This is a genomic window from Moraxella sp. CTOTU47915, assembly GCF_031986685.1.
GTDB classification, from domain to species: Bacteria; Pseudomonadota; Gammaproteobacteria; order Pseudomonadales; family Moraxellaceae; genus Faucicola; species Faucicola tetraodonis.
In genome coordinates, this window is sequence record NZ_DAMAAE010000004.1 from 57,672 (window position 1) to 115,342 (window position 57,671).

General features: G+C 44.4%; 46 protein-coding genes, 1 tRNA gene and 1 other RNA gene (2 of these 48 cut by a window edge). 22 read left to right on the plus strand and 26 right to left on the minus strand.

Annotation, left to right across the window (positions count from 1 at the left end):
• The 3 genes from alr to RTL34_RS04685 all read right to left on the minus strand — a co-directional run.
• Nucleotides 1–1,070, minus strand: partial view of an alanine racemase gene (gene alr, locus RTL34_RS04675; protein ID WP_312114968.1) — the 5' portion only. Its footprint begins 187 nt before the window's first position; 1,070 of the gene's 1,257 nt are visible here — the first part of the coding sequence; its start codon is at nt 1,068–1,070; its stop codon lies beyond the left edge, outside the window.
• A gap of 166 nt (nt 1,071–1,236) precedes the next feature.
• The gene (rraA, locus tag RTL34_RS04680) at nt 1,237–1,752 is read right to left on the minus strand and encodes a ribonuclease E activity regulator RraA (RefSeq protein WP_312115162.1); all 516 of its coding nucleotides are present in this window, start codon (nt 1,750–1,752) and stop codon (nt 1,237–1,239) included.
• Between the two features lie 43 nt (nt 1,753–1,795).
• Nucleotides 1,796–2,509 carry an NAD(P)H-binding protein gene (locus RTL34_RS04685; RefSeq protein ID WP_312114970.1) on the minus strand — a complete coding sequence of 238 codons (714 nt, stop codon included), beginning with the start codon at nt 2,507–2,509 and terminating at the stop codon, nt 1,796–1,798.
• Between the two features lie 350 nt (nt 2,510–2,859).
• On the opposite strand from RTL34_RS04685, the gene rpsT reads away from it, so the two are divergent.
• A complete protein-coding gene (gene rpsT / locus RTL34_RS04690; protein ID WP_007117302.1) occupies nt 2,860–3,129 on the plus strand; it encodes a 30S ribosomal protein S20 in 270 nt (89 codons plus the stop codon).
• Nucleotides 3,130–3,292: 163 nt separating this feature from the next.
• Here rpsT and adk read toward each other — a convergent pair whose 3' ends face one another.
• From adk to RTL34_RS04720, 6 genes are all read right to left on the minus strand, one after another.
• Entirely contained in the window at nt 3,293–3,949 is a 657-nt protein-coding gene (adk, locus tag RTL34_RS04695) for an adenylate kinase (RefSeq protein WP_007115277.1), read from the minus strand.
• A gap of 261 nt (nt 3,950–4,210) precedes the next feature.
• Entirely contained in the window at nt 4,211–5,491 is a 1,281-nt protein-coding gene (gene ccmI, locus RTL34_RS04700) for a c-type cytochrome biogenesis protein CcmI (protein WP_312114971.1), read from the minus strand.
• Nucleotides 5,491–6,021 (minus strand): cytochrome c-type biogenesis protein, encoded by a 531-nt coding sequence (locus RTL34_RS04705; RefSeq protein ID WP_472776756.1) that lies wholly within the window; start codon nt 6,019–6,021, stop codon nt 5,491–5,493. Before RTL34_RS04705 ends, ccmI begins: the two co-directional genes overlap by 1 nt.
• Before the next feature lie 41 nt (nt 6,022–6,062).
• Nucleotides 6,063–6,638, minus strand: coding sequence for a DsbE family thiol:disulfide interchange protein (locus tag RTL34_RS04710; protein WP_065252789.1), 576 nt, complete (start codon nt 6,636–6,638; stop codon nt 6,063–6,065).
• A complete protein-coding gene (locus tag RTL34_RS04715) occupies nt 6,625–8,709 on the minus strand; it encodes a heme lyase CcmF/NrfE family subunit (RefSeq protein ID WP_312114975.1) in 2,085 nt (694 codons plus the stop codon). Before RTL34_RS04715 ends, RTL34_RS04710 begins: the two co-directional genes overlap by 14 nt.
• Nucleotides 8,710–8,775: 66 nt before the next feature.
• Complete coding sequence (locus RTL34_RS04720) at nt 8,776–10,086, minus strand: DUF445 domain-containing protein (RefSeq protein WP_050325582.1); 1,311 nt, start codon at nt 10,084–10,086, stop codon at nt 8,776–8,778.
• A gap of 467 nt (nt 10,087–10,553) precedes the next feature.
• Here RTL34_RS04720 and mrdA point away from each other — a divergent pair, with 467 nt between their 5' ends.
• Nucleotides 10,554–12,533 (plus strand): penicillin-binding protein 2, encoded by a 1,980-nt coding sequence (mrdA, locus tag RTL34_RS04725; RefSeq protein ID WP_312114977.1) that lies wholly within the window; start codon nt 10,554–10,556, stop codon nt 12,531–12,533.
• Nucleotides 12,534–12,568: 35 nt separating this feature from the next.
• Complete coding sequence (gene rsmD / locus RTL34_RS04730) at nt 12,569–13,192, plus strand: 16S rRNA (guanine(966)-N(2))-methyltransferase RsmD (RefSeq protein WP_312114979.1); 624 nt, start codon at nt 12,569–12,571, stop codon at nt 13,190–13,192.
• A gap of 108 nt (nt 13,193–13,300) precedes the next feature.
• On the opposite strand, the gene RTL34_RS04735 is transcribed toward rsmD, so the two are convergent.
• Nucleotides 13,301–13,546, minus strand: a complete 246-nt coding sequence (locus RTL34_RS04735) for a hypothetical protein (RefSeq protein ID WP_007115268.1) — start codon at nt 13,544–13,546, stop codon at nt 13,301–13,303.
• A gap of 388 nt (nt 13,547–13,934) precedes the next feature.
• Between RTL34_RS04735 and RTL34_RS04740 the strand changes: the two genes are divergently transcribed.
• Both RTL34_RS04740 and RTL34_RS04745 read left to right on the plus strand, forming a co-directional pair.
• Nucleotides 13,935–15,323: a deoxyguanosinetriphosphate triphosphohydrolase gene (locus RTL34_RS04740; protein WP_312114980.1), complete on the plus strand. Its 1,389-nt coding sequence runs from the start codon at nt 13,935–13,937 to the stop codon at nt 15,321–15,323.
• Between the two features lie 115 nt (nt 15,324–15,438).
• On the plus strand, nt 15,439–16,062 hold the full coding sequence (locus RTL34_RS04745) for a TetR family transcriptional regulator (RefSeq protein ID WP_312114981.1): 624 nt from the start codon (nt 15,439–15,441) through the stop codon (nt 16,060–16,062).
• Between the two features lie 98 nt (nt 16,063–16,160).
• On the opposite strand, the gene RTL34_RS04750 is transcribed toward RTL34_RS04745, so the two are convergent.
• Both RTL34_RS04750 and RTL34_RS04755 read right to left on the minus strand, forming a co-directional pair.
• Nucleotides 16,161–20,927, minus strand: coding sequence for a translocation/assembly module TamB domain-containing protein (locus tag RTL34_RS04750; protein ID WP_312114983.1), 4,767 nt, complete (start codon nt 20,925–20,927; stop codon nt 16,161–16,163).
• A 149-nt stretch (nt 20,928–21,076) separates the two neighbouring features.
• Entirely contained in the window at nt 21,077–24,334 is a 3,258-nt protein-coding gene (locus RTL34_RS04755) for a BamA/TamA family outer membrane protein (protein ID WP_312114985.1), read from the minus strand.
• A 129-nt stretch (nt 24,335–24,463) separates the two neighbouring features.
• Between RTL34_RS04755 and RTL34_RS04760 the strand changes: the two genes are divergently transcribed.
• Together RTL34_RS04760 and RTL34_RS04765 are read left to right on the plus strand one after the other, a co-directional pair.
• Nucleotides 24,464–25,786, plus strand: a complete 1,323-nt coding sequence (locus RTL34_RS04760; protein ID WP_312114987.1) for an MFS transporter — start codon at nt 24,464–24,466, stop codon at nt 25,784–25,786.
• A 280-nt stretch (nt 25,787–26,066) separates the two neighbouring features.
• Nucleotides 26,067–26,879 carry a peptidoglycan DD-metalloendopeptidase family protein gene (locus RTL34_RS04765; protein ID WP_144917788.1) on the plus strand — a complete coding sequence of 271 codons (813 nt, stop codon included), beginning with the start codon at nt 26,067–26,069 and terminating at the stop codon, nt 26,877–26,879.
• Nucleotides 26,880–27,002: 123 nt separating this feature from the next.
• On the opposite strand, the gene pdxA is transcribed toward RTL34_RS04765, so the two are convergent.
• Nucleotides 27,003–28,055 carry a 4-hydroxythreonine-4-phosphate dehydrogenase PdxA gene (gene pdxA, locus RTL34_RS04770; protein ID WP_312114990.1) on the minus strand — a complete coding sequence of 351 codons (1,053 nt, stop codon included), beginning with the start codon at nt 28,053–28,055 and terminating at the stop codon, nt 27,003–27,005.
• A gap of 315 nt (nt 28,056–28,370) precedes the next feature.
• Between pdxA and RTL34_RS04775 the strand changes: the two genes are divergently transcribed.
• A complete protein-coding gene (locus RTL34_RS04775) occupies nt 28,371–28,772 on the plus strand; it encodes a hypothetical protein (protein WP_312114993.1) in 402 nt (133 codons plus the stop codon).
• A gap of 77 nt (nt 28,773–28,849) precedes the next feature.
• Here the strand turns inward: RTL34_RS04775 and RTL34_RS04780 are convergent.
• Nucleotides 28,850–28,925, minus strand: a tRNA-Arg gene (locus tag RTL34_RS04780).
• 148 nt (nt 28,926–29,073) lie between these two features.
• Between RTL34_RS04780 and dnaE the strand changes: the two genes are divergently transcribed.
• The 4 genes from dnaE (at nt 29,074) to cysE (ending at nt 35,067) form a co-directional block, all read left to right on the plus strand.
• On the plus strand, nt 29,074–32,643 hold the full coding sequence (dnaE, locus tag RTL34_RS04785) for a DNA polymerase III subunit alpha (RefSeq protein WP_312114995.1): 3,570 nt from the start codon (nt 29,074–29,076) through the stop codon (nt 32,641–32,643).
• Nucleotides 32,644–32,815: 172 nt separating this feature from the next.
• Entirely contained in the window at nt 32,816–33,160 is a 345-nt protein-coding gene (locus RTL34_RS04790; protein ID WP_312114997.1) for an Hpt domain-containing protein, read from the plus strand.
• A 24-nt stretch (nt 33,161–33,184) separates the two neighbouring features.
• Nucleotides 33,185–34,021, plus strand: coding sequence for an RNA methyltransferase (locus RTL34_RS04795; RefSeq protein WP_312114998.1), 837 nt, complete (start codon nt 33,185–33,187; stop codon nt 34,019–34,021).
• A gap of 119 nt (nt 34,022–34,140) precedes the next feature.
• On the plus strand, nt 34,141–35,067 hold the full coding sequence (cysE, locus tag RTL34_RS04800; RefSeq protein WP_409418205.1) for a serine O-acetyltransferase: 927 nt from the start codon (nt 34,141–34,143) through the stop codon (nt 35,065–35,067).
• Nucleotides 35,068–35,127: 60 nt separating this feature from the next.
• On the opposite strand, the gene RTL34_RS04805 is transcribed toward cysE, so the two are convergent.
• Entirely contained in the window at nt 35,128–36,660 is a 1,533-nt protein-coding gene (locus RTL34_RS04805; protein WP_312115002.1) for a S41 family peptidase, read from the minus strand.
• 23 nt (nt 36,661–36,683) lie between these two features.
• Entirely contained in the window at nt 36,684–38,306 is a 1,623-nt protein-coding gene (gene gpmI, locus RTL34_RS04810; RefSeq protein ID WP_312115004.1) for a 2,3-bisphosphoglycerate-independent phosphoglycerate mutase, read from the minus strand.
• Between the two features lie 290 nt (nt 38,307–38,596).
• Between gpmI and ssrS the strand changes: the two genes are divergently transcribed.
• Nucleotides 38,597–38,795, plus strand: a non-coding RNA gene (ssrS, locus tag RTL34_RS04815) — 6S RNA.
• Nucleotides 38,796–38,855: 60 nt separating this feature from the next.
• On the opposite strand, the gene RTL34_RS04820 is transcribed toward ssrS, so the two are convergent.
• From RTL34_RS04820 to hemW, 8 genes are all read right to left on the minus strand, one after another.
• Entirely contained in the window at nt 38,856–40,154 is a 1,299-nt protein-coding gene (locus RTL34_RS04820) for an NCS2 family permease (protein ID WP_060995436.1), read from the minus strand.
• A 219-nt stretch (nt 40,155–40,373) separates the two neighbouring features.
• Complete coding sequence (gene gspK / locus RTL34_RS04825) at nt 40,374–41,594, minus strand: type II secretion system minor pseudopilin GspK (protein WP_312115007.1); 1,221 nt, start codon at nt 41,592–41,594, stop codon at nt 40,374–40,376.
• Nucleotides 41,595–41,620: 26 nt separating this feature from the next.
• A complete protein-coding gene (locus RTL34_RS04830; RefSeq protein WP_312115009.1) occupies nt 41,621–42,445 on the minus strand; it encodes a PulJ/GspJ family protein in 825 nt (274 codons plus the stop codon).
• Nucleotides 42,442–42,858: a type II secretion system minor pseudopilin GspI gene (gene gspI / locus RTL34_RS04835; protein ID WP_312115011.1), complete on the minus strand. Its 417-nt coding sequence runs from the start codon at nt 42,856–42,858 to the stop codon at nt 42,442–42,444. The genes RTL34_RS04830 and gspI overlap by 4 nt, the downstream gene beginning before the upstream one ends.
• A 2-nt stretch (nt 42,859–42,860) precedes the next feature.
• On the minus strand, nt 42,861–43,523 hold the full coding sequence (locus tag RTL34_RS04840) for a prepilin-type N-terminal cleavage/methylation domain-containing protein (RefSeq protein ID WP_312115013.1): 663 nt from the start codon (nt 43,521–43,523) through the stop codon (nt 42,861–42,863).
• A gap of 97 nt (nt 43,524–43,620) precedes the next feature.
• The gene (locus RTL34_RS04845) at nt 43,621–44,322 is read right to left on the minus strand and encodes a TetR/AcrR family transcriptional regulator (protein ID WP_203172016.1); all 702 of its coding nucleotides are present in this window, start codon (nt 44,320–44,322) and stop codon (nt 43,621–43,623) included.
• A gap of 259 nt (nt 44,323–44,581) precedes the next feature.
• Nucleotides 44,582–45,367 carry a TatD family hydrolase gene (locus RTL34_RS04850; RefSeq protein ID WP_312115016.1) on the minus strand — a complete coding sequence of 262 codons (786 nt, stop codon included), beginning with the start codon at nt 45,365–45,367 and terminating at the stop codon, nt 44,582–44,584.
• 79 nt (nt 45,368–45,446) lie between these two features.
• Nucleotides 45,447–46,595, minus strand: a complete 1,149-nt coding sequence (gene hemW, locus RTL34_RS04855) for a radical SAM family heme chaperone HemW (RefSeq protein WP_312115018.1) — start codon at nt 46,593–46,595, stop codon at nt 45,447–45,449.
• Between the two features lie 198 nt (nt 46,596–46,793).
• Between hemW and RTL34_RS04860 the strand changes: the two genes are divergently transcribed.
• Together RTL34_RS04860 and RTL34_RS04865 are read left to right on the plus strand one after the other, a co-directional pair.
• Nucleotides 46,794–47,834 (plus strand): hypothetical protein, encoded by a 1,041-nt coding sequence (locus RTL34_RS04860; protein ID WP_312115020.1) that lies wholly within the window; start codon nt 46,794–46,796, stop codon nt 47,832–47,834.
• 208 nt (nt 47,835–48,042) lie between these two features.
• Complete coding sequence (locus RTL34_RS04865; RefSeq protein WP_312115022.1) at nt 48,043–49,413, plus strand: MATE family efflux transporter; 1,371 nt, start codon at nt 48,043–48,045, stop codon at nt 49,411–49,413.
• Between the two features lie 212 nt (nt 49,414–49,625).
• Here RTL34_RS04865 and cysK read toward each other — a convergent pair whose 3' ends face one another.
• Both cysK and RTL34_RS04875 read right to left on the minus strand, forming a co-directional pair.
• Nucleotides 49,626–50,642 (minus strand): cysteine synthase A, encoded by a 1,017-nt coding sequence (gene cysK, locus RTL34_RS04870; protein WP_312115024.1) that lies wholly within the window; start codon nt 50,640–50,642, stop codon nt 49,626–49,628.
• 212 nt (nt 50,643–50,854) lie between these two features.
• Nucleotides 50,855–51,754 (minus strand): LysR family transcriptional regulator, encoded by a 900-nt coding sequence (locus tag RTL34_RS04875; protein ID WP_312115026.1) that lies wholly within the window; start codon nt 51,752–51,754, stop codon nt 50,855–50,857.
• Nucleotides 51,755–51,928: 174 nt separating this feature from the next.
• Between RTL34_RS04875 and RTL34_RS04880 the strand changes: the two genes are divergently transcribed.
• The 7 genes from RTL34_RS04880 to RTL34_RS04910 form a co-directional block, all read left to right on the plus strand.
• Nucleotides 51,929–52,390 (plus strand): CidA/LrgA family protein, encoded by a 462-nt coding sequence (locus tag RTL34_RS04880; RefSeq protein ID WP_312115028.1) that lies wholly within the window; start codon nt 51,929–51,931, stop codon nt 52,388–52,390.
• Nucleotides 52,391–52,448: 58 nt separating this feature from the next.
• A complete protein-coding gene (locus RTL34_RS04885) occupies nt 52,449–53,138 on the plus strand; it encodes an LrgB family protein (protein WP_312115029.1) in 690 nt (229 codons plus the stop codon).
• 171 nt (nt 53,139–53,309) lie between these two features.
• On the plus strand, nt 53,310–54,131 hold the full coding sequence (gene dapD, locus RTL34_RS04890) for a 2,3,4,5-tetrahydropyridine-2,6-dicarboxylate N-succinyltransferase (RefSeq protein ID WP_065252815.1): 822 nt from the start codon (nt 53,310–53,312) through the stop codon (nt 54,129–54,131).
• 87 nt (nt 54,132–54,218) lie between these two features.
• The gene (locus RTL34_RS04895; RefSeq protein ID WP_312115032.1) at nt 54,219–56,045 is read left to right on the plus strand and encodes an ATP-dependent nuclease; all 1,827 of its coding nucleotides are present in this window, start codon (nt 54,219–54,221) and stop codon (nt 56,043–56,045) included.
• A 35-nt stretch (nt 56,046–56,080) separates the two neighbouring features.
• Nucleotides 56,081–56,476 (plus strand): carboxymuconolactone decarboxylase family protein, encoded by a 396-nt coding sequence (locus RTL34_RS04900; RefSeq protein WP_312115034.1) that lies wholly within the window; start codon nt 56,081–56,083, stop codon nt 56,474–56,476.
• A gap of 72 nt (nt 56,477–56,548) precedes the next feature.
• Nucleotides 56,549–57,271, plus strand: a complete 723-nt coding sequence (gene queE, locus RTL34_RS04905) for a 7-carboxy-7-deazaguanine synthase QueE (protein WP_312115036.1) — start codon at nt 56,549–56,551, stop codon at nt 57,269–57,271.
• Nucleotides 57,272–57,344: 73 nt separating this feature from the next.
• On the plus strand, nt 57,345–57,671 hold the 5' end (the start) of the coding sequence (locus tag RTL34_RS04910; protein WP_312115038.1) for a multidrug resistance efflux transporter family protein. Its footprint extends 717 nt past the window's final position; 327 of the gene's 1,044 nt are visible here — the first part of the coding sequence; it begins with the start codon at nt 57,345–57,347; its stop codon lies off the right edge, out of view.

Sequence of the window (57,671 nt, forward strand, 5' to 3'; positions counted from 1 at the left end):
ACATCGACCATAGTGGTATTCATCGAGATTTTGCCCAATGCCGGGACTTTATGACCATTAATTAAGACATGACCTTTGTTGGTAAAGGCGCGACGGTAGCCGTCTGAATAACCAAATGGTAAGTTTGCCAAATAGCTATCTCGTGTCAAGGTATAAGTGCGGTCATAGCCAACCGTTGAACCTTTAGGATAGAAATTGACGCTAGCCACACGGCTTTTGAACGACATAATGTAGTTAAAATCTGGACGTTCATAGTAAGGCTCGCCAAACAAAATCGCCCCTGGACGCACCATATCAAACCAACCTTCTGGCACGTTCAGCGACACAAACGAGTTCGCCGCATGGATGGTGAGTTTTTTACGGTCGAGTTTGGCGGTTTTAATCAGCCAATCAGTGTTTTGTTTAAAACTAGCCAACCCTTTTTGTACATCGGCTTTATCCTCAACAGGAAAATGGGTCATGATACCGACGATGTGGAGATTTTTAAGCTTGGTAATTGCCAAAGCGTCTTGTTTAGATTTCTCAACGCTCAAATCTAAGCCGTTACGGTCCATGCCACCATCGTTGAGTGCCATATGAAAATTAATGACCATGCCCGCTGCTCGTGCGATATCACTGGCAGTTTGGGCTTGTTTAAGGGTACCAAATAACTCTTCGATATTGTATTTTAAGCCGTCTTCAATTTCTTGGTTGGTCGCCGTACGCACCCGCATCACTCGTCCTTTATAGCCGTGTTTGCGGGCGATACGGGCTTCTTCGTTACTGGCAATGCCGATACAAGGCACTTTATGCTCCATCACGATAGGCATCAAATTATCAATGCCAAAGCCATACGCATCGGCTTTTAAAATCGCACAAATTTGGGATTTACCACCTAAATGCGCGCGCATCGCTTCAATATTATGACCGTACGCCTCAGTATCTATTTCAAGCCAAGCGTTGGTATTGGTAAGATTAACGATGTGAGGATTATCGCCAGCATACGTTAGCGCGGGCGCGGCTTGCGCGGGCGCAGCGTGATACATGACGGTGGCGATGGCAAGCGATAGCAGAGTTTGATGTAGTTTCATAATAATTCCCAAAATGATATGACAATAAAAAAATCAGAAAAAGCACGCGCTTTCATGCGCTGATGTTAACGCAGTCAAGCCATATAACCAGTTAATATATTAACAATTGATGCAGTTTTTTAACCAACATAGATTACTTTTAAGTTTAGTAGCTTAACTTAGCTCATTAAAGCAATGATGTCGTACTCACAATTATGCCATTGTTATCGGCATACACAAAGTCGCCATTATTTATCGTGATTCCGCCAAAATTGAGCGTCACGCCCACATCGCCCACACCCTTGCGATTGGATTTGCGAGGGATAGCGCCGAGCGCTTGTACGCCAATTGGCATTTTGCCCATATCATCCACATCTCGCACACAGCCATACACAATCACGCCAGCCCAGCCATTATCAACGCCGCTTTGTGCAATCATATCACCCAGCAAAGCGCAGCGCATTGATGCCCCACCATCTACCACCAAAACCTTGCCATTGCCTTTATCATCTTTGCCATGCATGGCTAACAGCTCTTTAACCCGGCTATTGTCTTCAAAGCATTTGACGGTTACCACTTCACCGCCAAATTTTGTGTTACCGCCATAGCTAAAAAAGCGTTTGCCTTCCATGTTGGGTGCACAAACCTGACATTCTGGATTATCATCTAATAAATCGCAGGTAATAAAATTTTGTAAGGTCATATCGCTCATCATCGCTCCTTAAGTCAATCGTTTTTTGGGAAAGTTAGTTTCTAAACCGCGTCATCTCTAGCATTTCACCGTTACTGATAACTTGGGTTTTCTTGGCGGTATCGACGCGATTAGCAGATTTTTCATAAGTATGTTTGATGTGCCAATTGTTACTCACCAGCGCCATTGCCATCGCCACCCTATCGGCTTCTATGGGACGGACAGGCAGTTTTTTGGGTACGATAGGTTTGATGAGTTTGTACGCCGTCTGCGCGATGGTTTCAAGTTTACGGTCATCGTGTTTGCCAAGCAGCAAGGAGGGACGAAAAATTGCCAATTCTTGAAAGCCTAAATTGCCAATCGCAGTCTCAAGCTCACCTTTGACACGGTTATAAAAAAAGCGACTGTCAGCATTAGCGCCCATCGCCGATAACAAAAAAAACCGCTCTACGCCTTTTTGTTTGCAAGCTTTTGCAAAGGCCACATTATAGGTAAAGTCGATTTGTCGAAAGGCGGCTTCACTACCTGCTTCCTTAATGGTGGTACCCAGACAGCTAAAAGCATCGGTGTCTTTACCAATCGACAGCGCAGACACAAATTCATGCATTTGATTAAAATCTTTGAGCTGGTAGAAATGCATCGAGTCACTCAACCCTTTTGGCTGAGAGCGCGCAATGATAATGACTTTTTGATACAAACTGCCAAGTTGAGTGAGTAATGAATTGCCTACCAAGCCGGTTGCACCGATGATTAATGCTGTGCGCTGCATAAAACAATGACCTCAGTATGAATATTTTATGAGTTTGTAATGTCATTTTATTTAATCACAGATAATCAAAACTTTCACCTACAAATACGTTTTTTTCAGCGTTGATGAGCATTGCGCGATGGTTTTTTAGCCAATAGACGAAATACGCTGAATAATCTGCCGAATAAGTTGTTATTGTAGCGTGAGTTTGCTAAAATAGCGGGCTTTAAATCCGCTTGATATCGTTAATTGTGTTTCCGTGTCTAGTGATTCAAGGATTCAAGCAACCCTAACTACCCGTGTCTGTAATAAGCGAATGGCTGCTCACTTACTAACAGATCGATTTATATTGCAAATCCAAGGAGATTTACGTGGCAAATTCTGCACAAGCTCGCAAACGCGCTCGTCAAAACGTTAAACGTCGTCAATTAAAAGCATCACAACGTTCTATGGTTCGTACTTTCATCAAACATGTGGTAAAAGCCGTTGAAGATAAAAATTACGAAGCAGCGACTGAAGCTTACAAAAAAGCAGTTCCAGTGATTGACCGTATTGCTGACAAAGGCGTGATTCACAAAAACAAAGCAGCACGTCATAAAAGCCGCTTAAACAAAGCAATTAAAGCCCTTAAAACTGCTTAATTGTTTGTTGCATTAAAAAAGCCAATTCATATTGAATTGGCTTTTTTATTGAGACTGATTTAGCTATAAAACTGATTTAATTATAAAAAAAGCTGAAATCGAAATTTCAGCTTTTTATTTAGCCTACCTAAAATCCCATCGATGCGTTTCATCAGGGTTTTAATTATGCTTTTAACTCGGCAAGGACTTGTTCACTGACTTTATCAATCGCTTGTGTACCATCAAATTTGGCATAGCGTGGCGCATTTTGACCTGATTTTGCCAAGTCTTGATAAAAACCAACCAAAGCTTCTGTTTGGTTATGATAAGTCGCTAAACGATCACGGATGGTATCTTCTTTATCATCCTCACGCTGAACCAAATCTTCACCGGTTTCGTCATCTTTACCTTCCACTTTGGGTGGATTATAGATCACATGGTACACGCGACCTGAAGCAGGATGAGAGCGACGACCTGACAAACGAGACACGATGTCTTCATCAGGTACGGCAATTTCTACCACGTTATCGATGTGTACGCCTGCATCGGCTAACGCTTGTGCTTGTGGAATGGTACGGGGAAAGCCATCAAAAATGCAGCCGTTGGCGCAATCTGGCTGCGCAATACGGGCTTTAACTAGGTTGATAATTAAATCATCTGAGACAAGTCCGCCGGCATCCATGATACTTTTGGCTTGTTTGCCAAGCTCAGTACCTTCTTTGATAGCGGCACGTAGCATATCACCTGTTGAAATTTGTGGAATATTAAATTCCTTGGTGATGATTTGTGCTTGGGTACCCTTACCAGCGCCAGGTGGCCCTAAAAGAATAATACGCTTCATAAACCTATTCCTTAAGTCGAAATTATTAAAATCGCCCTATCTCATTACTGCAATAGCAAAAAAGACCCACAAATGGTGTGTTCGAATAACTAACAGTTTTGAAATACTGGGTTAACAATACTCGTTAACCGCTAAAATCTCAAGCAATTTTTGCAAAATAATTTAAATTGATAGGGGTATTAAAAATAAAAATGTGGCAAGCTTTAATCCGCCCCTTATTCAATTAATCCCCTATTCAATCAAGAGATTTTTCATAACGATTTAAGGCACGATTTTATCAATCAATACGGTTGTCGAGTCAGCCGTTTTCTCTAGCGGTACGGGGTTACTCGTCAAGTCACCACTTTGCGGCATGGCGTCACCTGAAGCACTAACCCGGGCAGTAATCACCAATGGCTCATTCGTGCTAATCGCCGAACTTAAGGTCATGGTCGGCATGATGCTATCGTTATCGCTGATGTTAATTGCCATACCATTGATGGTTAAGCTATCTGCTGACAGTTTTTTGGCAGCAACAGGGGGACCACCTGCCATCTTACGCACATTAACAAATAAGCTTTCGCCTTTTTTCACCCGCCCTAATATCTCCGGGGTGACTTTGACATTGACTGTAATCGCCTGTTCGCCTTGGGCTTCCCGCTGGTTGATAGTCTGCTCAAGTTCAGATAAGCTGCTTAAGGCTTGGGTATGATCGCCAGGACGCGCTTGGATTTCGGTGCGTAGCAGTTCTACCCATTTTCGAGATTGCGCGTAGTTACCCGCTCGCATTTCACCCATTGCCATCAGCATTTGTGCGCCTTGGTGTTTGGGACTTTTGGCTAGAATATGCTCAACCACTTGACGGGTTTTGTCATCCATTACCCCGCCTTGGGTAAAAAAGCTCGTTTGCGCGTAAGTGATGGCGACTTTTTCATCATCAGGATTGAGACGATACGCCCTTGCCAAGGCTTCAATTGCTTGCTCGGGCGCTTGCAAGGCTACAAACACTTCAGATAGACGGAACCAACGCAGCGGATCGGTGGCATGATGATGCACGTTGGTTTGCATGGCACTAATGAGTCCCACGCTGTCTTTGGTCGCCCATTCGGGTGGTGTATCAATTTTTGCGGTCAATAAGTCATCCGCGACTTTTCCCAAGCGATTTTGTGCATCCCATAATTGATAGACCGGCGTGCGATCGGCAATCATCGCATAAGCCATCGCAGATAACAGCGGAATCCAGATGATAAATATCAGACGGCTTTTCCAATTGGGGGTAAAATGGCTGGTATCTTGATTGTCACTGATGTCTAGTAATTGACGCTCTAACGCCAGTTTTTGGGTTTGATAAGTCGCCTCATCGATTTGACCCTCACCAAAATCAGTTTCAAGTTCTACCAACCGTTGTTTAAATACTTCAATATTGAGCGTTAGTAGCTGATTATCAGTGCGATTGGCGATAGCGTGATGGTCTTGGGTTTGCAACCAAGGTAACAAAATAAATACCGCAAGCGTGATAGCAAACAAAAGCGCGACAATGATAAAAATAATTAGCGTTGACATTAATTTTCCTTAGCCACTGCTTGATCGATTTCACTAGTTTTAGCATTGGCAGCGTTATCATTGGCGTTTAACAAGTCTTGTAATCGCTGTTGTTCGGCGGCTGAGAGTGGCGCATAGCCGTCTTCTATGGGGTTAGCGATGACAGCGGCACGTTTTGACGAATTACGGTTACGAATAAACCAAGCCAACATTACAAATACCAACAACACAGGCGGAAAAAACCATAAAATCCAGGTGGATGGTCGCACAGGTGGTTTGTAGCTAATAAAGTCACCGTAGCGCTCATTCATATACTGGCGAATTTCGGCGTCAGAACGACCGTCTTTGACCATATCATAGGTCTTTTGTTTTAAATCTTGGGCAATTGGCGCATCGGAACCTGCCAAGTTTTGATTTTGACATTTTGGACAACGAAATTCTTCAATGAGCGCACGATACTGGGCTTCTTGGCGAGGGTTGTCAAATTGGTAGGTATCAATATTTGCCCAAGCCGACATGGATAACCCTGCGACTAGCAACACCGTAGCCATCGCCCTGACTATCAAATGAAGAATTTTTGCAAATGTGATACTCATTGGCACACCTCACGGATTTTAGCATCGGCGGCTTGTTCACGTAGCGCAGTCATACAAGGCAATACTTGCTTATTGTAGCGCTCTTCGTTGATTTCACCCAAGATATGCTGGCGCACATTGCCCTTGCCATCAACCACAAATGACTCTGGCACACCTGTCAGACCCAAATCAATGCCAAAATTCCCTTCTTTATCTTGCACATTGAGGGTAAATGGGTCTTCATGGGTGTTGAGATAATCGAGCGCGTCTTTGGTTTCATCTTTATAATTGACCCCAACAATCGGTACACCTGCTTTTGACATTTGCAATAAAAACGGGTGTTCAACTTTACAAGTCACACACCAAGATGCCCATATATTGAGTAGAAATGGCTGTTTGGGTAGCTGTGCTTGGGTAATCATTTGTGATGGGTTACCCAAAGACGGTAAGCTAAAACTTGGCAAAGCGCGATTGAGCGAGGTGTTGGTCACTACCGTGGTATCTTTGCCCAACCGCGTATAAAACAGCGCAATGATAATCAAAAAAAGCACCAAAGGAATCAAAAACCAAAGTTGTCTTTTACGCATTGCCATGAGCACTCTCCTCACCTAACTCACTGTCATTTTTTACTAACACGGGGGCGATTGCCGCTGGGGTGTTAATCGCTGCCAAATTCCCCGACTTGTCATCACTCATATCAGCAAGTCTAGGCAGTTTACGATAGCGTTTATCAAACATACTTAAAATCGCACCGAGCGCCAGCACAAAACCACCCCACCACACCCAGCGTACGCCAGGTTTGATATAGATACGCACCGCCCATTTAGTGGCATTGGCTTCACTTTGATTGGCGTCCAAAATAGGCTCTCCCATTGCCATATAGATATCTCTTAATGGGTTGTACTGGATAGAAGCTTCGGTCATGGGCATTTGACTGACCACATAATGGCGTTTTTCTGGATAAAGGGTGGCGACTATTTGGTTATTTTTACGAACACTGACCACCGCTTGGGTGGCATCAAAGTTGGCGCCGCGAATTTTTTTTAGCTCATCCATCGTGAACTGGTAGCCCTGTACTTCAACCGATTGGTTTTTTTGCATGGCAATGTCTTTTTCGATACTTAGGCTTGTGGTAATGGCAATGCCCATCACGGATAGTAAAATACCCAAATGCGCTAGCTGCATTCCCCAATAGCCCATGTGCAGACGTTTCAGCCCAGCGCCCAGCGAGCGCGCGTTACGGGTTTTGTCTTTGATATCAATCACCATCCATACCAACACCCATAGACACAGTGCCGCTGACATAAAGATGTTGATATTGATGCCACTCACCAAGAAATAGCTTAAAACCCCGGCTAACACAAAACAGCTGGCTAAAATCGCCAAGCCTATACCCAACAATGGACGAGTGTTTTTTTTCCAACGGCTGACCGGTCCAATGGCTAAAAACAACAACAATAACCAAGTTAACGGCACAAATAACGCATTAAAATAAGGCGCGCCCACCGATACTTGACCCAGTTTTAACGCATCGGCCAGCATTGGATAAAGTGTGCCAATGACCACCACGATGGTTGCGACTAATATAATAATGTTGTTGATGACCAATAATGTCTCACGAGATTTGAGCTGATAATGGCTTTCTTGGGTCAAACGCCAACCGCGCCACGCAAACATCGCCAGACCGCCACCGATTACCACGCCCAAAATCACTAGGATAAACAGACCGCGGGTGGGGTCTGCGGCAAATGAATGAACCGAGGTAATGACCCCCGAACGTACCAAAAACGTACCCAATAAACTCAAGGCAAAAGTGAAAATCGCCAACATAATCGTCCAAGCTTTGAATACGCCGCGCTTTTCGGTAACTGCCAATGAGTGTAATAATGCCACCCCACCGAGCCAAGGCATAAAGGACGCGTTTTCCACAGGGTCCCAGAACCACCAGCCGCCCCAGCCAAGCTCGTTGTATGCCCACATTGAGCCAAACACGATCCCTAAGGTCAAACAACACCAAGCCGCTAGTGTCCAAGGACGCGACCAACGCGTCCACACCGCATCTAACCGACCTGCCCATAATGCTGCCATGGCAAAAGCAAACGGTACCACCGCGCCCACATAGCCCATATATAGCATCGGTGGATGAAAAATTAATCCAGGGTCTTGCAGTAGTGGATTCAAATCTTTGCCATCCACTGGGATGCTGGGTAGACTGCGATTAAAAGGTGACGACACAAAAATCACCATGCTTAGCATCATCATTTGCACAAAGGCTATAATCACCAACACGCGTGCGCGCATGGCAAGCGGCAAGCTTCGACTAAAAACGGCCACCGCCGCGCCCCAAGTCGCCAAAATGGTGACCCACAATAACAGTGAGCCTTCATGCCCGCCCCACGTGGCGGATAGGCGATAGTACCAAGGCAGCAAAGAATTTGACTGATTGGCGACATAAATCAACGTAAAATCATTGGCATAAAACCCATACATCAGGCACAAAAATGACGTACCGGTTGCCAAAAACTGAGCAATGGCAAGACTTCCCGCCAGTCGTTGCCAAGCAGGTTGGTGTTTGAACACCCCCACTGCTGGCAAAATAACCTGTAAAATGGCAATCACCAAGGCTGAAATAAGCGCAAAATAGCCCAATTCAGTAATTAACATACCCACTGCTCCTATCGCTGTAGTGGTTATCACACTGTAGAATTTTCACCAAAAAAATGGGTCAAACTAATAAAACACTAATATCAAATGTATCCAGCCCGCCAAAAACCCTGTCACACCGCCCAAAATAATCAGTGTTAATTCATCTTCACGAAAGGCAGGACGCAACAGATTTTGAAATTCATTGGGCGTCAATGCGCGAATGCGGTCTCGAAACAGCCCAAAGATTTTTTCTGCGCGGCTAAGGTTAAGCTCAGGATTACTCATCGGCACCATGGTCGCTGCAATTGACTTATCAATAATCACGTGTCTGAGCTGACCAAACTCTTTACGACCCAAACCAAATTTCAAGCTCGTTTGAATCACCTGTGATTCCAACATTGGGTTTAGGTGCTTTTTAATCAGCTCACGCGTTTGCATCGCACGGCTGCCATACATCATTTCATACATGATGTTTTTGAGCGTGACCAAATCTTTGACCACAATCTCAGCAAACACCTCAGAGACCTCAGGCTGGCGTTTCATAAAACCACCTTGCCAGTTAAATTGTCCCATATGCGGTTTTTCAAAGCGGATAAACGGCAGCGATTTGCTAAAACTAAAAAATTTGGGATAGCGATAATAATGCGGCTCAATTGGATTAAACACCATCCAGATGGCAATCCAGTTGGTCAACAGCCCCCAAATCGCGGCAAAAAACGGCACCGTCCAATGCTGCGGCACAAACCAAAAAATCGCCATCTGCAAAATACCAAATACAAACCCAATCAGCGCACTGATATGCCAAATAAAATTAATCTCTTTTTGACCTACTTTCAAAAACATACGCACCATCAGCGCACGGTCGCTTTCCATCTTGTTGACAATCATCTCGCGCATATCGACCAAGTTTTCGACATTGTAGGTCAAGTCGAGCACCAGATTTTTCATGATAGCTGGCAATTGCTCGTGTCCATAGGCATAGATACGGCGTTTGACAGCAAAAGGCAGATTCGCCCACAGCGTTGCCGAGCGCTCATTCATGATTTCATCAATCAGCAAATCCAAGTTTTGGTTCATGGTTTGGCTGATAAAATCTGCCACTTCTTCAGGGTGCATAGCTTGGAAAAACTCATCGAGCGAGCCAAGCTTGGATAAAGTTTGGTCAACGATAATCCCGGATATTTTACCCGCTTTGCGTGGCACAATGCCCTGCCAGCCGATACCGCCGCCTGGGAATCCTTGAATCTTAATCCCCCAAAAATGAATGGGATAAAATAACATCTTGAGCGCCATCCATACATGCGCCCAAGTCACGACTGCTGTCACAAATGGAATGGTCAGCATGGCGAAAAATTGCGGATGGGTTGCAAGCTTGTGCCAAATTTCTGCAAACATATCAAAAAAGCTCACATAGTGAAAAAGCTAAAATCAAAGGACCATAAAACCGAGATGACATTACAAGGTTTGCTTGACAACGTCTGTAGTATGGGTGCGTGAATATGGGTGCGTTCAAACCGCTAGATTTTAGCACAGAAAGATACATTTTACCTGAAGAAGTTGTATTTTTAGCCCTTTTGCGTCCCTATGTTATTATCCATATTGCCGTCAATGGTGCTATCATAATTTGATACACTTGTTTTGACAGCAGCCGTTAGTTATTTGCGATTTTGACAGGATTTGGGCATGCTTATTTACCACATTTTATGCTAGTATATCGCTCTTAAATTTTGACTTAAGCCATCAGATTTAAGCCACCCATATAGGAGCTTAGTAGCTGGGTGATATCCCTATATTTGCATTAAGCTAAACATTCATCGCACCGCGACCCTTTTTAAAACCGTTCTAATTGCTGTTACCCGCTTATGAAATCACCCCATTCTTCAGATATGCAACGTGAAAATCTCATCTTTCGCCGCCGGGTAATTTTGGCATCGGTGTTTGTGTTTTTGGGCTTGGTTGGCTTGATTGTACGCTATGCTTATCTACAAATTTATACCCACGACCAGTACGTCACCCAGTCTGACAATAATCGTATCAAGCTGGTTTCTGCGCCGCCCAGTCGCGGCTATATTTATGACCGTAACGGCGTGATTTTGGCGGATAACCAGCCTGTTTTTACCGCTGTTATCAGTCCTGATGAAATTGACAATCCTGACAATACCTTGGCACTACTCACCCCGATTTTTCAGTTGACACCTGAAGAAATCAGTGAAGCTTCAAAAGCCCTTAAAAAAAGTAAAAATGAACCTGTTACCATTAAAATCGGACTTACTGAGCAGCAAGTTGCCCAGTTTAGTGAACGTAAACCGTTTTTTAAAGGCGTGACAATTCAAAGTAAACTTACGCGCACCTATCCCTACAGCGATTTATTTGCCCATGTGATTGGCTATGTTGGGCGTATCAGCGACAATGATAGTAAAAAGCTGGATAAAAAGCTGTATGCAGGCACCGATTTGATAGGTAAAACAGGGATTGAAAAATATTACGAGTCGCTGCTACTGGGCAAACCCGGTTATCAATCAATTGAAACAAATGCCTATGGTGATATCATCAAAAAACTCGATACCAAACCGCCCATTCCCGGCAATGATATTTATCTAAGCCTTGATTATGGCTTGCAAAAATTGACCAGCGATTTGTTAAATGGCAAACGCGGCGCGGCAGTGGCAATTGACCCCAACACTGGCGAGATTTTAGCCTTTGTCAGTAACCCAAGTTTTGACCCCAACCCCTTTATCACTGGGATTAGTAGCAGAGAATACAAGGCGCTGCAACAAGACCCCGACATGCCACTGTACAATCGCGCGCTGCAAGGGCAATATCCCCCGGGTTCTTCTATCAAACCGATTGAGGGTTTGGCAGGGATTCATTACGGCATGATGGGATGGGACAGTAGTATTTATGATCCGGGTTATTTTAGTCTGCCTGGCGATAGCCATAAATTTCGTGACTGGAAAAAATCGGGTCATGGTAACGTCAATTTGCATAAATCCGTGGTCGAATCTGTCGATACCTACTACTACAAACTGTCTTATCAACTGGGTATTGACCGGCTTCATGATTGGATGACGCGTTTTAATTTTGGTAGTAAAACAGGGATTGATTTGCCGGGAGAAAAAACCGGGGTCTACCCTTCTACTGAGTGGAAAATGAAAACCTATAAAAAAGCCTGGTTGCCTGGGGAAACCATTTCTGTGAGTATCGGGCAAGGGTATTTTTTGGCGACACCCTTACAGATTGCCAACGGTATCGCCATGCTAGCCGGTGATGGACAGCATTTAACCCCCCATCTGCTCAAAAAATCCACCGGTGCCGAACATGTCACCCCTATTGAAAAGCCCGATGGTAAAATTCAATACAACGGTAACCCCAATGATTGGCAGCGTATGCACCTAGCCATGGAAGATGTGGTCAAAAAAGGCACAGCGCATAATATCTATACGCCAACTTATCGCATCGCTGGCAAAACAGGCACAGCGCAGGTCAAATCTATCGCACAAGGTAAACGCTATAACGAAGCCGCGCTTGACTCGCGTCACTGGGATCATGGCTGGTTTGTTGGTTTTGCCCCGGTAGAAAACCCGCAAATTGCCATTGCCGTTATCGTAGAAAATGGGCGCCATGGTGGCTGGGTAGCGCCAATTGTGCGTAAAATGATGGATTACTGGCTCATTGATAAAATCAAAAAACCGATTGTGCCACCGTCGCCTGAAGAACTTGTCAAAATCAATGCCGAAAAACAAGCCGCCAAATTGCAACGGGCAGCGTTAGTTTTGTCGGGTAAACCTATTATCGCAAAACCCAATACCGCCAAACTCACTGCAGTGGGTGGCGCTGACTAACGTAATGTAGATGTCCAAAATATGATGTCCAAAATATGATGTCCAAAATTAGCAAACGAGCCAATAAAGCGACCAAATCCCCGCTAGTTTCTCACGTCCGTATCATCGGCGGCGAGTATCGTCGGCGTTTGGTAGCGTTTATCGATGCCGATGGGTTGCGGCCGACCCCTGACCGTGTCCGAGAGACAGTATTCAACTGGCTTGCCGATGATTTAGTCAATGCCAAGGTACTAGATTGCTGTGCGGGTAGTGGGGTGCTCGGTTTTGAAGCCTTATCGAGAGGTGCCAAGCAGTTAACTTCTATCGAGCCTAACCATGAGCAATTTAGGCAAATTAAAGCCACGCAAGCCCTGTTAGGTATTGCTGATACAAAAATTGTGACAATGGAAGCTACGATACAACATGCCTTACCACAACTGGCAAAGACCGAGCCGTTTGATGTGGTGTTTATCGACCCGCCTTATCAACTAGCGTTATGGGATACAATTTTGCATGGGTTAATCAACCATCAGTTAATCCGTTCGCAGACATTACTGTATATCGAAAGCGATCAAGATCACACACAGTTGTTGGAATCATTTACCGCATCACTTGAACCACTCAAATATAAAAAAATGGGGCAAATTTTTGCCGGCATTTATCAGCTAAAAGCGCTTTAATTTAAAGCATTTCAATTCAAAGCCCTTGAACTTAGCCATTAAAAAACCGACTGGATTAACCCAGTCGGCAGATATAATAACCATTCACGCCTAATAGCAAACCCACTATTAGCTTTTAATGCATATACCCACTTGTACGGCAGAAGCTGACGGACATAAATATTTTGATGACTGTCCTTTTAAGTTGTTGGCTTCATACAGATAACTGACCCCAACCACCATCAAAAATGTCACCACGAGCGCTAACATAATCACCAGCACAACACTATGAATGTTGATTTTGGATTGATGGCGCGTCACTTCTACACTATCATCGGCATCTTTATCGTTCGTATTGTTAGCTTGATGGATCATAAATTGTGTCCTAAAAAATTTGAAATTTAACCGATTAAATTTCATTGTGTTACTTTTTTTAGCAAACAACCATGGGCTAAAGCTATAGGTTGTATTGCCACAAAAGCTATGTACATATGTACAAAGGTAATCAAACATTACATTTATCTTATATTGATTACATTCTACAATGTATTTGTTACTAAATTATAACAATAATAAAAAATTACACAATTGTTTTATCAGAAAAATTCCTATTTGGTCATTTTTTGCGATAAATGGTATAGTGTCATCAAACTTTTGAAAAAATATTCATCCAAACTGGTTAATAATCAATTATCTAGCTAGAATCAATTAGCTAGTTAGTTAATCCCATTCACCCCATTTTTCTGTAAGACTGAAAATAATAATGAAAAAAAATACACACAAGCAATGGCAAGCGCTGTTATCTGCCAAACCTATCTATCATAGCAATCAGTTTACCCAATCCAAGACGTCAAGGACGGCATTTCATAAGGACTATGACAGGCTGGTTTTTTCGCAATCTTTTCGCCAATTGAATCAAAAAACCCAAGTGCATCCGTTAACCCATGAGATGGGTATTCATACCCGCTTAACCCATTCGCTTGAAGTGTCTTGTATTGGTCGCTCGCTAGGGATGATGAGCGCGGAGAAACTCGGTAATGACTTGCCAAGCGGCTTTACGATTTCGGACATGGGAGTCATTGTGCAGGCAGCTTGTTTGGCACATGACATCGGTAATCCCCCATTTGGGCATGCAGGTGAGCAGGCGATTCGAGATTGGTTTTTTCAGCCTGCGCAGCGCCAGTATCTAAGGCGGCTTACCCCACGCCAGCAAATAGATTTATTAGCGTATGAAGGCAATGCGCAAGGCTTTCGACTGCTGACCCGTAACGAGCATCATCCTGATGCAGGTGGCATGCGCTTGACAGCGGCAACACTGGGCGCTTTTATGAAATACCCTTATCTTTCTACACCTATCAATTCAGTCAGTGACAGTGACTCACTGCCCTCGCCGCTGACGCTCAAGAAATTTGGCTGTTTTGAAAGTGAAGCGCCGTTTTTGCATGATTTGGCAGAGCAGCTGCAATTACCCAAAACCCAAAGGGGTTATGCGCGGCATCCATTGGCTTATTTGCTAGAAGCCGCCGATGATATTTGTTATGCACTGATTGATTTGGAAGATGGGATTTTACTGGGTATGTTAGCGTATCATGAAGTTGAGCCCCTGCTGCTCAAACTCGTCGGTAAACGGCTTGGCGTACCGCCTGAAGTCATGACCAATGCGCCTATCACCCAAAAATTAGCCGCCCTACGGGGGCGAGCAATGCGGCGATTGGTAGACAAAGTCACTGATGCCTTTGTTGCCAACCAAGCCGCCTTATTGGCAGGTGAGCTGACGGGCAGCTTATTTGACTACTGCCCCAATAACGTACGCAGTAGTATCAGTGAAGCCAAAAGCCTAGCCAATACCCGTATTTTTCAACATCCAAGCAAAGTACGCGTTGAAATCATGTCAAACCGCTGTTTACATACGCTACTTGATGCGTTTATGCCGCTGGCGTTGACGGGTGATTCCACAGACAGTATTTCTCAGTTTGAGCAATTACGCCTGCTTAATCTATTAAATGCCCATTTAAGCAATGTTAGTCGGCAATTAGGGGATGATGTTTATCAAAATATCTTGTGTATTTTAGACATGCTGACTGGCATGAATGATCATGAAGCCTATCGGCTCGCGCAAGCGTTAAAGGGCAATTGGTCGGTGAATATTTAAACCTCATCGCTGAGCTTCAATCATCAATCGTCAATCGTCAATCGTCAACGATTGTATATTTGGCGTTTTCGGCTTAGAATATTTTTCCTTATTTAACCCGCTGATTGGATACCTAATGACTAGCCGTGACTTGCAAAAACGCCAAACCCGTCAAGCCTTTTTTCAATCGGTGCTTCAGTTATCGAGGTCAGGGCATGCGTTTTCGTCGATTTCACTTCGCCAGATTAGCCGCGAAGTGGGCGTAGTGCCAACGGCTTTTTATCGCCATTTTCAGGATATCGATGAGCTTGGCACCTGCTTAGTCAATGAAGAACTCGGTCACACGCTGCAAAATCTGCGCGATCATTTGCAGCTGGGTCGTACCCGAACGCATGAAGGGCAAATTGCCTCAAGCGTGCGTTTCTTTTTGGAAAGTGTGGAGCACGCGTCATTGCACTGGCACTTTATTGTCTCTGAGCGCTATGGTGGTAACCAAGCTGTGCAAAATGCACTCGATGAGCAAATCAGCTTGTTTGCGCAAATCATGACCGATGATTTGGCCATGCAGCCTGCCTTTGGACATTTAAATCAAGAAGTGCGCCTGCTGATTGCGGATATGGGCGTGAATATGTATTTTTCTTGGGTGTATCAATGGCTCAAATTTGACCCCACAGAGATACAAGGTAAACAAGAGTATCTCAATCGCTGTATCAAACAGGCGCAAGTGCTGTTTTATGGCGTCCGTAATTGGTATCCTTAACCAAAACTTAAGCTAAAAAACAGTGAAACCAACAGACAGTGAAACCAAAAAAAGGCTGAGCATCAAATCAGCCTTTTTTATTACTATTTATTAACCCATTAATAGCGCCAGTTATAAATCAAATCGACAGAGTTATTGATGGCAGATTTAGCCTCAATGTATAAGCGTCTTGTTAATTGATAACGCATACTGAGCTCAGGCTGCGAGGTGAACACGCCTACCCCATAACGTATAAACAAGTCTGGGGTGATATACCCCGTTAGACTGACCAAGGTGTCATTGCCCGAGCCATTGGCATCTAACGTTAAACGCTGCAACCCAAACGCCCGACCAATTTGGTTGGTAAATTGGCGCGTCCCGCTTAAGCCATAACTTAACCCTGCTGCGGCAATGGTATTGTCGACGCGGTTTCTAAAGTCTTGTTCGTTGGTATTTTGACCTGAATTGTTATTTAGACTACCTGTCACCCACGCATTCATCGCCTGCTGTTCACTGAGTCCGCCATTATTAAACACGGTAATATTTGGCGCACTGGTGCTGCCTTTGACTTTGACACCCACTTGTACGCCTTGCACGTCTTTTACTGCCTCTACGTTTAGCAGTGGTTTCATCACTTCACCATTGAACCGAACTTGCGCAAAGTTTAGAGTCAAGCTTTGCCCAAATACTTCGACTTTTGAGCGGCGTGATACTTGCACCACGCCTTCTGCTTTCATGGTGCCTTGACCGCGCTGGGTAATATGCAGTGCACCCGCCAATGGTAAGCGTGCCCCAAAACCTTGGAAACTTATGCGCTCGCCGAGATCGACACCCACATCCGCGTTGATATTCCAAGGTTGGGTGACTTTTAGTACGTCATCAATCTGACCCATCAAGCGTCTATCAATCACGTTAACATCTGGGGATTTGCTCACCACATTGCCTGTGGCCTCAGGGGGGCGAATGGTGGCGCGAGGCACATCAATCACGCCGACGATATTCACGTAGCGCTGGCTAGGTTTGACAATCACATCAAAAATTGGATTAATAATGGCAGAAATCGCAGGGGGCTGACTCACTTGCAGCGCTTTACCTTGCAACTTCAGCTTGGCTTGCAGCTCACGTGTCCAGTCAACTGTACCGGTAATGGTGCCTTGACCATCGCCTGCACTGGCAAAAGACCCATCAATAGAGGCTTGATTGCCTGCCACGTGCGATAACACATTAATCTTATCAAAGCGCATCGGCACGCCTGTGATGCTAAGACCGGCATCTTGTAGCTCAATATCGCCCACAAATTTGGGCTGCATTAATGAACCACTGATTTTACCTGCCACAAGACCGTTACCGGTCAAGCGTTCAAACGATGGGAAGAAAGGTTTAAATACCGCCAAGTCAATATCTTGAAAAACAACAGTGCCTGAAATCGGTTTTGACTGTATGTAGGGATTGACGGTGGCGTCCAAATAACCATTGCCCGCGCCATTGGCTGTTTTGATATCTGCACGAAGTTTTAGCCCTTCTGCGGTTGAACGCGCAATGACACTGATACGCTCATAGGCAATGGTCGTTGGATTTTCTTCAGGGGTTTGTGGGGCAGTACCAAATACCCCGTTATCGGTAAAGAAGCTGGCATTGATACTGGGTCGTTGGTTCTTCTGCCAATGAACGAGTGCGGTGCCGTTGAGTTTTCCTGACCAAGCGATATCACGCGGCATCACCACAGAGAAAATTTGGCTATCAATTTGTTGCACGCTGACATCGACATTGCCTTGCTCATTACTGACCACGAGGTTGTTTTTTAGACACAGACTGCCGTTTTGACCCACCATTTGCCAGCAGTGTGCCGCCATTTGTACATTTAGGTTTTGCCAGCCAAATAGCATTTGGGCGGGCTGTAGCTGTTGCAACTTGGCATATTTGGTACCAATTTGTCCATTACCAAGCAGACCCGACCACTGTTTTTTGGCAAGATCGATACGACCTTTGAGCGTCGCTTGCACTTGTCCTTTGGTACTATCTGCTTTGACATCCAAGGTGTGATTGTCTTGGGTACCGTTAAAATACAATTGCACAGAGCGCAGCGGTTGATTGGCGATGTTGATACCCGTTGCAGTCAATTGCAACTGACTGGGTGATTTGGCAAGATTGACCAATTTACCGGTGACTTTGGCATCGAGTACCACAAAGTTTGGCAGTGAAATGTTACGCCCGACTAAATCCACATAGATGTTAGGCAGGGCTTGGTTGTTACCTTGGGTTAAGACAATACCGCCTTTAACGATACCTTTTAGCTGCGGCATGAGCTGATTGAGTGTGCTGATATCGACACTGGTCACTAGTTGATTTTGGTTGCCATTGGCGGTGATGCGATTGCTGCCCCATTGTACCAATAGATTATTGGCTTGCAGACTTTCAACAAGACGGCGGATTTGTCCGTATTTTTGATTATTGGCGCTATTTTCAATGACTTGGCGCAGACTACTCAGGTCTTTTGGCAAATTCAGTTTTGCGGTCAATTGACCCGTTGCCATCAAAGGTTGATTTTTTAGTCTGCCTTTGAGGTTCATATTGGCGATATGAATATACTGAGCGCCTGCCCGCCAGTAGCCATCGGTATTGATGGTGCCGGTGATTTGGCTTGGCAGACTTGGCACAAAATAGCTGGCATCAAAATTTTTCATGTCAGCACTGATATGCCAGCCGATACCATTGGTCATATCAAAGCTACCGTTGGCGTTGATGTAGCCTTCTTTACCTTGATGACTAAATTGATTAATTTTGAGCTGTTGTGGCGTACCTGCAATATCAAATTTAAACACGCCTGCGGGTACGTTTGGCGCGTTGAGGCTACCATCAAATTTGGCGGCGATATAAGATAACTTATTGCCCAGTAGATCGGCACGTACTTTGCCTGCGCCTTTTAATGCTAAGTGTTTTTTGCTATTGTTGGCGCCCAATAAATCCCCTGTCATGTCAATTTGGTTGATAGTGACATCATGACGGGTCACAACTGCTCGATTGGCTTGGCGGAGCTGTTGCAGGGTACCGCTGGCAACCACATTGCCTGTCAAGTCTTGCAGCGGGATGCTATTTAAAATGCTGTGGGCATTTAAATGATTGGTTTTGGCATTGATTTGCCAAGCTAACGGCTGATTGCCGCTCGCTAGTTTGATTTTACCATTGCCTGCCAAATTACCTGCCACGCCTTGATACACCAATTGAGTGATGTCAACCAGCTGACCTGTTTTATTGACATCGACTTGGTAATTACCGCTTGGGGCTTGATTGAGCTTTAGTATATTGGCATTGACTTGCGCTTGTACACTGCTGGGTCGCTTGCCGTCTGCCGGCTGAAAAATCACCTGCGCTTTGCCATTGGGACTGTTAAGCTCGCCAATGCTCGGTAAATTGTGACGTATCAGCCGTTGCCAATTGGCATCGATAGTATAAGGTTTATGGTTGCCTTTGGCTTGTCGGATATCGGCATTGATAATTTCACCGTCATCTTGGCGCAGATTTGCCCGTACTTGCATCGGCAATTTATCGGTTGCCACATCATAGACGATGCCTAATTTGCCTGTTAAGGTCTCTGGCGCATAGGGGGCGATGTCTTTTGACAACAACTGACGAATCTTAAAGCCATTCCCCGTATTCATGAGGGCAATACGGGTGCGGTCATGCCAATCAATCGTGCCTTGACTCGTCAATGTCCCTTGCGCGACTTTAGCCGTGAGATATTCGATACTGAGTTTTTGATTGGCAATCACGCCGCGACCTTGATAATGGCCATCGGGGATATCTTTGGCAGTCAAATCAGCATTGATACGCAGCTGAATATTATCGGACACCCCTGTAGCGGTCGCTAAGCCATTTTTTAGATGGATGTTTTGACTGGTGGCATAGGGCAATAACACATCTTTCCATTCAAGTTTGGCATTAAATGGCGCGTTTTTGTCCATCGGCTGCGCCGTTAAATGCCCAGTAACATCCGATTTATTGTATTTACTCTTTATATCCGCGGTCAAAAATTTCAAACTGCCTGTGGCATGGGTATCAAGCGCATCGACATACACTTTTGACAATGAATTGACGATGACCAGTCCTGTCACATCCAGCGGATAATCATGCTGCAGGTCAATTTTGCCTTTGACTTTATCGACGCTTAATAAATTGTTATACGCCAACTTGCCTTCGTCAACCGTGATTTGGGTATCATACCAAGTAAACTTTTGGATATGCGCTTGTTTAAAATCAATAGGGTCGCGGGTCACTTGCTGATAACGCACTAAATTCGCTTGTACGTCATCTAAGGTTAAGTTAACAGGCAGCGCAATGCGTGGGTAATCAAAGGGTTTATTGGAAGGTGGTTTTTTGTAGGTGATGACCATGCGATTGATGTTGGCTTCACGCAAATGCACTTGTTTATGGATGAGGGCGCGCCAGCCAATTTTGACATAGGCTTTATCGACGGTGACTTCAACATAATTTTTTGGCGGTTTATCAGGAATTTTAAGATCGTAAACCCAAATGCCATCGCGAAGATTGCCTTTGCCATATTTTAGGCTGATACCTGTTTCTTGAACGATGGCATTGATAAGTAACCGTGTACCCCACGGGGTGCCGACGGCATAATAAGCCCCTAATAAAACTGCTATCAAAATAACGGCTAACACCATCACGATTTTGGTGACAAGACCCTGTCGATACCAGTGCCGAAGCCAACCCGCCTCTTTTTTTGCAGGGTCTAAATCTTCACCGTCTGGACTTTTAGTTTTTAGATTTTCAGTGTCTATTTTAGCGTCTAGGTCATTATCTACCAACGATTTATCGTCAGGCTTGGTGCCATCTTCGGGCAATGAGTCGTTGTTATTATCGTCTTTCATTAATATCGCAAATCAATCGTTGGCTAACTACAAAAACACAGGTTGTATGCGCTGTATATTGGATAAACCTCACATACTAGCAAAGTTTTATCCAAAAATCTTAACTAAAAACCTTGCATAAAATAATGCCGTGATTTTTAGCCAAATTATTATAACGGTGAGCCGATAAAGAAGTGTAAACGGACATCGTTGTTATCCCCTGTCAGACCTTTTGCCACATCGAGCCGTACCAAGCCTATCGGTGATTGCCAGCGGATACCTGTACCGATACTGACCGCCGTTGCGTTATCATATTCGCCAGTTGTATCATACGCATTACCAAAGTCAGTAAACACAGCGCCACGAAAGCTCGGTCTAAACTCATAGTTATACTCTGCCGACCCTACCGCTAAGGCATCACCGCCGACTAAGAAATTTTCGCCGCCATAGGTCGGTCCTAAACTATCGGTGTTGTAGCCGCGGATACTAGAATCACCGCCTGCAAAAAAGCGTGAACGATAAGGCACATCATAAAAATCACCGCTATATAGATAACCCAAATCCAGTCGCCCAATCACTTGTTGTTTGTTATCTTTGCCAAAAGTATACATCCCAGTACCACCCGCACGTAGAATGGCCATATTGGTGTCACTCAGTGCCCCTTTAGCACCGACTTCAAGCGAATAACGTTGGCTATAACCCCACATTGGCGTCAGCATATTGTCTGCTACCGTTTTATTAATTGCATAACCCGCTAACAAGGCTTGTTGGGTATAATCCGATGCGTAGTTGTTAAAAGGATAAGGCAAGCTATCGGTGCTATATTTTTCAGGATCGACTGTGAGTTTATCGCCGCGGTAGCGCAGCGAATAGGTGCGATTCCAACCACTATCATGATAAATATTGCGGGCAATACTGGCATAGACCGTGTCCGCCTCAAAGGTGTTGACTAGGTCATCAACTTCTTTGTGTTGATAGCCGACTGTGCCTGTTAGTTTATCGTTGAGGGGATGCTTATAGGGTAAACTGGCAGTAAATTCCACCGCTTGATCGACTTTGGATAATGCTACTGATGCCCCAGTCTGCAGACCACTTCGGTTAACCAAGTTGTTTTGATATTTACCAGTCAAGCGCACGCCTACGTCCGTTTCATAACCCAAACCCACCTGTGCCTCATGCGGCTTGGTGGCATTGAGTACCACATAGGTTGGGATTTGCTTTGTTTCATACACTTGTTGTGGCGTGAGCTTTGGTATGACTTGGTCTTCTCGTGGTTTGATGGGTAAGTCTTTGTCTTTATCCAGTTTTTTTGCCGTTTTACTGACCGCATTGGCAATGACCACCAGCGGATTTTTACTTTTATTTTCAGCCTCGGGTGATAATTCCATATCTTCGGGTGCGGCCAATAAATTTTTGGCTTTTCGGCTGATGGCATTGAGACGTTGTTCGGTCGAGTCATCGACTTCAAATTGAATCGGCGCGATGTCATTGGGGTCTTGCACCTGATTGACGGTTTTTTGCGTCGTGCTATCGACAGTACCTGCGGATTGAAGTTCGGATGACTGACTTTGAGCTGAGTTGCTTTGAGTTGAATTGCTTTGAGATGCGAGACTTTGATCGGTTGAATTGGCGGGTGAAATACCGGCGGCTGTATCAGAAGTGTCAGCGGTATTGTCGGCTGTGGTATTGCTGCTGTTGGCATCGCTGAGCGTCGCCGAGCCCGATTGTTCAAATGCAATATCACTTGCTGCTTCGTCTGATGGCATGATGACATCCACATCCACCCCATTAAAATAACGGGTGGCAGTCAAATTGTTGGTAAATTCGGTGACAAAGGGTTGATAGTAGGCATCGCCTTTTTGGTACGTCATTAATGCTTTGAGCAGCTTTGGCTTTAAAGGCAGCTTATCTGGGTCATCGGTCAAATTGCCTTGCTTATCAATGCTATATATCTTCACATCATCAAAGTGATAGCGAGTTTTTGTGTCATAAATTAGGTCAACATCGGCAGTATTGTCCGGCAAAATAATATCCACCGAACTATTGAGCCATTTGGCATCAAAGTAACCATTGGTTTGCGCGACGCCTTCAATCGTGGCCTTTGTGGCTTTATAGATACCATGACTGAACACATCCCCTTCTTTGGGCGGGATTTCTTTTTCAATCACAGGATACACCGGCAGCGCGTTATCGCCTTCCCCACCTTCACCACGGATATCAATGATGCGATTTTGCACGATGACGGGTTTGCCAACCTCTAAGCTGACTTGGATATTGTCTTTGCCCAAATGCTTAAAGGCGATTTTAGTGTCATAAAAACCCACCGCCTCTGCCGCATCTTTGGCAATTTGGCGTAATTTGTTCACACTGGCATTAAAATCCGACACCGATTCGACGGTCACTTTTTCCAACGCCGCTTTGATATTACGCGCAGGCTCGAGTTTGGCATCTGCATTGGCAAAGCTGATATCAATATAGTTGAGCCCTTCCCCGCGACCAATGATTTTGTTTTTCAAACGCGCCACGATGCCTTGCGGCTCTGCTGTCACGGTTGAGTTGGCTTGTGGGGTGGTCAATGCCGTTGTTTGCTGTTGATAGGCGGGCAAGTAATCATTGGGATTGATGGTGTCGGTGGATTTGATATTGCTGGCATCATTGGCGACGCCTTGATTACTAACATTCTGATTAGCAACATTTTGGTTAGCGATATTTTGATTAGATAAATTGGTTTGCTCGCTTACCTTTTGATTAATCGCGTCGAAATTCTGTTTTTCGGCGGTCAGCTGCTCAGTGACTTGCGCTTGGGATTGCGTATTTACGGGTGCAGGCTTGCTATTGTTGATTTGATTGGCAACCGACTGCGGCGTGGCTTGGTCTAATGCTTTACTGTAGCCGACACTAGGTTGGTTTTGTTTCAACGTCGCCACAGGTTGGTTAAAATTATTAAAGTCTGCCAAGGTCTGATTATCGAGTTGTTGACCAATTTTATCTTCAACGCGCTGCTGATTGAGTTGATACAGATAAGGCTGGGCGGTGTTGGCATCGGTAGTGATACTATCTTGCCCAGTTGCCGCAGGCGTGGTATTTTGCGTTGCCGTGGTGCCCTTGCTGTCATTGGCGGTCGTGTGCGCTGCGCTGTTCGTGGTTAGCGTGCTATTCGTTGCTGAGCTATTAGCTGAACTACTAACAGTAGCTGGCATTGTTATTGTTGGCGTTTGTGCCCCCCAAGCAGGCACCACACCCATACCAACCAAAGCAATGGCCAAACGTATGGGTGTCAAGCGAAACAGCGAATGATTTGATACGCTAGATTGGGTCGGGCTTTGATAAGGATTTGACGATAGTAGAGAAATGGCATGAAAAAAACCAAACGGGTTATCGGCCAATGCGGTTGACGGACGATAGGGTAGCAAATTTATTGGTTTCATGATAAAAATCAAATCCTTGAGCGAGCACTAGGCGATTTTAGCATAAACATTTTACTAACCAAACATTTTCGCAACCCTTTGTAAAATATTTGTTAAGATAGTCATCATCAGACATTTCTAGGATTGCTCATGAGTACCCAATTTGCGCTTTTTAAATACAAACGCTTTAGCGCCATGTTTGCTACCCAGTTTTTAGGGGCATTTAATGACAATGTATTTAAGCAAGGTTTGATTCTAGTACTGACCTTTATGGCAGCGGCAAAATTGGGGATGCGTGTCAGTTTGCTCAACAATCTGGCGGCGATGCTATTTGTATTGCCGTTTTTTTTGTTTTCCGCCTTGGCGGGTCAAATTGCTGATAAATATGAAAAATCTTGGCTGACAAGGCTGATTAAAATCCTTGAAATCGTCATCATGGTAGTTGCCGCATTTGGGTTTGTGTTTGAGATTTATCCGCTATTATTTGTGGCGTTATTTTTGATGGGCACCCATTCGACGTTTTTTGGTCCTATCAAATATGCTTATCTACCCCAAGCCATGACTACCGATGAGTTGGTAGGAGCCAATGGGCTGTTCCAAATGGGCACGTCACTGGCTATTTTGACAGGGATGATGCTGGCTGGCGTATTGATGAAATTAGACAGTCCGCTGTTTTGGATATCTGGGGTGACGGTTTTTGTGGCGATTATGGGCTACTTGGCTTCTCGGTTTATTCCCGTCATGACTGCGCCACAGCCTGATTTGACCATCGACTGGAATATCTTTCGTACTAGCTGGCAAACCATTGCCAATTTATATCGCTTACCGATTATGTGGTTTACCATTTTGGGTAATAGTTGGTTTTGGTTTTATGGTGCCACGTTTTTGACCCAAGTACCTGAATTTAGCAAGTCTATTTTGCTAGGCGATGAAAGCGTCGTGATATTTTTATTGACGCTGTTTTCTGTCGGTACGGCGCTCGGCTCACTGTTATGTAAAACGTTGACTAAAAACCAAGTGAGTTTAAAGCTGTTGCCCTTTGGGATTGCAGGATTGACGATTTTTGCGATTGACTTATACTTCACGCTTTCAGCGATGCATTTGCCGCCCCTCGCCAACAGCGCGCACTATAGTATCGGTATGATTTTTGCCACGCAAGGTGCTATTCGTGTGTTTGTCGATTTGTTTTTATTGGGTTTCTCAGGCGGTATTTATATTGTACCTTTATACGCTTATATGCAAGCTTATTCACCTGAAACAAGCCGTGCTCGCATTATCGGTGCCAACAATATTTTAAATGCGGTATTTATGGTGGGTTCGGCGATTTTTTCGATTGTTTGTTTGACGCTATTTAACGTGAGCCTGCCGATGCTATTTGCGATTGTCGGGGTGATAAATTTGGTCATAGGCATTTGGCTATTTTTAAAACTAAAAAAATACAGCCCTGCCAAGCCAATTATGACCCATGAATAACACCCTATTGCCCTGTTCAATCAGCCTATTTAATCGCCCTATTAAGTTAAATAGTCCGTACAAATTTTTAGGAATGCTAGGCAACGGATGGATGGCAAGCAATGGATAAATAAGGGGCTTTACGGCATTTTTTCATTTGAGTACAAAATGTTGCTGTTTGTTATCGTTTGGCAAAGAAACGTTGTTGTTAACTCCAGTTACTTTGTAAGTGGTTAAAAGTTAGTTACTATACCCTGACTTGTTGTAATTTTTTTTGTATCACTTGCTAGGAATGACTGTTATGTTTGCCACTTATAAAACACTCTGCACGCCCAAACTGGTAAAACTCAGTGCGATAGCCTGTACGGCGGTGTTGATGACCGCTTGTGCTTCACAGAAGATCGCGACCGTGGATAAGCGCCCTGTGTATGTACGGGGTGTCCCCAACTATTATATAGTTAGAAACGGCGATACTTTAAGCAAAATCGCCACCACTTATGGACTAGATTATCGTCGGGTTGGCGCGCTCAATGGGCTCGATAGCAACTATACCATTTATCCAGGGCAACGCTTGATTTTAACCTCAGCAAGTAGTCCCACTTCTTATCGCCCAACGACCATTCGCCCTGTGACGGTCAATCAATCATCCCGCCCGTCTAACCCGACTTATTACCCACCTAGACAAGCCAATAACTTATCAACCCCGTTACCGATGCCAAACCAAGTCATCGTGCCAACCAGCAGCTTGTCACAAGGTTGGTTACGTCCTACGAATGGCAATCTATTGCGGCCGTTTAACCAGCAAACAGGTACGTTAGGTATGTGGTTTGGCGGACAAGCAGGGGCAAATGTTGTCGCCAGCCAGCCAGGTACGGTGCTGTATGTCGGTAGTGATTTGCCAGAATATGGCAAATTGATACTGATTCAGCACAACAGCGACTACATTAGTGCCTACGCGCATTTGGGAAGTTTTGCTGTACAAGAGCGCCAAACGGTACAAGCGGGTCAAACTATCGGTACCGTTGGGACGGACAATAATTTGAATCAACCTGCCGTAGAGTTCCAAATCCGATATCGGGGTACGCCAGTGAACCCTGCCAGTTATTTAAAATAATTAAATAGCTGCTTAAAATAGTTAAAAATCTATTTAAAATATCGCAATAAAAAAGCCAATCCATGACGATTGGCTTTTTTTGTGAGCCTAATTATCGGTGAGGATAATTATCGGTGAGGATGATTAGTGGGCAATCGCGGTCGCCATGTTATTGGCATAGTCAATCGCACGATACAGACTATCGGCACTCGCTTTGCCTGTCCCTGCCAAATCCAGTGCTGTGCCATGATCGACTGAGGTGCGAATATAAGGCAACCCTAAAGTGATATTCACGGTTTCGCCAAACCCATGTGATTTGAGCGGCGCAAGTCCCTGATCGTGATACATGGCGATAATGGCATCGGCAGTGGCGATATGCTTTTGGGTAAACAAGGTATCGGCTGGCATCGCCAAACTAATATCAATACCTTGATCGCGATAGTGCTGTAACACCGGATTGATGATGTCAATTTCTTCTCTGCCTAGATAGCCTCTTTCCCCGGCATGAGGATTGAGTCCACAGACCAATATTTTTGGGTGAGTGAGACCAAATTTTTGCTGACAATCATGGATGACAATATCAACGGTTTTTGCCACTTCTTCGTGGGAAATCGCATCGGCGACCGCACGCAGGGGCAAATGGGTGGTGACTAAAGCCACTTTCATCAGGCTATTGGCGAGCATCATCACCACTTTATCCAGCCCCGACTGCTGCATAAAAAATTCGGTATGCCCCATAAAGTCTGGCAACACAGTCATAATCACCGATTTTTGCAGTGGCGCGGTGACAATTGCAGCGACTTGTTTGCTGATGGCGAGCTTATGCGCCAGTTGCAACTGTGCGATGACCATTGGCGCGTTATGAGGATTTAACTGCCCTGCTACCACAGGTTGTGCTGTCGGCACATCCACCACCAAAATAGTATCATGCGCTGAGGGTTGCGCAATTTGCGGTAAATCTTTTAACTCATGTAACTCATGCGTCGCTAATTGTTGAATCATCAATCCGTCTTTTACAGCGCCTTTTTGTTTGAGCTCACTATACCTTTCTTGCAGCGCGTTGATATCTGCCAACACAATGACAGCGCGATTGGGCAGATTTAATTGCTGTCTGTCAGCAAGCATCAGTATGATATCCATGCCAATACCCGCAGGTTCGCCCGAGGTAATTACTAAGGGAAGACTTTGCGTGGTCATTTTTATACCTTTTGATAAACACTGATAAAACGATTCGGTTTAGTAATTATTGAATTCATTAACAATAATGCGGCTTATAGTTAACTTGATAAAATAGTTCCATGCTCATGAGGTCAACTAAAACTCTGATTACACGGATGATGGTTAGCGATTACCAATGGTTTGATTAAATGAAATCTAATTATTTGCGTAATGTTAAGTAAGTATTGTATACCCAATGAGTTTGCTATTATTAACTTAATTTAAATCAGTGTATAATAGCACTACACTTTACTGTCAATCCTGTATTTTACTGTTGTTATCAATGGAGTCCCTATGGCTACCTATGAACATATTAATCAAAAAGTTGAAAAAATGTGTCAGCAATCTGAAGATTTTTCAGTTCGCGTACCACAAGTCATGCAGCGCCGCATCTATATGATAGCGAAACAAAACCCCCTCAATAATGCCAAAGAAATGAAAGAAATGGAACGCATGGTGACTGAAAAACCCATCGCATTTTTTGAATCTTGGACGCAAATGGCTTGGCAAGCGCTCGTTGCGCAGCAAAATATTGGGCAATTAATGTTTTCAAACTGTATGAAATTAAGCGTGGGTCAACCGATTTCCTTGCAAAACTTCTTTTATGCTGTCAACCAAGAAGCGCTGCATGTATTAGAAAAAGGGATGCACCCTATCTATAGCCGCGTTGCCGCCAATGCCAAACGTTTAAGCTAAGCTTTACTTTTTTTCAACCACACCCAATAATTTTTTATTGGGTTTTTTATTTTTATAGGTTTTTGATGTCAAAAAACTGGTACGCCCAGCGGGACTTGAACCCACGTCGGTCGCTTAGGAGGCAACTGCTCTATCCAGTTAAGCTATAGGCGTAAAGGGCTACTATTTTATCATATTAAATCGTAAATGCTTAGCGTCCACTGATACTTTTTAGGCACTTTGTTGCTGATTTTGTAGGTTCGCAGTTTTGCAATTCATAGTATAATAGTGGGCTAAAGATAAACCGCGATAAAGGCAATCCATGGCATTTGTACACTTTGGTATTCACACCGAATTTTCTATCACTGACTCGATTGTACGCATCAAAGCGCTGGTCAAAGCTGCCAAAGCCGACAACCAACTGGCGCTCGCCATTAGCGATTTATCAAACCTGTATGCCACGGTCAAATTTTATAAAGCTTGCTTGGATGCCGGTATCAAGCCAATTATTGGCTCTGAAGTCTGGCTTGAAAATGATAATACGACAGTAACGCTACTTGCCAGCAACCAAATCGGCTACAAGAATTTGACCAATATCGTGTCAAAAGGCTTTGTTGATGGTCAAGTAATGGGCAAACCGATTATTCAGCGTGACTGGATTTTTGAGCGCAGTGAAGGGGTGATTGTGCTGTTCACCGAAAAATCAGACGTCGGTCAAGCCATGTTATCAGCTCACCCAGAAAAAGCTGATAGCCTACTACAACAATGGCAAACCATATTTGCCGATCGTGTCTATTTTGCCATTAAACGCACCAAGCGTGCCAACGAAGACCGTTTTATCGAGCAAGCCATTCGCATGTCCAATGCCTTTGATGTGCCTATCATTGCCCATAATGACGTGCGTTTTTTAACAGAAGATGATTTTGAAGCGCATGAAGCACGGGTGTGTATTGCCAATTCGCAAGTGCTTGCCGACCCCAATCGCCCACGTGATTATTCCTCTGAGCAGTATTTAAAAACCCAAGATGAGATGACTGCCCTGTTTAGCGACATGCCAGCGGTGATTGACAACACCTTGGATTTGGCAAAACGCTGTAACGTCATTATTCCTATGGGTCATCACGATTTACCCGAATTCCCCATTCCCGAAGGCGATACCATCGAAACTTTTTTCCGGCGCACTGCCCAAGAAGGTCTAGAAAAACGCCTTGAAAAACTCTACCCCATCGAAAAACGCGACGACAGTTGGGCCGAAAAACGCAAGCCATATGATGCGCGTTTGGAGTTTGAACTCACGACGATTTTGAATATGGGTTTCCCCGGTTATTTCTTAATCGTGATGGACTTTATCCGCTGGTCAAAAGCCAATGATGTGCCTGTAGGTCCTGGTCGTGGCTCAGGCGCGGGGTCATTAGTAGCGTATTCGCTCAATATCACTGACTTAGACCCGCTAGAATATGACCTACTGTTTGAACGGTTTTTGAACCCTGAGCGGGTATCCATGCCAGACTTTGACGTCGATTTTTGTATCGAAGGGCGCGACCGTGTCATTGATTATGTGGCGCAAAAATACGGAAGAGAAGCAGTATCGCAAATTATCACCTTTGGTACGATGGCGGCAAAAGCGGTGGTGCGTGATGTCGCACGCGTTCAAGGTAAATCGTATGGTCTTGCTGATAAAATCTCCAAACTCATCCCCAAAACCCCAGGTATTTCGCTGGCTGAAGCGGTTGAAGCCGAACCACAGCTCAAAGATTTGCTTAACAATCCTGACAACATGGATTATGAAGATGCCAATGAGATTTGGGAAATGGCGGTACGGCTCGAAGGGATTACCCGAGGCGTTGGTAAACATGCAGGGGGCGTACTTATCGCACCGACCAAAATCACCGATTATAGCGCAATCTACTGTGATGAAGAGGGTCATCCCGTCAGTCAGTTTGATAAAGACGATGTGGAAGCAGTTGGCTTGGTAAAATTTGACTTTTTGGGTCTGCGCAATTTAACAGTAATTAATGCGGCAGTAAAAAATATCAATGCACGCCGCGCTAAAGAGCAACAGCCACCGCTTGATCTTGAGACTTTACCCTTAGACGATAAGCCCACCTACACGCTGCTACAAGATGCCCATACCACCGCTGTATTTCAGCTTGAAAGTACCGGCATGAAAAAATATTTGGCCAAGCTGAGACCGACCAATATTGAAGATGTCATCGCCATGTGTGCGCTGTACCGCCCAGGCCCTCTCGATGCCGGAATGGTCGATATGTACATTGACCGTAAACACGGCCGCGAAGAGGTCATCTATGACCATGACCGACTTGAGCCGATATTGGAAAATACCTATGGGGTGATTGTCTATCAAGAACAGGTGATGCAAATCTCGCAAGCGATGGCAGGCTATAGTCTAGGCGGTGCCGATATGCTACGCCGCGCGATGGGTAAGAAAAAACCCGAAGAAATGGCAAAACAGCGCAGTATTTTTGTGGAAGGGGCGATTGATCAGGGCATCGATGATAAACTTGCAGGCGGCGTGTTTGATTTGATGGAAAAATTTGCCGGCTACGGGTTTAACAAATCACACTCAGCCGCATACGGCGTGTTAGCCTATCAAACCGCCTATTTAAAACACTACTACCCTGCCGAATTTATGGCGGCGGTCATCACCTCGGATATGAATAATACCGATGGCGTGGTGTTTTTTATCAATGATTGCCGCGAAAATTTTGGTTTAAAAGTAGAAAACCCCAGCGTTAACCACTCCAATTGGGCATTTGTGCCGATTAACCCGACGACCATTGTGTATGGGTTAGGCGGCATTAAAGGCGTAGGTGAAGGTGCCGTAGAGTCTATCGTGGAAGCGCGAAACGCGGGCGGTGAGTTTACCGATTTGTATGATTTTTGCCGCCGTGTTGACACGCGAAAAGTCAATAAACGCACCCTTGAAGCATTGGTTAAAGCAGGCTGTTTTGATAGTTTTGCGCCAAAATTACAACCTGATTTGCCTGCGGATGAAGCTTATCACATTCGTGGCGCGTTACTTGCCGAATTGCCAAAAGCGGTACAAGCAGCCGAGCAACAGCGTAGCAATGACAGCCTAGGGATGATTGATTTATTTAGCGATATACAAGAAGTCACTGCGCCGCCCCCATTGCCCCGTGAGCCAGTCTGGACAGATGCTGAGCGCTTAAAAGGCGAAAAAGACACGCTAGGACTTTATCTGACCGGCCACCCGATTGATAGTTATCGCGATGAGTTAAAACGCTATACGCCAAAGACATTGGGCGATTTGAGCGAAACCAGCTATGGCGAAACCGTATTTTTTGCAGGCTTGATACTCGATGTGGCAAACTTTGGTAATCGCTCAGTGATTACGCTCGATGACGGTACAGGTCGTATCGAGGTGAGTTGTTATGCCGAGCGCTTTGCCCGCGTCAAAGACAAGCTTAAAGTGGAAACCGTGGTGATCATCGACGGCTCTATTCGTGAACGCGATGGCACGTTTTATGCCAGCCTACAAGAGGTAATGACTTTAACCGATGCGCGCAAACGCTGGCTAAAAAAAATCAGCATCAAAATTGCAGGTCATGATATGGCACTGTTTGAACAAATACAACAATTGTTAGCGACCGCCAATCACTCAACAATTCACTATTTATCGCATCAGTTTAATCACCCAGCCGACAATGCCCAATTTGCGGACAGTCAGCCCGCCAATGCATTGGCTCAATCGGGTCAATTAGGGGTACCGATTAACCTATGTGTGTATAACGACTATGCGATCGCCCATCTTAATATGCCAACGCATTGGCAAATTGTGCCGACAGAAGAGAATTTTGGCAAACTCAAAAGCTTGGTCAATGAAGAAGATTTGCATTTACATTTTAGTTAGCGTCTGATTTTGGTGAATTTAGCCGATAAACCCATCATGCGATAAACGTTTGTATCCCTTAAACTGACTTTCATCAAAGTTTTGATAAAATTCAATGAGATATGGGCTAAAATAAGCCAATCAAATTTAATCAATGATGTTTTATTCAATGCCCCATCAACAGGAAACTCTCATGACTCAGCCCTCCCATATCAACTTGCCCCAGTTTGAAGAATTAAGAGCGTTACTTGACGAAGATTTTGTCGATTTGATTCATACTTATATGGAAGATAGCTTACAACGTTTATCGGAAATGGAGACAGCGTATGCCAACTTAGACAACCGTTTGGGGTATAATGCAGCGCACGGCTTAAAAGGCGCTAGCTCTAACCTTGGCGCTACCGAGCTGACCGAACTTTGTTATAAACTGCAAGAAATCTGCCGCACGGGTCATATCCATCAACATGAACAATTGATTGAAGAAATCAAAGCGGAATGCCAAGCAGTGAATGACCAAATACAATCGCTTATTGCGTAACGACTGGCTAAAATTTGACAACCCATGGTAACGACTGACACTAACGCTTCCCCGCAACCCTTCTCAACCCTTGCGGCATTTTTAGCCGGTATTCGCATTGTGATGGTGAATACCACCTTGCCTGCCAATATTGGCTCTGCCGCCCGTGCCATGCACACCATGGGTCTAACGCAGCTCACGGTAGTGGCGCCCAAACTACCGATTGACGAAGATGCCTATGCCCATGCCGCAGGTGCCAAAGCAATTTTAGACGCTGTGACCATTTGTGACACCCTTGAGGAAGCCTTGCAAGATTGCCACTGGGTAATTGCTACCAGTAGTCGCCAACGCCATATTCCAAGACCCGTGTTATCGCCCCGACAAGCGGCTGAATTGATGGTCACTAATTTTCAAAACCTTGACGATTTAATGACAGATGCTGCGCATCGCAATTGGCAACTTGCCATTGTGTTTGGCCGTGAAGATCGGGGTTTAACAAATGAAGAGCTGCAACTGGCCGACTACCATATTCAAATTCCTGCCAATGCTGAGTATGGGGTGTTAAATGTGGCGGCTGCGGTTCAAGTGATTGCCAGCGTTTTTTACGAAACCGCCGAATTGGCATTGACGGCAAAAACAGCGGCTGAAAAATCCATTGATTTGACTTTTCGCCAGCAGTGGGATGAGCCGCCTATCTCAAATGAGCAGCGTTTACAGCTAGAAAATAGGCTGTTGGCATTGCTGGAGAATTTAGATATCTACAACCCTGCCCAATCTAAAGTGATGCCTCAGCGTATTAATCGACTGCTTAGTAGATTACAGCTTGATATCAAAGAATATCAGTTACTGCAAGCCACCATCGCAAAATTACTTAAATCCTAAGCTTGTTTAAAATTTTCAAGCAATTGATGAGTTCGTGATATCATAATCACTTAAAATTTTTAAAATCGGTAGTCAGTATGTTGTCCGTCATCCAAAATTTATCCAAAAAAACCCAGACCATCAAAGCAGAATTACAAGAGGACATCCAAGCGGTGTTTGACCGTGACCCTGCGGCACGTAACACGCTTGAAGTGCTGTTGACTTATCCTGGCGTCCATGCGCTATTGATTCACCGCGTCGCCCACAGTATGTGGCAACACAATAACAAAGGCTTGGCACGGTTTGTATCCTTTGGCAATCGATTTTTGACCGGGATTGAGATTCATCCTGCAGCAAAAATTGGGCGGCGATTCTTTATTGACCATGGCATGGGCGTGGTCATTGGTGAAACCGCTGAAATCGGTGATGACGTCACCTTGTATCACGGCGTCACGCTCGGTGGGGTATCATTAAGTGAAGGCAAACGCCATCCCACCCTGGAAGATGGCGTGGTTGTCGGTGCAGGTGCCAAAGTATTAGGCGGATTTACCGTGGGTAAATATGCCAAAATCGGCTCTAATGCTGTCGTGGTCAAAGAAGTGCCTGCCGGTGCGACCATGGTAGGCGGCGCGGCGCGTTTGATTCATGATAAAGCCAAAGCGGAGCAAATGGGGCTTGATAGCTTGGCAAATAATGGGGTCACCCCAACTGACGACTATATCGAAAAAACCGTCATCAAAAAAACAACCGATGCTGAGCAGATGAAAGCGGTTGAACAAACCTCCATCAATACCTCTGCTACCAATGAGGATGATTGCAATAAAATTAAGTTAGAGCAAGCGGGCGTTTTTCATCAATATGGCATTGACCCAAACACCCAAGACCCTGTGGCAATGACTTTTATCAAAATGCTCGAGCACATTCGCCAGTCTGAAGCGCGCCTTGATGAATTGCAAAGTGCGATGTGCAAATTGGATCCAAATTTCTGCAAAAAACACTATACCAAACTTGATGTGCGTGATTTGGATGCCGTCGATCCGCAATTTTTTATGGAAGATGAATTGTAAGATAAATTCCACCCGATGATAAATATGACAGATTATTGGGTGACGGCTTAGGTGATGAGCTTAAAAAGACTGAGGCGTTGGCGTAGGTTTAAGTAAAAATTGGTTGCTTCGTTTGGTGGTTTGCAAATCCGCTAATACCTGATCTTGCCAACTCGTTTCTGCACCCGTCAAAGTCACATCCGGTTTGACGCCTACGCCATCAATTTTCTCGCCTTTACTTGAGTAATAATGCGCGACCGTTAGCTTTACCGCTTCGTTATCATTGATGGGTACAATGCTTTGGATAGAGCCTTTACCATAACTGGTTTCGCCATACACCTTAGCTCGTTGGTTGTTTTGTAGCGTACTGGCTAATACTTCAGCCGCCGAAGCAGAATAACGATTTTGCAACACCACCAACGGTAAATCGGCAAACTGGGCTTTGCCGTGGGTGCGCATCACCTCTTGTATGCCCTGGCGATTTTTAATCTCCACCACCACTTTATCGTTCATAAATAAGCTTGCGATATCATTGGCAGCTGACAACACGCCACCTGGATTATTGCGCAAATCGAGTACCAGCACGCTAAAAGGCTGATTTAATTTGGTGAGTGCCATTAAAAATTGCTGCTGGGTATTGTTTTGAAACACGGGGATTTGCACCACCGCAGCACCATTAATGATGTTGGTGCTCATGGCTTGTTGTTGTACCAAGGTTCTTTGCACCACTACCAGATGTTTACGACGACCTTTATCCGAAACTAACAAGCGAGCCGTTGTCCCTGCGATGCCTGTTAGCAGCTGCTCGACATCTTGTGGGGTTCGCGTGCTGTCTAGCTTATTATCATTGATTTGATGCAAATAATTGCCGCGCTGAATACCCGCTTTTGCAGCAGGCGAGTTGGGCAGCACGTCATCAAACACCCAGCTATCTACATCGGCATGAAAACTCACACTCACACCAATACTGCCAATATCGCCTTCGGTAAATAACCTTAAGTTTTCAAACGCGTTCGCATCCAGATATTCAGAATAAGGATCGAGACCAGTTAAAGTGCCTGCCATCGCATTGGCAAACAGCGATTCATCATCGACATTTGTCACATAGTTTTGACGGATGATATCAATCATTTTGACAAATTTTTCGACTGTGACGGGTGATACTGCGCCCAACGCCACTTGCTGGATTTGCCCAGAAGCTGGCGCGATGGGCTGAGTGTCTTTTGGCTGAGTGTCTAGGTTTGGCTGAGTAGCTGGATTAGTCACCATAGGCGTGGTTGACGTAATATCCACTTCCCCGCCATCGTCAGCGCCGTCATCCGTCGAATTATCATAATCAGCGCCATCTGGTACAGCATTAGGTGCATTCACCGCACTAACGGGCACGGCAGTAGGATTAGTACTCGCAATCGCCTGAGTGATTGCAGGTTTTAATGCCGTTTTATTGGTTTTTGCCGCAACTGAGGTAGCAGATTTGACCGGTGGTTTGACAGGCGCACTGACAGTCGGTCGGTTAGCAGCATAACCCAATGACCCTATCCCCCACAATGCCAGCGCTATAATGTGTCTTTTGAAAGTAGGGTTGGATAGTGATTTCAGACGCTGCGTTACCATACGATAGTTGTACCCATTAACTGTTAATTTGCTACGATTAAGCTTTCACCTGTCATTTCGGCAGGTTTGGCAAGTTGCATTAAGTCCAATAAGGTTGGTGCTACATCCGATAGCTTACCACCCGTGCGAATGTGCACGGTATCAGTCGCTTGCTCATTGACATAAATAAATGGCACTAGCTCTGTGGTGTGCTGGGTGTGTACCTGTCCGCTATCATAATCTTGCATTTGCTCGACATTGCCATGATCAGCGGTAATCAGTAAATGGCCATGATTGGCAATCACACAATCGGCAATGGTTTTCACACAGTTATCTAACGTTTCGACGGCTTTGACAGCGGCATCGAACACACCTGTATGGCCTACCATATCGCCATTGGCATAATTCACAATCAGTACATCATACGCACCGGAATTGATGGCATTGGTCAATTTTTCAGTGACTTCTGGCGCACTCATTTCGGGTTGTAAATCATAAGTAGCAACCGAAGGCGAGTTGACCAAAATACGCTGCTCCCCTTCAAATTCTGCTTCGCGCCCACCACTAAAGAAGAAGGTCACGTGGGCGTATTTTTCGGTTTCAGCAATGCGCAGTTGGGTTTTGCCTTGCGCTTGCAAATACTCGCCCAATGTGTTGGTTAGCGATGTCGGTTCAAAGGCAATACTGGTCACGTCATTGTTTTGTAATTCATCGGAATATTTGGTCAACATCACAAATTTTGACAGTGTTGGCAGTTTTTCACGCGTAAAGCCATCAAAATCAGCGGACACCAGTGCTTGGCTGATTTCGCGGGCGCGGTCGGCACGAAAATTCATAAAAATCACACTGTCATTGTCTTGGATAGTACCAAAGTCAGCGTTTTGATTAGCATAACGCACCCAAGTCGGTTTGACGAACTCGTCACTTTCACCTGCGCCATAAGCTGCGCTAATCGCTTCAGCACCTGATTGCACCACCCGTTCTGCTTTGGCTTGGGTCAGCAAATCATACGCTTGCTGTACCCGGTCCCAACGTTTATCCCGATCCATCGCAAAGTAGCGACCAATGAGACTGACCAAATAAGCCGTGCCCTCATATCGCTGATTAAGCGTGGCAAGCACTTGTTCTAATTGTGCGACATAATTGTCTGCACTTTTAGGCGGCGTGTCACGACCGTCCAAAAATGTATGGATAAAGACCTGCTTTGCACCCTGTTGCAATGCCAGCTCCACCATCGCAACAATATGATCTTGATGCGAATGAACTCCCCCATCGGATAACAATCCCATGATATGCACATTAGCTTGTCGGTCATTGGCAAGCTTTACTGCTTCGGTTAATGCAGGGTTGCTAAAAAATTGCTGTTCACGGATTTCTTTATGAATACGGGTAGAGTCTTGATACAAAATACGACCTGCACCCAAATTCATATGCCCGACTTCAGAGTTACCAAACTGCCCTGCGGGTAAACCCACGTCTTCACCTGACCCTGAAATCAACCCATGGGGATAATGCTGATACAAATAATCAAGGTTTGGGGTGTGCGCCGCGGCAATCGCATTATCACGCTGATCTTCGCGATGTCCAAAACCATCTAAAATCATCAATACATGGGGGATTTTTTTAACCGTCGATTGATGGGTAACCGAGTTAGACGCTTGATTCATTGTTGCCTCTAGAAAAGCTAAAATAAGGAAAATACAAAACTAGTATTAAAAAAATTTTGAAAATTATAGCATAGCTCGCTCAATCTCTTTAACCCAGATTTTGCGTCATTCTGTTAACTGCAAAGCCTGTTAACTGCTAAGCGATATTAAGCGAGATGATGAGAACAAAAAACCTTGTGATGTGTGTTGAGGGTTTGAATGGTATTTTGACCGTCAAGTGTGATTAATTTAATCAATCATTGAATTAATGCGCGAGCTTTTGCATCATCTTAGGTAATCTGCTACAATACATGCATCTGGGGTATTCGCCAGTTTATGGTTTTACCTGAGCTGATAATTTATATAAGGGTATGCGTTCTTTTCACTTGTTGTGCAAGCCTGCATCCAGCTACGCTGCGATGATTCAGGAAGCCTTAAGAGTGGTTGCCATACCCACCCTGAACGTTACAGTTCATGGGTTCACATAGACAGCGGTACTCTGGACCAAAATTTAATAAAAAAACCATCTAACCCAATTCGGCTAGATGGTTTTTTTTGCTCAGCCATTGATTAACTTAAAAAAATCAATTTTGCCAACAAAATCACCGTTAACACCCAAACCGCAGGGCTAACTTCTTTATAACGTCCACTCACCAATTTGGCAATGGTATAGGTGATAAAACCTAACGCAATCCCATCCGCGATTGAGAAAGTAAGCGGCGTCAACAGCAGCACTACCGCGACAGGTGATGCTTCGGTCAAGTCATCCCAATCAATCTCACGCAGCGTAAATAACATCAATACCGCGACATAAAAAATCGCCCCTGCCGTCGCATACGCAGGAATCATTCCAGCCAATGGCGCAAAAAATAACGCCAATAAAAATAACACACCCACTACAATCGCGGTCAAACCGGTGCGTCCACCTGCTGCCACCCCAGCTGTGCTCTCTACATAACTCGTTACCGATGAAGTCCCTAGCAATGACCCTGCCACAGCCGCCGTTGAGTCAGCAAACAAAGCTTTACCTAGATTCGGGATTTGACCATCGGTAGACATTAACCCAGCTTTTTTAGTCACGCCAATTAATGTGCCTGATGTATCAAATAACACCACAAATAAAAAGGCAAAAATCACGCTAACCATACTCACATCAAGCGCACCTGCAATGTCTAATTGCATAAAGGTCGGTGCAATCGACGGCGGCATTGACACAATCCCTGAGTAATGGGTTTCCCCTGCCAACAAGCTAATCACCGTCACAATCAAAATTGACAACATCACTGCCGCAGGGACTTTACGCTGCACAAATACGACAATCAGAAAAAAGCTTAAAATCGCCATCGCAGGACCAAAATCAGTGAGTTTGCCCATGGTCACAAATGTGGCAGGACTCGCTACAATGATGCCTGAGCTTTTAAGCGCAATAAACGCTAAAAACGCCCCAATCCCTGCCACGATACCTTGTTTAAGGGTATAGGGAATCGCGTTGATAATCCATTCGCGCAGTTTAAAGGCACTAATCAGCACAAAGAGCAAGCCTGAAATAAACACCGCGCCCAATGCCACTTGCCAGCTTTTACCCATCCCCAAGACGACAGTAAAGGTAAAAAACGCATTTAGACCCATGCCAGGTGCCAATGCCACGGGCAAACGCGCAATCAATCCCATCAAAAAACAGCCCAGCGCTGAGGCTAGACACGTCGCCACAAATACCGCCCCTTTATCCATCCCGGCTTTTGCCAGCATGTCGGGATTGACAAAGATAATATAAGCCATGGTCAAAAAGGTTGTCAGACCTGCCAGAATTTCAGTTTTTATCGTTGTATTGCGGCCATCTATGCCAAAATAGCGCTCGATTACATTCATCTATATTCACCCAATTTATTCATCCAATTTATGCGTCTAGGTTGCATGTGTATCCGTTGTGTAGACAACGCTTTTGTGCCCGTTTTCTGCCCCATCGTCATTCAACAACGCCCAAGAAAACCCCCTTATTTTACCCTAGAATACGCCAGCAACAAATAACTGATTAAAATAAATAAAAAATAACTGGGAATTTTGAAGCCAATTTATTGCGCTGCAGCATTATTGGGCAAAGGGTAAAAATTGGCGGTTGTAAGTGATGAGTTGCGGCGTACCATTTTGCGTGTTATTTTGCGTATTGGTTGGTGCTGGGATGGGTGTCGCTGGCACACCAGAAGCAGCTGCTGGGTCATTGTCAGCTTTAGGTAAAATCTTAGCGATTTGGCTATGCAAAAAAAGCTGCTTGTCGTCACTTTTGACGCTGACAACGACGTGAAAACTTTGACTCTGGGTGGATAAAAGCTTGGCGATGCGTGCTTTGTTACGCTCGTCAATCTGGGCAAAACTTGGTACTGCCCACAGTTGAGTCAAGTTTTGCACCGCTAGGTTGTTTTCTCGGGCATTCGCCCAATTGATGATTGCTGTATCGTCGATTTGGTGGGTAGCCGCCACATTTGAAGCTGCGCTAGTGTCTTGCCCAGATTCTGGGGCGTCATCACTGTCCGAACGGTTTGAGCCTTGCGGATGGTTGCCACTGGTTGCGGCGGGTAAATTCACCAGTACGCTTAATAGTTCGGGCTTCACTGTGTTGATATTCATGGGCAGATAATATGGCACTGCGGTCAGATACGGCGCTAATTTTTGCAATGCTTCGCTATCCATCCCGCGCACATATTGCAATTCATTGATTGAGATAAAAGTCTGGTTAGCGATACCCATCGCCATTTTTTTGCCCGTACTTTGATAATACGCTGCTTCTGCGCCACCGTCGGCACGGGTGTCACTGTCTGGGTCTTGCCAATCGAGCACCGCCATCGCAATATTGGGCGATAAGCCATTGGCTTGTAACAGCGCCTGAAAAAATGCCAGTGCCGTGTCATCTACTTTGCCATCGTGATACAGGTTGTTAATATTAAAACGGCTGGCATCATCGTCGATTTTAATACTGACCTTGGCTTGATTTATGGTTTGCTCTGCCAGCGGTTTTGCCCAAGCATCTGCTAAACTATCGACTTGGTTGACTTGGCTGTCTTGCGCAATCAAATTGGTCGCCATAGCTTCCCCTGCCAAGGCATATTCCCTAAGCTGCCCTTGACCTTTGGTCAGCTCAAATTCTCGAATCATCACTTTTTGATTGGCAAGCATACTGCCTGCCACGATGGTAATCGCCACCACCAACAACAAAATAGTCAGGAGTGCCATCCCTTGTTGCCCATGCCGATATGGCGGGTTTGCTATGGCAATATTTGCAAAAATTTTAGACGGAGTGCGGTTTGTTGGCATGGTGTATTTGCTAAAATTTGATTGAATTATGGGTTCGGTGCGTTTGGCGGTGTGTTTGGTAACGCAAATCGCCAAGTAATCGGCTCGCCTTGATAACTAAAATTAAGCTCGATGCCGCGTGGTAACTGCTGATAAGGCGTCAAATCTATCCTGTTTTGCAAATTGCTATTTTTATCTGTTACGTTATCAGTCGGGTTGGGAATCGGATTGGTTGAAGCATTGGCTGTTTGATTGGTGTTTTTTTGCGCTTGTATTTGCTGTACCTTTTGCAGCGTGGCTTCATCTGGAAACACACTCACCGCGTCAGGCGTCAATGCTCGCCAGCTGGCATCCTTGATACCTGTCAATAACACACTGGTTGCAGGGGTTTCGTTGTTGTCGTCTAACTGGTAAAAACGCCGTTTTGTCAGCGTTTTCCCTGCGACCGAATATTGTATTTTTGCTAGCATAGGTGACGGCTGATAACGCGGATCGGGCGCGGCAAAACGGATAAAACTTATTTGTGACGCATTTAATACAAAGGTTGGCGTCATAGCGGCACTATTGACCGATGCCGTATTATTAGCATTGGCATAGGCAGTCGCTGACAGGATTGGCACCGCCACATAATTGCTGGTTTGTGCCAAATCTTGTGACAGCTGTAAATAAGCATAATCGAGTTGTGATAATGATTTTTGATGTTGGTAGCCACGCTCGCGACTTTTTGTCAGACTATCCATGATCTGCCATCCCGCCAATGCCAGCATCGCAAAAATCACCAACGCAATCATCATTTCGATTAAGGTAAAGCCTTGCTGGGATGTTTTATGCGGTGCCATTGCAGCAGAGCAATGAATAGAAAAAGGGCTCACGGCGTTGTCCCCATATCCTTTACCAGGACTGCATCGATATCCACCACGTCTTTTTTTGCGCTGCCATCGACAATAGGTGCCACGCGAATATGAATGGGTTGGACAAAGCCTTGACTGGTTTGTGTGGTTTGCGGTGAGATAACCACTTGCCACTGACGGCCTTGCGAGGTGATTTGCCGAGTATCGGACGCCGCAAGCCAAGTTTTTTGTACTCGTAATTCTGCCAGCGTGTTTTGCGCCACATAATAGCCAAAGGTTCGTGTTTTCATGTTATCCACGGATTGCAAATAACTGCGACTGGCTTGGCTGGCTGATATCGCAACCACCGCCAAAATCGCTAATGCCACCATGACTTCAAGTAACGTAAATCCTTGCTGATGTTGCCTGATAGCCAGTCTATTTGAGATAGCCATGGTCATTTTGCCACCTCGATTGCCCCAGCTTGGTTGACGATGATGGGATTGCCAACTGCAAAGGTTTGTTTGTCGGCATTAGTTTTTTGGATGCTGATTTGCACGGGTGTCGCCTCGCCTGTCCCAAACCACACCACAGGCGGTGCCTCGCTGCCGCTTAACCAGCTGGCGGTGGGTTGGGTATTTTGGGCGGCGTTAGTATTAAATGGGTTATCCAGTGGGCGGATTTTGACATCAAGGTTGTCTGGCACATCCAGCGGTGGGATTTGTTTTTCTATCACCCATTGTGGTGGGACAGGTTGCGAGGTTGTTGCGGCATTGGCATTGCGAACAGCACTTTGAGAATTAGTAAAGGCGTTTTCTAATTTAACCACTACTAGCTGATTGGGCGTGTCATTTTGCGGCAGTTTGATTGCCAGCCCATAAGGCTGCATGCGTTCTGTTGATAACAAGCGTACATAATCAAGATTACTGGTCAGACGCTCATGAAACGCCGTGTTTCTACGATTTTCACTACCCCCTACCGATAGGCTCATCATCCCAGCAAAAATAGATAAAATGACGATGACCACCATGATTTCGATTAAGGTAAACCCTTGTTGCCCACCCATCGCACTGGGTGCGGGCGTGAAAGTTTTACAAGACCGACCAAATAGCAATCGCATCGTCATGCACTCAGACAAAACAGGGATAGTTTATAAAGCTTAACCGGGGGTGATGATAGTTAACTAGTATTCTTTGACATTTACTATTTGACATTTATTATTTGACATTGCGCGGCGTCAAGTTTGATTCAGTCTGTGAATTTGCTGTATGACTAGCGGCGCTGGGTGGGTTTGCCCCAGGAGGCCCATCCACTGATTGTACCGCAGCAGGGTATTGCTTGGGAATATCTAAAATATGTTGAACCAAGGCAAAACGTAAGGTATCGCGGCGACCGAGATAGCGTTGATAAAAACTAGAATTCAGCAGTCCTGCACCGCCTTGACCCATCGCCCAAATGGTTGCCAGATAGTCTCGGGTACTCATGCTACTGTGTAGCGATTGCAGGTATTCAGCCGTGGTATTGATTAATCGCTTCATGCGTTCACGGCGAATTTCATACAACTGCGAAAAAAGCTTATTAAGCCCTACAGCAGAATTGGCTAAGCGTTCTTCGATTTGGTTGAGTAATATGGCTTTTTGCGGATTGATCAGTTGAAACAGGGTAAGACGCGCCACACCTGCGGCAGGACAATCGCCGACTTCGCTCAGCGCAAGTAGTTGCTGCTCATGACGGATAATGATGCGTAAAAACAATTCATCTTTGCTGGTAAAATGCTTGTATAGCGTACCTTTGGCTAGGTCTAGCTGCTCGGCTAAACTATCTAGGGTGATATCGCCTTCCCCAGACTCTAATAGCAACTGCTCGGCAACTGCCAATATGACTTCTTCACGATTTTTGAATTGTTGTTGACGACTCATTGATTACTCCATCAGTCTGTTCTAGTAGCCCCTATTGTTGACGAGACCCGTTACATCAACCCATCTACGCACAACTGTTAAATGATAAAAAAATGCTCGCTTATTAACCTTGCATAGTAACTCAGCTTAGCAACTTCGCTTAGTAACATTGGAGCAAGGTTGTTACGTATGATACATGACTGATGAGTCATTGCCAAATGGTTTATCACATAAATTTTATTACCTACTTAATAAAGTATAAAGATTTCGTTAATTATTTTTAAGCATATTGATGTAATAATGCGTCAAAATTTTGATGGGTTAAGTGCGCGAACTCATCCACTGGCATGTCATAATGCTTGGCGAGAAAATCCGCCACATAAGGCACAAAAGCAGGCTCGTTAGATTTACCGCGTTTGGGCACTGGCGCCAGATATGGGCTGTCGGTTTCAATCAAAATGCGATCTTTAGGCAGTTTTTTCGCCACTGCTTGTAATTCAGTGGCATTTTTAAAGGTCACAATCCCTGATAAAGAAATATAAAAACCCAAGTCCAATGCTTTTTTGGCGGTCGCATAATCTTCTGTAAAGCAATGAATAATGCCATGCTCGGCTTTTTCTGCTTTTAATAAATCCAATGTATCGTGTTTCGCCTCACGGGTATGAACGATAATGGGTTTTTTTAGGTGCTGGCTGGCATGAATATGGCGGGCAAAGCTCGCTTTTTGTTCTATGCTGTTTTCTGTTGACCAATAGTAATCTAGCCCGGTCTCGCCAATCGCCCAAACATGCGGCTGATTTGCCATTTCAACGAGTGTCTCAACCGTGGCACTTTTTATCATGGCAAGGTCTTCGCACGGATGCACGCCCACACTCATCCCCAACGTTAGCCCGTCAATTTTTGTATTGATAATCTCATAAATAGCATCGTATTCATCCAGCTCACACATAATCGCCATAATCCGCTGCACATTGGCATCCTTGGCAGCTTGTAAGGCTTGACGGATATTACCTTGATATTTTTCTAAGTCCAAACGGTTTAGATGCGCATGGGTATCGGTAAACATATTACTCTCTTTTTTTTAATTGATTGACGCTTAAATAAGGCTGCGGCGCATAAATTCAATCAAATGCACCGTCAAAGCGTTAGTCATCGGGTAAAAATTCTTGCAGCACTTGGTTTAAAAATAAAAACCCTTGCGCTGTGCAGTGGATATGGTCACCGCTTAACTCAACCAACCCCCGATTGTGTAGTTTTATCAATTGCGGCTCAATGACTGACCATGCCAAGCCTGTCCTCTGTGTCCAAAACTGTTTGGGCACGCCATTTTTTAGCCGCAGCCCATTCATCATAAATTCAAACGGTAAATCAGAAGGCTCGATGGCTTGCCAACCTATCGCCGACTGATTAACCCTATAATCTTTTGGTAAGCGCGATTTACTAAACCGGTAAATGCCATCAGACCGCGTGACTTTACCATGCGCGCCTGCCCCAATCGCCAGATAATCACCAAACTGCCAATAGTTGAGATTATGCTGACTGGGCTGAAAATCCGACTGCCTTGACCATGCCGACACTTCATATTGCACAAACCCATTGGCTTTCAACAGCTGCGCGCCTTGCTCAAAAATATCCACCAATATCTCGTCATCGGGCAAAATCGGCGTATTGCGATAAAACACGGTATTGGGCTCAATGGTAAGCTGATACCACGAAATATGCGAAACGCCCAAATCAATCGCTTGCTGCAAATCGCTCAGCGCGTCTGTCAGTGTCTGGTTGGGCAAGCCATGCATTAAGTCGACATTTAACTTTTTAAACCCTGCTTGCTGGGCATTGGCAATGGCAAAAAGCGCTTGCTGCGGGTTATGAATCCGCCCCAAGGCAGCAAGTTTTTGGGCTTGAAAACTTTGTACACCAAGCGACAATCGATTGATACCCACCGCTAGATACTCATGAAATGGCGCATGCTCCACGGTAGCAGGATTGGCTTCCATGGTGATTTCACAGTCGTCAGTCAGTGTTAACTGAGCATTGATGCCCGCAAAAAGCTGCCGATATTGCGCAATCGGCAGCAGCGATGGCGTGCCGCCCCCAATAAAAATGGTGGCAATCTTGCGCCCTTGTACCAAGCTTAGCTGGGTTTTTAAATCCTCTAACAGTGCATCGACATAGCCTACAAAATCAATCGGTGTACGGCTTTCATGTGAGTTAAAATCACAATACGGGCATTTTTTAACACACCAAGGAATATGGATATAAAGCGATAAAGGGATAAGGTTTGGATTTGGCATTAATCAGTAACTAATTCATTTGATTGATAATTTAACACACTATAGCCAACAATTTTTTGATGATAATCGTTACTATTTGGCTATACTTTAAAAAATAACAATGGTAGCATAGCCCCAAACTTTTATTTTGATTTTATTTAATAATTTATCGCTATTTGTTATTGCTATTTCATCTATTATCAAGGAAGGATTGTCATCATGTCATATAGCCAAGTGCCTGATAAAAAAGCGTCTTATAAAATAGGCATGCTAACTGTGCTCACCATCGCCCTATCTGCGTGTGGCGGCTCAGGTAGTGAGACTGTCGACAATGCTCTAAACGATGCCAATGATAGTTATAAAAACATTGCAACGGATGTCCGCGCTGCCTACAAAAAAGTCGAGAATAAATTAACCAATAAAGAAAAAAGTATGGCAGAGATTTTACAAAGTATCTTTTTGCCCGAAGACAGCTTAGATAATTTTTTGGATAAAATCACCCCAGAAGGCGGTAAAGGGGGGTTGTACGTTGGCTATTTTGTAGAAGACAACGACAACGAGCCCAATGATAGCGACCTGGGTGTGGTGTATTTTGATATTGGCAATGATTATGCCGCCTCAGTGTATGGTCAAATGAGCTATCAACAAAAAACTTGCCAAGACCCAAACACCTTAACCACAGAAAAAATTTCTATTAAAACTGACCAAAAGATGGGTGGTGTGCTGTCTGGCACACTCGACCCAGCAGCAAAATTTGATAATACGGTTCTTAAATTTTTACAGTTTGACGAATTAAAAACCTCTGTGGCGGGCATGCCATTTAATGGCGATTATGATAGCAAGCGCGATTATTGGGATGGTCAATATAGTTATCAGGTGGGTGTCGATTTTGGCAAACAATTATCTGACAATAAAGACGGCTGTGATGTCAACTATACCTTAGGCGGCGATGGCGATTTTAAAGTATTACCACTCACGGCTAGGGTTGGCAATTTAGGCGTTAATCTCATGGGGACAGGTAGTACCCTAAACCTCAATTGGGCTGCGCCTGCCAACACCGCTCGCACCCTTGTCACCCAAATCAACTTGGATAAAGCCACTGACCGCGGTATGGGTTTTGTACGCACCAACCAATTAACCTACGGCACTACTTTTACACCCTTTGTGGATGCCACTAAAGCCAATTATGCGTTTGTGGTACAGACCTTTGATGCCACCAATAAACTGACAGGCTATCAAGCCATGATTAAAGCGCTTTAAAATCTATTGTTGAAAAAAGCCTTTATCAAATTGTGGCGACATTTGATAAAGGCTTTTGTATGTTGATGCTATCACAATCAAACGCTAACTTTTTTGACCTGTTAATTTGCTGACCTGTTAAACAATAAATTAAACAATAAAAAATCATGCCGCAAAATCTGTTAAACTGCCGCCTTTATTGAATTTTCAACGAATATTTGGTCATTACATGCTGTCAGCTATTGCTCGTCAAGACTTCAAACAATTATTTGTCTTGACCTTCCCTATTTTAATCACTCAGATTTGCCAGTCAGGGCTCGCCTTGGTCGATACCTTACTCGCAGGTCAAGTCTCTGCGCTAGATTTATCGGGCGTGGCCATCGGCGCGGGTATTTGGATGCCCACTTTTTTGCTGGCGGTTGGTATTTTGCTTGCCACCACGCCATTGATTGGAGAAGCGATTGGTCAGCAGCAACTACAAAAAGTGCCATTTATCACCCAACAATCGCTATGGCTGGCGCTTATCATCGGTATGATAGGGTTTGTAGCGGTCAATCAGCTGCATTATTTGTTTGATTGGATGAAGGTACCGAAGGATATTCAGCATATCGCGCAAAAATTCTTGTTTGGTATCTCTTTTGGGTTTCCTGCAGTCTGTTTATACACCTCGCTGCGCTGCTACACCGAAAGCTTAAAACATCCCACCGTGGTCATGGTGATTAGCCTCATTGGTTTGATTTTAAATGTGCCGCTCAGCTATGCGTTTATTCATGGCGTCACCCTCGGTGAAACTGTGCTGATTCCTGCCATGGGCGGTGCGGGCTGTGGTTTTGCCTCTGGGATTGCGTTATGGATAAATTTATTGATGTTGGTAAGCTATTTGACTTTGAGCCCCCAGTCAGATTTTGCCAATCAACGCTTTTTCGCCAATTTTGCCGGCATGGATTTTGCTCAGTTGCGTCAGCAATTATCGATTGGTATTCCCATTGGTATGTCGATTTTTTTTGAAGTGAGCGCGTTTAGTCTAGCTTCCATTATCATCAGCCCGCTGGGTGAAATCGCGGTGGCAAGCCATCAGGTAGCGTTGACGATTTCATCGCAGTTATTTATGTTCCCGTTTTCAGTGGCGATGGCGCTCACCATCATGGTGTCAAACCGCTATGGCGCCAAAGATTACCGAGAGCTTAAACGTATCAAGCTCATCGGCATTGCCGTAGCCACGTCATTTGCGGTGATTAGCATGTTGTTAACTGCCATTTTTCGGCAAACCCTGCCAACTTTCTTTAGTGAAAATCCCCAAGTGATTCAGCAAGCCGCGCTGTTATTATGGTTTGCCACCGTGTATCAGTTGTTTGATGCCTGGCAGGTCAATTTTGCGGGGATTTTGCGCGGTATGCAAGATACCACAGTGCCGATGTTCATCACCTTGTTTTGCTATTGGGTGGTGGCGATTCCGCTGGGTACCTATTTGGTGCGCCATACCGATATGGGGGCTAAAGGATTTTGGATCGCGCTGGTTGCAGCGCTGGGATTGGCGTCGCTGCTGTTAGGAACGCGTTTATTACGTCAGCAAAAACGCTTAAAAATGGCTTGGCAATAAAAATAAGTCAGCAATAAAAACGACTTGAAAAAAAATGAGTGGCAATGATTAGCAAATTCGCTTAGGCTATTTATTGTGAGTTATTCGTTATGGGTCATGGATTGATGACTATGTGTAAGGTATTAAACCGATGATTTTTATAGATATTTTAAATTAAAAATAAATTAAAAAAGGGCTAACTAACGCCCTTTTTTATCGTTCATAAAGGTTTGTTAATTAAAGTTCTCGCCAGTGAAGATACCATCAAATAGCACACTGGTTAAATAACGCTCACCACTGTCTGGCAAAATAACCACAATGGTTTTGCCTTGCATCTCAGGGCGGCTTGCTAGTTGATACGTCGCCTGCAGCGCTGCACCGCAAGAGATACCGCATAAAATACCTTCTTGGGTCATCGCCCGTCTTGCCCATGCGATCGCATCATCGCCAGTTACTGTGATGACTTCATCAAGCAAATCAAGCGCAAGATTTTTTGGGATAAAGTTGGCGCCAATTCCTTGGATTTTATGGGGGCCTGGGGTGATGGGTTTACCTTCACGCGTCTGGGTAATAATCGGTGATTCCGCAGGCTCAACCGCGACGGTATAAAGCGGCTGATGTTTGATTTGTTTAAAATACCGGGCGATACCCGAAATCGTCCCGCCTGTACCCACGCCTGCGACAAGTGCATCGACCTTGCCCGCGGTGGCATTAAAAATCTCAGGTGCGGTGGTTTTGACATGAGTGTCTGGGTTGGCAGGGTTATCAAACTGTTGCGGCAAAAAGTATTCGCCAGGATGGTTGTCATGGATTTCTTGCGCAGCTTCCACCGCCCCTTTCATACCTAGCGAAGGCTCAGTGAGCACTAAATGTGCGCCCAAGGCGGCAAGCACTTTACGGCGCTCCATACTCATAGAAGCTGGCATGGTCAGCGTGATTTTATATCCTTTGGCTGCTGCCACAAACGCCAGCGCAATCCCCGTGTTACCACTGGTCGGCTCGATGATTTGCATACCTGGCTTTAATAACCCTGCTTGCTCGGCGGCTTGCACCATGCCCGCCCCGATTCGGCATTTGACCGAAAACGCCGGGTTACGGCTTTCGATTTTGGCAAGCACGGTCACCCCCTGTGGCATGATATGGTTAAGATGCACCAGCGGCGTGTTACCAATCGCATCAGCATTGTTGGCATATACCGCTGTGCCAAGGTTGGCGGGTGCGGCGTAGTGGTCGTCAGGTTGTTGTAGCATAGGTATTCCCTTTTTTTTGAGGTATTGTTGAATGATTTTACGGCAGTGATTTTGCGGTGTCTAACATCATTTGGTAAATTCCATATATCAAAAAGCGTTAACACCCGGGTCTATAATACAAGGCTGTAACACAAAGCTGTAACACAGTGCTATCAAAAGGTTTATCAAATGTTGATAGCCTGTCGATTAAACTCTCCTATTAAACTTTCCCATTAAATTTTATTATTAGCTTGGCGCTGTACTATGTTTAGCCAAGCTTGCATGGCTGGGGTCAGTGGTCGGTGTTTTCGCCATGCCATCACCATTTGCCAAGTCAAATTAGGCTGGACAAGCGGCAGGCAAACCAGCTGTTTGTCATCGAGCTTATCGGTATAATATTTGGGCAGTAGCGTCACCCCCATGTTTTTTTTCAACAAGGTTGTCAGTAGTTGCCATTGGTTGGTATGGCAAACGATATTGGGTTCAAAGCCGAGTTTTTGGCATTCTTCGACAATCATTGAGGTAAATGACGAATGGGACGCAAACAACATCAACGACGCATTTTTTAAGGATTTTAAAGTCACTTGTTTGATGGTATGGCCCATATGCTGTCGGTGTGCCACCATCATAATGGGATAATCGCATACTGGGATACAATCAAAGCTATCTTCAATCGGTTGCATCAAAGTACACACATCAAGCGTATCATCGAGCAAGGCTTGTTTTAACGACTCTGCGCCATCTTCTAGCAACGACAGCTCAATATGGCGATGGGTTTGATAAAACTCAAAAATCGCATCGCTCAACAACTCGCCCCCGAGCGGTGACAACCCTAGCCGCAGCTGCCCGCGATCCATGTGCTGATATTGTGTCACCGTCTGCTCAAGGTAGCCGACATGTTGCAGCACCGTCTGCGCCTGCTCATATACCAATGCGCCAATTTCGGTCAGCGCAATATCCCGCTTGCGGCTCATCAGTTGCTTATCAAAGAGCGCTACCCCCAGCATATCTTCCAAATTGGAAATGGCTTTGGTGACTGTCGGCTGCGTCAAACTCAAGGTATCGGCAGCATGAGAAAATCCGCCGGTCTTCACCACCGTGATAAAGCATTGAAGTTGTTTTAAGGTCATCATATTTGTGCACTGCCCAAAATAGCTTTATAAAATAGCTTTATATTGTTATAGCTTCGTTTTGTAGCTCTATAGATTTTACGCATAATTTTAAAAATATTATTCATATTTTTTGTTAATGGTTTTTTTATACTACATATCTTCATTGTTGATGACTTGTTTACCATGAAACGCACTATGAATCTTCCAACTTTTCAGCAGCTATTACGTCATAAACTGTTACCCCATAAAATAGACCCTATGTTACAACAGCCTCTGGTCAAAATTTTACTGCAAATCACCCTCATTGGTGTGGTATGGGGCTCAGCTGACATCCTCAAAAAGTTATTCAACCTCCCTATGTCATCTGGCATCTTGGGGCTGTTTTTGATGCTGGGATTGCTATTGACTGGGGTCATTAAAATCAACTGGGTCAATGTCGGCGCTAAGTTTATCTTAGGCGAGTTGGTGCTGTTATTTATTCCGCTGATGATGTCGATTACCCAATATCAGCAGTTATTTTTTGCTCAAGGTTGGCAGCTGATGATTACCATTGTCGTGAGTACGGCACTGGTGATGCTGAGCTCTGCCATCACTTTTATGCTAGGCAATCGTGTTAAGCGCGTGTTGTATCGCCGCACGCACCATGCACATCAATAATCAAACTTATCACGACTCATATATTATTAATCATTAATCATACCAATCGTAATTTACTATGAATATTATCTCTATCGGCTGTTTAATCTGGACTATCTTGGCGTATGTTTTAGCAAAGCGGGTGTATGCCCGTTTCCCAAAATTTTGGCTCAATCCTGCCATCACAGTGGCGACGGTAACGATTATTTTGATGATTGTGCTTGGGATTTCTTACCAAACCTATTTTGCCGATACCGCTTGGATTGTGGAATTGTTGGGCCCTGCCACCGTGGCTTTTGCCATACCGATTTATCAGTATCGTCAATTGATTTACCGCTATGCTGCCGTGCTTGCGGTGTCGATTCTGGTGGGCATGTTGGTGGGTATTGCTAGCATCATGGTGTTTGCTAGCCTGTTTAAATTTGATACCACCCTCACCTACAGCTTAATGGCACGGTCAATTTCTACCCCATTTGCCATTGATTTGGCGCAGCAGATTCATGGTTCAGCGGCGCTCGTGTCGCTATTTACTTTAATTACTGGGGTGGTCGGCATGGTGATTGGCGATATGGTACTGGCATGGTCAAAAATCCGTTTTCATCTTGCCCACGGCGTGGCATTGGGTAATGCGTCACATGGTTTTGGTACCGCAAGAGCCAGTCAGCGCCATGAAAGCGAAGGCGTGATTGCCAGTCTGACGATGGTATTGGCAGGGTTATTTATGGTATTTTTTGGCCCTGCGCTGATTCATTTAATGACAGCTATTTAACCCATGCTTTTTTAAGCTATTTAACACATGCCTGTTAATACTTGCTGTGATTTTACAATACCTTAAAGCTATCTACTCATGAAAACTTGCCAAAATGACGTATTAATATTTGCCAAACAAAATAAAATTAGCGACAATGACCTACCTTTTTTTGGATTGTAGGAAAAAATTATGTCATTACAACAGATTATTGAAGATGCGTTTGAAAACCGTGCCAACTTCAACCCCAATGACGCCACCGACGATGTGCGTGCTGCCGTCAATGATGTGCTCGCTCAGCTCGATGCGGGCACCTTGCGCGTCGCAGAAAAAAAAGACGGTGAATGGATCGTCAATCAATGGGTCAAAAAAGCGGTATTATTATCCTTTCGTCTGAACGACAACCGCATCATGAATGGCGGTCGTGACCTGCAGTTCTTTGATAAAGTCGAAACCAAATTTTCAGACTGGGGCGATGAACAATTTGCCAAAGCGGGCGTGCGCGTGGTGCCACCTGCTGTCGCGCGTAAAGGCTCATACATTGCCAAAGGCGCTATCTTGATGCCATCTTACGTCAATATCGGCGCCTATGTCGATGAAGGCACGATGGTCGATACGTGGGCGACGGTGGGGTCATGCGCCCAAATCGGTAAAAACGTGCATCTGTCTGGCGGTGTCGGCATTGGCGGTGTCCTTGAGCCGCTACAAGCCAACCCAACCATCATTGAAGACAACTGCTTTATCGGTGCGCGCTCAGAAATCGTTGAAGGTGTAATCGTTGAGGAAGGCTCGGTGATTTCGATGGGCGTGTATATCGGTCAATCAACCAAAATCCTAGACCGCGAAACAGGCGAAATCAGTTACGGCCGTATTCCTGCAGGGTCAGTGGTCGTGTCAGGCAGTTTGCCAAGCAAAGACGGCTCACACTCGCTTTACTGTGCGGTCATCGTGAAAAAAGTAGACGCACAAACCCGCTCTAAAACCTCTATCAATGATTTGTTAAGAATGGATTAATGTTTGACATTTATATCATTCCTTTCTACACTAAACCGCTTAATAGCGGTTTTTTTATTTAATTTTCATTAATATATGAGGAGTGATATGTTAATTAGCTCAATTAGAATAAAAAACTACAGAGGTATTAAGGAAGCTGAAATTAAATTTGGCTCTTTCAACTCTATAATAGGTAAAAATGACACTGGTAAAACTTCAATTTTATCTGCTATTTCATCTTTTTTTGACTTAAAGAACTATCCCATAAGTAATAATGATTTTAACAATATTTATAAGCCCATAGAAATAGAAGTAGAATTAACAGATAATTTTCTGAAAGACAAACTGATAGAATGCCTAAAATCAAAACTCAAAAAAGAAGCTGGTTTAGAGGAATATGTAGAATCTTTTTTACATAATAATTCGCTAAAATATCGTAAAAGTATCAATTTTAACCAAGCGAAATTTTCAGAAGAAAAGGTCTATTTTAATGATTTTGAAAGAGAAGATTTACAGAATATTTATTTTAAGTCGGATGAAGAAATCAGTAAAATTTTAGCTGAAAACTCTATTAGTGTTCCTGTAGCAGGAAAAGGCAGAAATTCCAAGTACGAAAAAATTAAACAAATTAAATCCCATTTTGCTAATGAACCATTTCGAGCCCATTGGGTTAATGATGAATTTAAAATTAGTACCCTTCTTCCAGATGTCGAGTTTTTTAAAGCGGATTATGGTTTAGAAGCAGACACAAAGTTCAAAACTCAATCTGTCAGCGAAATTTTAAGTTATTTTGATAGAGAAAATAGTTTAGAAGATTCAAAATTAAAAAAAATTGAAAATGAAATTTTTACTGAAATGCAATCAGAGGCAAAAGCTATTAAGCATTTCATGCAAGAATATGCGACAAATTTGGTTGAAGTTGAAATCAGACCTTTAATTTCTTGGAAAGATATCATTAAATCAGTTGATGTAAGCTTTAAGTTCGATAATGATGAAAAACTAATTCCTATGACGCACAAAGGAGCGGGCTATAGACGTATTTTTATGGTAGCAAGATTTCGCTATTTGGCAGAAAAAAATCGTCAAAGCAATATAATTTATTTGATTGAAGAGCCAGAGACTTTTTTACATCCTTCAGCGCAACAAGATTTAATTGAAGCTTTCAAAGATTTATCTGAAACAAATCAAATTTTTATTACAACTCATTCACCAGTTTTTACTGGCTCAACAGCTCTTGATTCAGTAATTTTATGTACTAAAACCCAACAATCTAATTATGAATATAAGAATGATTTAAATAACGAAACTTTTTTTAGAAAAGTTATTCAGGAATTAGGCATAAAGCCTAGTTATAATTTAATGGATAGTCATGAAAAAATAGTATTTGTTGAAAGTCATAACGATGCCTTATTTTATGATTGTATATGCAAGTCATTAGACTTAGGTAATTTATTAGGCAATCCTAGAATTCTAGTTTTACCTTTTGGTGGGGGTGAAGATATAGATAGCTTCCTTAATATTGAGTATTTTTCTTCTTCTAATAGATTTTTGTATCTTTTAATTGATAGTGATTTACAACAAGGTGAAGAAAAAAAGTTAAAGCAACAGCAAAGAGTTGATTCTTTTATAGCTCGTAAATATCAAGCTGATGGATATGTTTTAAAAAAAAGCTGTATTGAAAACTATTATCACCCTAGAGCAATAGAAAGAGTGTTCGCAAATATTGGAATTGCACCAAATACTTTTGAGGTTTTTGAAGACAATGTAAATGTCAAAAAATTTTTTAGAGATTTTGTAGAGCAAAACAACCTAGAGGGTAAAAATTTAAAATATAAAAATAATCATCAAATCTTTCAAGAAACTACCAAAAATGAATGGTCACAAATATTAGAAAGCGAACTAATTGAATTTTTGGATAAACTTATAAGTTCATAGTTTTTATCATCCATTATTAAATTTAAGGACTTTTTATGGCACAACAAGACTACGAAAACGGCATCGCCGTGCGCAAACAAGTCATGGGCGAAGCGCATGTGGAACGTGCCATGTCACAAGTTACCGAATTTACTGCGCCACTACAAGACTGGATCAATGAACACGCCTGGGGCTCAACATGGCAACGCGACGGCAGTCATGGGAAAGGAATAGACCGTAAAACCCGCTCGCTAGTCACCCTTGCCTTTTTAATCGCGCAAAAATCCCCAACAGAACTAAAAGGGCATATTCGCGGGGCGATTAATAACGGCGCAAGCGTGGCAGAAATTCAAGAAGTGCTACTACATAGCCTACCTTACTGCGGTGCACCAGCGGCTCAAGAAGCTTATCGTGCTGCAGTAGACGTGTTAACCGAAATGAAATTGCTTTAACCGCTGAACACAAAGATTTATTGGCATAAATTTGATAAAATAAACGCTAATTTTTATTAGTTAATCACATTTATGCCAAATTCAACGCTACCCATCCGCAATACCGCCATTCCCACCACTGACCCCGAAGCAGGACTTAAAATCACTGAGATTTTTTATTCGCTGCAAGGTGAAGCTTTGACCGCAGGATTGCCGACGATTTTTATTCGCTTGACAGGCTGCCCGCTGCGCTGCGTGTATTGTGATACCGAATATGCCTTTGTCGGCGGCGAGCGCATGAGTTTGGCAGGGATTTTGGCAGTGTGTCAGAGTTTTCCGTGCCAGCGTATTTGTTTGACAGGTGGCGAACCGTTAGCCCAGCCCAATGCAATCGCCTTGATGAACTTGCTACTTTCGCATGGCTACGAGATTTCGCTTGAAACTTCGGGCGCGCTGTCCGTGGCAGAGGTGCCAACGGCAGTCTCTAAGGTTATGGATATCAAAACCCCAAGCTCTCAAGAAGCCGATAAAAATCTATGGCAAAACCTCCCCTACTTAACTGCCCATGACCAAATCAAATTTGTCATTATGAATCGCGACGATTATGACTGGTCAAAACAAATCCTCGCAGACTACCAACTGGATAAAAAAGTCGCAACGGTATGGTTTTCTCCAATGTTTAATGTGGAAGAACGTCAAGCCAATGTACCTACCCTTGCCACTGACTTGGCAGAATGGATACTTGCCGATGCGCTGCCGGTACGTTTTCAACTGCAACTACATAAAATCATTTGGGCAGATGCCAAAGGCAAATAGACGCTGTCAAATAACCACTGCCAAATAGCCGCTGCCAAATCGTTAGAACACAACTTAGGGAAATATCAAGCCGATGGGAAAAATGATTGTTTGGGGGCTGATTGCGTCGGCTTTTTTTAGCACGTCGTTTGTACTGTATCAATTGATGAGTGTACAAGGCGGACATTGGTTTTGGTCAGCAAGTTTTCGCTGTTTTTTTATGTGGCTGTTGTTATCGGTTTTTATTTTGCTGCAAAACAAACTCAATCCATCCAAGCTACTAGAACTATGTAAACTATTTGGCAGTCATTGGCAGTTTTGGTGTGTGACCGGTGGCATTGGACTGGGTACATATGGACTGCTGGCGTTTGCGGCAGATTATGCACAAGGGTGGGTGATTGCCGCGACCTATTTATTTACT

Bases quoted from the DNA above. Each gene is read 5' to 3' on its own strand.
- RTL34_RS04685 (WP_312114970.1), bottom strand. From the start codon at position 2,509: ATGCAGCGCACAGCATTAATCATCGGTGCAACCGGCTTGGTAGGCAAT.
- rsmD (WP_312114979.1), top strand. From the start codon at position 12,569: ATGATGTCCAAAATTAGCAAACGAGCCAATAAAGCGACCAAATCCCCG.
- cysK (WP_312115024.1), bottom strand. From the start codon at position 50,642: ATGCTACAACAACCTGACGACCACTACGCCGCACCCGCCAACCTTGGC.
- RTL34_RS04760 (WP_312114987.1), top strand. From the start codon at position 24,464: ATGAGTACCCAATTTGCGCTTTTTAAATACAAACGCTTTAGCGCCATG.
- RTL34_RS04745 (WP_312114981.1), top strand. From the start codon at position 15,439: ATGACTAGCCGTGACTTGCAAAAACGCCAAACCCGTCAAGCCTTTTTT.
- RTL34_RS04875 (WP_312115026.1), bottom strand. From the start codon at position 51,754: ATGATGACCTTAAAACAACTTCAATGCTTTATCACGGTGGTGAAGACC.
- RTL34_RS04880 (WP_312115028.1), top strand. From the start codon at position 51,929: ATGAATCTTCCAACTTTTCAGCAGCTATTACGTCATAAACTGTTACCC.
- RTL34_RS04850 (WP_312115016.1), bottom strand. From the start codon at position 45,367: ATGTTTACCGATACCCATGCGCATCTAAACCGTTTGGACTTAGAAAAA.
- RTL34_RS04900 (WP_312115034.1), top strand. From the start codon at position 56,081: ATGGCACAACAAGACTACGAAAACGGCATCGCCGTGCGCAAACAAGTC.
- RTL34_RS04715 (WP_312114975.1), bottom strand. From the start codon at position 8,709: ATGTTAATTACTGAATTGGGCTATTTTGCGCTTATTTCAGCCTTGGTG.
- RTL34_RS04765 (WP_144917788.1), top strand. From the start codon at position 26,067: ATGTTTGCCACTTATAAAACACTCTGCACGCCCAAACTGGTAAAACTC.
- RTL34_RS04795 (WP_312114998.1), top strand. From the start codon at position 33,185: ATGGTAACGACTGACACTAACGCTTCCCCGCAACCCTTCTCAACCCTT.
- RTL34_RS04720 (WP_050325582.1), bottom strand. From the start codon at position 10,086: ATGTTTGCAGAAATTTGGCACAAGCTTGCAACCCATCCGCAATTTTTC.
- RTL34_RS04710 (WP_065252789.1), bottom strand. From the start codon at position 6,638: ATGGCAATGCGTAAAAGACAACTTTGGTTTTTGATTCCTTTGGTGCTT.
- ccmI (WP_312114971.1), bottom strand. From the start codon at position 5,491: ATGTCAACGCTAATTATTTTTATCATTGTCGCGCTTTTGTTTGCTATC.
- RTL34_RS04895 (WP_312115032.1), top strand. From the start codon at position 54,219: ATGTTAATTAGCTCAATTAGAATAAAAAACTACAGAGGTATTAAGGAA.
- RTL34_RS04845 (WP_203172016.1), bottom strand. From the start codon at position 44,322: ATGAGTCGTCAACAACAATTCAAAAATCGTGAAGAAGTCATATTGGCA.
- dapD (WP_065252815.1), top strand. From the start codon at position 53,310: ATGTCATTACAACAGATTATTGAAGATGCGTTTGAAAACCGTGCCAAC.
- RTL34_RS04790 (WP_312114997.1), top strand. From the start codon at position 32,816: ATGACTCAGCCCTCCCATATCAACTTGCCCCAGTTTGAAGAATTAAGA.
- RTL34_RS04755 (WP_312114985.1), bottom strand. From the start codon at position 24,334: ATGAAACCAATAAATTTGCTACCCTATCGTCCGTCAACCGCATTGGCC.
- gspK (WP_312115007.1), bottom strand. From the start codon at position 41,594: ATGCCAACAAACCGCACTCCGTCTAAAATTTTTGCAAATATTGCCATA.
- mrdA (WP_312114977.1), top strand. From the start codon at position 10,554: ATGAAATCACCCCATTCTTCAGATATGCAACGTGAAAATCTCATCTTT.
- gspI (WP_312115011.1), bottom strand. From the start codon at position 42,858: ATGGCTATCTCAAATAGACTGGCTATCAGGCAACATCAGCAAGGATTT.
- RTL34_RS04840 (WP_312115013.1), bottom strand. From the start codon at position 43,523: ATGCGATTGCTATTTGGTCGGTCTTGTAAAACTTTCACGCCCGCACCC.
- RTL34_RS04820 (WP_060995436.1), bottom strand. From the start codon at position 40,154: ATGAATGTAATCGAGCGCTATTTTGGCATAGATGGCCGCAATACAACG.
- adk (WP_007115277.1), bottom strand. From the start codon at position 3,949: ATGAAGCGTATTATTCTTTTAGGGCCACCTGGCGCTGGTAAGGGTACC.
- rraA (WP_312115162.1), bottom strand. From the start codon at position 1,752: ATGACCTTACAAAATTTTATTACCTGCGATTTATTAGATGATAATCCA.
- RTL34_RS04885 (WP_312115029.1), top strand. From the start codon at position 52,449: ATGAATATTATCTCTATCGGCTGTTTAATCTGGACTATCTTGGCGTAT.
- RTL34_RS04740 (WP_312114980.1), top strand. From the start codon at position 13,935: ATGAAAAAAAATACACACAAGCAATGGCAAGCGCTGTTATCTGCCAAA.
- hemW (WP_312115018.1), bottom strand. From the start codon at position 46,595: ATGCCAAATCCAAACCTTATCCCTTTATCGCTTTATATCCATATTCCT.
- RTL34_RS04735 (WP_007115268.1), bottom strand. From the start codon at position 13,546: ATGATCCATCAAGCTAACAATACGAACGATAAAGATGCCGATGATAGT.
- RTL34_RS04750 (WP_312114983.1), bottom strand. From the start codon at position 20,927: ATGAAAGACGATAATAACAACGACTCATTGCCCGAAGATGGCACCAAG.
- queE (WP_312115036.1), top strand. From the start codon at position 56,549: ATGCCAAATTCAACGCTACCCATCCGCAATACCGCCATTCCCACCACT.
- RTL34_RS04805 (WP_312115002.1), bottom strand. From the start codon at position 36,660: ATGGTAACGCAGCGTCTGAAATCACTATCCAACCCTACTTTCAAAAGA.
- RTL34_RS04865 (WP_312115022.1), top strand. From the start codon at position 48,043: ATGCTGTCAGCTATTGCTCGTCAAGACTTCAAACAATTATTTGTCTTG.
- RTL34_RS04705 (WP_472776756.1), bottom strand. From the start codon at position 6,021: ATGGCTACGGTGTTGCTAGTCGCAGGGTTATCCATGTCGGCTTGGGCA.
- dnaE (WP_312114995.1), top strand. From the start codon at position 29,074: ATGGCATTTGTACACTTTGGTATTCACACCGAATTTTCTATCACTGAC.
- pdxA (WP_312114990.1), bottom strand. From the start codon at position 28,055: ATGACCACGCAAAGTCTTCCCTTAGTAATTACCTCGGGCGAACCTGCG.
- gpmI (WP_312115004.1), bottom strand. From the start codon at position 38,306: ATGAATCAAGCGTCTAACTCGGTTACCCATCAATCGACGGTTAAAAAA.
- RTL34_RS04775 (WP_312114993.1), top strand. From the start codon at position 28,371: ATGGCTACCTATGAACATATTAATCAAAAAGTTGAAAAAATGTGTCAG.
- RTL34_RS04860 (WP_312115020.1), top strand. From the start codon at position 46,794: ATGTCATATAGCCAAGTGCCTGATAAAAAAGCGTCTTATAAAATAGGC.